This is a genomic window from Sphingobium yanoikuyae (assembly GCF_013001025.1).
GTDB classification, from domain to species: Bacteria; Pseudomonadota; Alphaproteobacteria; order Sphingomonadales; family Sphingomonadaceae; genus Sphingobium; species Sphingobium yanoikuyae_A.
This window is the reverse complement of record NZ_CP053021.1, coordinates 4049185-4104555: the sequence shown is the minus strand read 5'-3', so window position 1 is coordinate 4104555 and position 55371 is coordinate 4049185. Positions and strand designations below refer to the sequence as shown.

The 55371-nt window shown below is 66.5% G+C and carries 57 protein-coding genes (1 of these 57 only partly in view); 21 read left to right on the top strand and 36 right to left on the bottom strand.

Features of this window, described 5'->3' with window-relative positions:
* The 3 genes in view from HH800_RS19810 to hemC are tightly spaced (at most 28 nt apart) and all read right to left on the bottom strand, a layout consistent with a single transcriptional unit that may run on beyond the window.
* On the bottom strand, nt 1-705 hold the 5' portion of the coding sequence (locus tag HH800_RS19810) for a hypothetical protein (RefSeq protein WP_037522086.1). It extends 168 nt beyond the left edge of the window; the window shows 705 of its 873 coding nt (coding positions 1-705); its start codon is at nt 703-705; its stop codon lies beyond the left edge, outside the window.
* Between the two features lie 28 nt (nt 706-733).
* Nucleotides 734-1393, bottom strand: a complete 660-nt coding sequence (locus HH800_RS19805) for a uroporphyrinogen-III synthase (RefSeq protein WP_169862058.1) — start codon at nt 1391-1393, stop codon at nt 734-736.
* The gene (hemC, locus tag HH800_RS19800) at nt 1390-2316 is read right to left on the bottom strand and encodes a hydroxymethylbilane synthase (protein ID WP_125988614.1); all 927 of its coding nucleotides are present in this window, start codon (nt 2314-2316) and stop codon (nt 1390-1392) included. The genes HH800_RS19805 and hemC overlap by 4 nt, the downstream gene beginning before the upstream one ends.
* A gap of 44 nt (nt 2317-2360) precedes the next feature.
* Here hemC and tsaD point away from each other — a divergent pair, with 44 nt between their 5' ends.
* The 3 genes from tsaD to HH800_RS19785 are packed head-to-tail and all read left to right on the top strand — an operon-like array spanning nt 2361 to nt 5929.
* Entirely contained in the window at nt 2361-3395 is a 1035-nt protein-coding gene (tsaD, locus tag HH800_RS19795; protein WP_169862057.1) for a tRNA (adenosine(37)-N6)-threonylcarbamoyltransferase complex transferase subunit TsaD, read from the top strand.
* Nucleotides 3392-4363 carry an NAD(P)H-dependent glycerol-3-phosphate dehydrogenase gene (locus HH800_RS19790; RefSeq protein ID WP_169862056.1) on the top strand — a complete coding sequence of 324 codons (972 nt, stop codon included), beginning with the start codon at nt 3392-3394 and terminating at the stop codon, nt 4361-4363. Before tsaD ends, HH800_RS19790 begins: the two co-directional genes overlap by 4 nt.
* A 33-nt stretch (nt 4364-4396) precedes the next feature.
* The gene (locus tag HH800_RS19785) at nt 4397-5929 is read left to right on the top strand and encodes a lipopolysaccharide biosynthesis protein (RefSeq protein WP_159367303.1); all 1533 of its coding nucleotides are present in this window, start codon (nt 4397-4399) and stop codon (nt 5927-5929) included.
* Nucleotides 5930-5995: 66 nt separating this feature from the next.
* On the opposite strand, the gene HH800_RS19780 is transcribed toward HH800_RS19785, so the two are convergent.
* A complete protein-coding gene (locus HH800_RS19780) occupies nt 5996-6994 on the bottom strand; it encodes an adenosine kinase (protein ID WP_037522092.1) in 999 nt (332 codons plus the stop codon).
* Nucleotides 6995-7113: 119 nt separating this feature from the next.
* Between HH800_RS19780 and HH800_RS19775 the strand changes: the two genes are divergently transcribed.
* Complete coding sequence (locus HH800_RS19775; RefSeq protein WP_169862055.1) at nt 7114-7788, top strand: EI24 domain-containing protein; 675 nt, start codon at nt 7114-7116, stop codon at nt 7786-7788.
* A complete protein-coding gene (locus HH800_RS19770) occupies nt 7788-8156 on the top strand; it encodes a hypothetical protein (RefSeq protein ID WP_004208885.1) in 369 nt (122 codons plus the stop codon). The genes HH800_RS19775 and HH800_RS19770 overlap by 1 nt, the downstream gene beginning before the upstream one ends.
* Here HH800_RS19770 and queG read toward each other — a convergent pair.
* Nucleotides 8137-9195 carry a tRNA epoxyqueuosine(34) reductase QueG gene (queG, locus tag HH800_RS19765; protein ID WP_169862054.1) on the bottom strand — a complete coding sequence of 353 codons (1059 nt, stop codon included), beginning with the start codon at nt 9193-9195 and terminating at the stop codon, nt 8137-8139. The two genes, HH800_RS19770 and queG, sit on opposite strands and share 20 nt — an antisense overlap.
* A gap of 22 nt (nt 9196-9217) precedes the next feature.
* On the opposite strand from queG, the gene HH800_RS19760 reads away from it, so the two are divergent.
* From HH800_RS19760 to msrB, 3 genes are read left to right on the top strand one after another with little or no spacing between them, the layout of a single operon-like run.
* Nucleotides 9218-10183 (top strand): ABC transporter ATP-binding protein, encoded by a 966-nt coding sequence (locus HH800_RS19760; protein ID WP_037510108.1) that lies wholly within the window; start codon nt 9218-9220, stop codon nt 10181-10183.
* Complete coding sequence (locus tag HH800_RS19755) at nt 10180-11370, top strand: ABC transporter permease (RefSeq protein ID WP_169862053.1); 1191 nt, start codon at nt 10180-10182, stop codon at nt 11368-11370. The genes HH800_RS19760 and HH800_RS19755 overlap by 4 nt, the downstream gene beginning before the upstream one ends.
* Nucleotides 11371-11388: 18 nt before the next feature.
* Nucleotides 11389-11865 carry a peptide-methionine (R)-S-oxide reductase MsrB gene (gene msrB / locus HH800_RS19750; RefSeq protein ID WP_037510022.1) on the top strand — a complete coding sequence of 159 codons (477 nt, stop codon included), beginning with the start codon at nt 11389-11391 and terminating at the stop codon, nt 11863-11865.
* On the opposite strand, the gene HH800_RS19745 is transcribed toward msrB, so the two are convergent.
* The 5 genes from HH800_RS19745 to purH all read right to left on the bottom strand — a co-directional run bounded on the left by HH800_RS19745 (nt 11852) and on the right by purH (nt 17883).
* Complete coding sequence (locus tag HH800_RS19745; RefSeq protein WP_169862052.1) at nt 11852-13621, bottom strand: hypothetical protein; 1770 nt, start codon at nt 13619-13621, stop codon at nt 11852-11854. The two genes, msrB and HH800_RS19745, sit on opposite strands and share 14 nt — an antisense overlap.
* Complete coding sequence (locus tag HH800_RS19740; RefSeq protein WP_169862051.1) at nt 13599-14018, bottom strand: GtrA family protein; 420 nt, start codon at nt 14016-14018, stop codon at nt 13599-13601. Before HH800_RS19740 ends, HH800_RS19745 begins: the two co-directional genes overlap by 23 nt.
* A 4-nt stretch (nt 14019-14022) precedes the next feature.
* Nucleotides 14023-15549 (bottom strand): NAD(P)/FAD-dependent oxidoreductase, encoded by a 1527-nt coding sequence (locus HH800_RS19735; protein WP_169862050.1) that lies wholly within the window; start codon nt 15547-15549, stop codon nt 14023-14025.
* A 180-nt stretch (nt 15550-15729) separates the two neighbouring features.
* The gene (locus HH800_RS19730; protein WP_004208877.1) at nt 15730-16062 is read right to left on the bottom strand and encodes a UrcA family protein; all 333 of its coding nucleotides are present in this window, start codon (nt 16060-16062) and stop codon (nt 15730-15732) included.
* Nucleotides 16063-16290: 228 nt separating this feature from the next.
* The gene (gene purH, locus HH800_RS19725; protein ID WP_169862049.1) at nt 16291-17883 is read right to left on the bottom strand and encodes a bifunctional phosphoribosylaminoimidazolecarboxamide formyltransferase/IMP cyclohydrolase; all 1593 of its coding nucleotides are present in this window, start codon (nt 17881-17883) and stop codon (nt 16291-16293) included.
* Between the two features lie 159 nt (nt 17884-18042).
* Here purH and HH800_RS19720 point away from each other — a divergent pair, with 159 nt between their 5' ends.
* Nucleotides 18043-19989: an alpha/beta hydrolase family protein gene (locus HH800_RS19720; RefSeq protein ID WP_169862048.1), complete on the top strand. Its 1947-nt coding sequence runs from the start codon at nt 18043-18045 to the stop codon at nt 19987-19989.
* Here the strand turns inward: HH800_RS19720 and HH800_RS19715 are convergent.
* The 7 genes from HH800_RS19715 to htpX form a co-directional block, all read right to left on the bottom strand.
* Complete coding sequence (locus tag HH800_RS19715) at nt 19962-21164, bottom strand: glycosyltransferase family 87 protein (RefSeq protein ID WP_169862047.1); 1203 nt, start codon at nt 21162-21164, stop codon at nt 19962-19964. The two genes, HH800_RS19720 and HH800_RS19715, sit on opposite strands and share 28 nt — an antisense overlap.
* A gap of 232 nt (nt 21165-21396) precedes the next feature.
* The gene (locus HH800_RS19710; RefSeq protein WP_161730717.1) at nt 21397-23163 is read right to left on the bottom strand and encodes a heparinase II/III family protein; all 1767 of its coding nucleotides are present in this window, start codon (nt 23161-23163) and stop codon (nt 21397-21399) included.
* A complete protein-coding gene (rpe, locus tag HH800_RS19705; RefSeq protein ID WP_004208872.1) occupies nt 23160-23822 on the bottom strand; it encodes a ribulose-phosphate 3-epimerase in 663 nt (220 codons plus the stop codon). Before rpe ends, HH800_RS19710 begins: the two co-directional genes overlap by 4 nt.
* A gap of 72 nt (nt 23823-23894) precedes the next feature.
* Entirely contained in the window at nt 23895-24380 is a 486-nt protein-coding gene (locus tag HH800_RS19700; protein ID WP_004208871.1) for a hypothetical protein, read from the bottom strand.
* Between the two features lie 51 nt (nt 24381-24431).
* Entirely contained in the window at nt 24432-25742 is a 1311-nt protein-coding gene (locus tag HH800_RS19695) for an RsmB/NOP family class I SAM-dependent RNA methyltransferase (RefSeq protein ID WP_169862046.1), read from the bottom strand.
* Nucleotides 25743-25779: 37 nt separating this feature from the next.
* Nucleotides 25780-26097, bottom strand: a complete 318-nt coding sequence (locus tag HH800_RS19690) for a hypothetical protein (protein WP_169862045.1) — start codon at nt 26095-26097, stop codon at nt 25780-25782.
* On the bottom strand, nt 26097-27041 hold the full coding sequence (gene htpX, locus HH800_RS19685) for a zinc metalloprotease HtpX (protein ID WP_419248231.1): 945 nt from the start codon (nt 27039-27041) through the stop codon (nt 26097-26099). The genes HH800_RS19690 and htpX overlap by 1 nt, the downstream gene beginning before the upstream one ends.
* 108 nt (nt 27042-27149) lie before the next feature.
* On the opposite strand from htpX, the gene HH800_RS19680 reads away from it, so the two are divergent.
* The 3 genes from HH800_RS19680 to HH800_RS19670 all read left to right on the top strand — a co-directional run bounded on the left by HH800_RS19680 (nt 27150) and on the right by HH800_RS19670 (nt 28930).
* Nucleotides 27150-27323, top strand: coding sequence for a DUF1674 domain-containing protein (locus HH800_RS19680; RefSeq protein ID WP_010338697.1), 174 nt, complete (start codon nt 27150-27152; stop codon nt 27321-27323).
* A 158-nt stretch (nt 27324-27481) separates the two neighbouring features.
* The gene (locus HH800_RS19675; protein ID WP_069336381.1) at nt 27482-27961 is read left to right on the top strand and encodes a hypothetical protein; all 480 of its coding nucleotides are present in this window, start codon (nt 27482-27484) and stop codon (nt 27959-27961) included.
* Nucleotides 27962-28051: 90 nt separating this feature from the next.
* Nucleotides 28052-28930 carry a UTP--glucose-1-phosphate uridylyltransferase gene (locus tag HH800_RS19670; RefSeq protein WP_004208866.1) on the top strand — a complete coding sequence of 293 codons (879 nt, stop codon included), beginning with the start codon at nt 28052-28054 and terminating at the stop codon, nt 28928-28930.
* Between the two features lie 43 nt (nt 28931-28973).
* Here the strand turns inward: HH800_RS19670 and HH800_RS29395 are convergent, their stop codons facing one another.
* The 7 genes from HH800_RS29395 to HH800_RS19640 form a co-directional block, all read right to left on the bottom strand.
* Complete coding sequence (locus HH800_RS29395) at nt 28974-29105, bottom strand: hypothetical protein (protein ID WP_268932893.1); 132 nt, start codon at nt 29103-29105, stop codon at nt 28974-28976.
* Between the two features lie 162 nt (nt 29106-29267).
* Nucleotides 29268-30221 carry an NAD-dependent epimerase/dehydratase family protein gene (locus HH800_RS19665; protein WP_169862043.1) on the bottom strand — a complete coding sequence of 318 codons (954 nt, stop codon included), beginning with the start codon at nt 30219-30221 and terminating at the stop codon, nt 29268-29270.
* A 29-nt stretch (nt 30222-30250) separates the two neighbouring features.
* Nucleotides 30251-30877 (bottom strand): single-stranded DNA-binding protein, encoded by a 627-nt coding sequence (ssb, locus tag HH800_RS19660; protein ID WP_048938122.1) that lies wholly within the window; start codon nt 30875-30877, stop codon nt 30251-30253.
* 75 nt (nt 30878-30952) lie between these two features.
* Nucleotides 30953-32809: a ferrous iron transporter B gene (feoB, locus tag HH800_RS19655; protein WP_169862042.1), complete on the bottom strand. Its 1857-nt coding sequence runs from the start codon at nt 32807-32809 to the stop codon at nt 30953-30955.
* Nucleotides 32806-33063, bottom strand: a complete 258-nt coding sequence (locus HH800_RS19650; protein WP_169862041.1) for a FeoA family protein — start codon at nt 33061-33063, stop codon at nt 32806-32808. Before HH800_RS19650 ends, feoB begins: the two co-directional genes overlap by 4 nt.
* Nucleotides 33064-33138: 75 nt before the next feature.
* Nucleotides 33139-33804, bottom strand: a complete 666-nt coding sequence (locus HH800_RS19645) for a COQ9 family protein (RefSeq protein WP_169862040.1) — start codon at nt 33802-33804, stop codon at nt 33139-33141.
* Between the two features lie 9 nt (nt 33805-33813).
* Nucleotides 33814-34695, bottom strand: a complete 882-nt coding sequence (locus tag HH800_RS19640; protein WP_169862039.1) for a DMT family transporter — start codon at nt 34693-34695, stop codon at nt 33814-33816.
* 68 nt (nt 34696-34763) lie between these two features.
* Between HH800_RS19640 and HH800_RS19635 the strand changes: the two genes are divergently transcribed.
* Nucleotides 34764-35855: an alkene reductase gene (locus HH800_RS19635; RefSeq protein ID WP_169862038.1), complete on the top strand. Its 1092-nt coding sequence runs from the start codon at nt 34764-34766 to the stop codon at nt 35853-35855.
* Nucleotides 35856-35930: 75 nt separating this feature from the next.
* Here HH800_RS19635 and ribH read toward each other — a convergent pair whose 3' ends face one another.
* The 6 genes from ribH to HH800_RS19605 all read right to left on the bottom strand — a co-directional run bounded on the left by ribH (nt 35931) and on the right by HH800_RS19605 (nt 40594).
* Complete coding sequence (ribH, locus tag HH800_RS19630) at nt 35931-36353, bottom strand: 6,7-dimethyl-8-ribityllumazine synthase (RefSeq protein WP_017501105.1); 423 nt, start codon at nt 36351-36353, stop codon at nt 35931-35933.
* An 11-nt stretch (nt 36354-36364) separates the two neighbouring features.
* The gene (ribB, locus tag HH800_RS19625) at nt 36365-37645 is read right to left on the bottom strand and encodes a 3,4-dihydroxy-2-butanone-4-phosphate synthase (RefSeq protein ID WP_169862037.1); all 1281 of its coding nucleotides are present in this window, start codon (nt 37643-37645) and stop codon (nt 36365-36367) included.
* 73 nt (nt 37646-37718) lie between these two features.
* Nucleotides 37719-38327, bottom strand: a complete 609-nt coding sequence (locus HH800_RS19620) for a riboflavin synthase (protein ID WP_017501107.1) — start codon at nt 38325-38327, stop codon at nt 37719-37721.
* 36 nt (nt 38328-38363) lie between these two features.
* On the bottom strand, nt 38364-39317 hold the full coding sequence (gene ribD / locus HH800_RS19615) for a bifunctional diaminohydroxyphosphoribosylaminopyrimidine deaminase/5-amino-6-(5-phosphoribosylamino)uracil reductase RibD (protein ID WP_169863379.1): 954 nt from the start codon (nt 39315-39317) through the stop codon (nt 38364-38366).
* A 35-nt stretch (nt 39318-39352) separates the two neighbouring features.
* Nucleotides 39353-39853, bottom strand: a complete 501-nt coding sequence (locus HH800_RS19610; protein WP_037510071.1) for a hypothetical protein — start codon at nt 39851-39853, stop codon at nt 39353-39355.
* Between the two features lie 51 nt (nt 39854-39904).
* Entirely contained in the window at nt 39905-40594 is a 690-nt protein-coding gene (locus tag HH800_RS19605; protein ID WP_169862036.1) for an energy transducer TonB, read from the bottom strand.
* A gap of 187 nt (nt 40595-40781) precedes the next feature.
* Between HH800_RS19605 and HH800_RS19600 the strand changes: the two genes are divergently transcribed.
* Nucleotides 40782-41375 carry a hypothetical protein gene (locus HH800_RS19600; RefSeq protein WP_169862035.1) on the top strand — a complete coding sequence of 198 codons (594 nt, stop codon included), beginning with the start codon at nt 40782-40784 and terminating at the stop codon, nt 41373-41375.
* Nucleotides 41376-41465: 90 nt separating this feature from the next.
* Here the strand turns inward: HH800_RS19600 and HH800_RS19595 are convergent, their stop codons facing one another.
* The 3 genes from HH800_RS19595 to HH800_RS19585 form a co-directional block, all read right to left on the bottom strand.
* On the bottom strand, nt 41466-42731 hold the full coding sequence (locus HH800_RS19595) for a DUF445 domain-containing protein (protein ID WP_169862034.1): 1266 nt from the start codon (nt 42729-42731) through the stop codon (nt 41466-41468).
* 81 nt (nt 42732-42812) lie between these two features.
* Nucleotides 42813-45977 (bottom strand): efflux RND transporter permease subunit, encoded by a 3165-nt coding sequence (locus HH800_RS19590; protein WP_169862033.1) that lies wholly within the window; start codon nt 45975-45977, stop codon nt 42813-42815.
* 92 nt (nt 45978-46069) lie between these two features.
* Nucleotides 46070-47242, bottom strand: coding sequence for an efflux RND transporter periplasmic adaptor subunit (locus tag HH800_RS19585; protein WP_169862032.1), 1173 nt, complete (start codon nt 47240-47242; stop codon nt 46070-46072).
* A gap of 233 nt (nt 47243-47475) precedes the next feature.
* Here HH800_RS19585 and HH800_RS19580 point away from each other — a divergent pair, with 233 nt between their 5' ends.
* The gene (locus tag HH800_RS19580; protein WP_097385754.1) at nt 47476-47724 is read left to right on the top strand and encodes a GlsB/YeaQ/YmgE family stress response membrane protein; all 249 of its coding nucleotides are present in this window, start codon (nt 47476-47478) and stop codon (nt 47722-47724) included.
* Between the two features lie 60 nt (nt 47725-47784).
* Here HH800_RS19580 and HH800_RS19575 read toward each other — a convergent pair whose 3' ends face one another.
* The 3 genes from HH800_RS19575 to HH800_RS29390 form a co-directional block, all read right to left on the bottom strand.
* Entirely contained in the window at nt 47785-48042 is a 258-nt protein-coding gene (locus HH800_RS19575) for a GlsB/YeaQ/YmgE family stress response membrane protein (RefSeq protein WP_004208845.1), read from the bottom strand.
* A 195-nt stretch (nt 48043-48237) separates the two neighbouring features.
* Nucleotides 48238-48537 (bottom strand): DUF1153 domain-containing protein, encoded by a 300-nt coding sequence (locus HH800_RS19570; RefSeq protein WP_004208844.1) that lies wholly within the window; start codon nt 48535-48537, stop codon nt 48238-48240.
* A gap of 107 nt (nt 48538-48644) precedes the next feature.
* Nucleotides 48645-48773, bottom strand: a complete 129-nt coding sequence (locus HH800_RS29390; RefSeq protein ID WP_268801522.1) for a hypothetical protein — start codon at nt 48771-48773, stop codon at nt 48645-48647.
* 294 nt (nt 48774-49067) lie between these two features.
* On the opposite strand from HH800_RS29390, the gene mnmA reads away from it, so the two are divergent.
* The 6 genes from mnmA to thiL all read left to right on the top strand — a co-directional run bounded on the left by mnmA (nt 49068) and on the right by thiL (nt 55347).
* Entirely contained in the window at nt 49068-50174 is a 1107-nt protein-coding gene (mnmA, locus tag HH800_RS19560) for a tRNA 2-thiouridine(34) synthase MnmA (RefSeq protein WP_169862031.1), read from the top strand.
* A gap of 101 nt (nt 50175-50275) precedes the next feature.
* Entirely contained in the window at nt 50276-51739 is a 1464-nt protein-coding gene (locus HH800_RS19555) for a CYTH and CHAD domain-containing protein (RefSeq protein WP_169862030.1), read from the top strand.
* Nucleotides 51740-51804: 65 nt separating this feature from the next.
* Nucleotides 51805-52467, top strand: coding sequence for an ATP phosphoribosyltransferase (hisG, locus tag HH800_RS19550; protein ID WP_169862029.1), 663 nt, complete (start codon nt 51805-51807; stop codon nt 52465-52467).
* Nucleotides 52457-53743, top strand: a complete 1287-nt coding sequence (hisD, locus tag HH800_RS19545; RefSeq protein ID WP_169862028.1) for a histidinol dehydrogenase — start codon at nt 52457-52459, stop codon at nt 53741-53743. The genes hisG and hisD overlap by 11 nt, the downstream gene beginning before the upstream one ends.
* Nucleotides 53744-53827: 84 nt before the next feature.
* The gene (gene nusB, locus HH800_RS19540) at nt 53828-54274 is read left to right on the top strand and encodes a transcription antitermination factor NusB (protein WP_169862027.1); all 447 of its coding nucleotides are present in this window, start codon (nt 53828-53830) and stop codon (nt 54272-54274) included.
* A 155-nt stretch (nt 54275-54429) separates the two neighbouring features.
* A complete protein-coding gene (thiL, locus tag HH800_RS19535; protein ID WP_169862026.1) occupies nt 54430-55347 on the top strand; it encodes a thiamine-phosphate kinase in 918 nt (305 codons plus the stop codon).
* Nucleotides 55348-55371 lie beyond the last annotated feature (24 nt).

The following is a 55371-nucleotide window of genomic DNA, read 5'->3' as shown; positions in this document are numbered from 1 at the left end:
CTCCACTTCGGCCAGTGCCGCGCCGACCCGGCTGGCGTCGATATAGCGCAGCGCCCGCTGCATCGCCATTTGCGGCCGCGGCGAGGGGGTGGAGGATTTGCGGATGATGATCAGCTCGCGGGCCTCATGCTCGAAGCTGTCCCACCAGCTGGCATCGGCCGGCGGGGACGTGACGCGATCGGCGACATCGACCAGGCCGGCGCGCAGGTCGGCGAGCGTCACCGGCTCGCGCGCGGCATTGATGATGGTGGCGACGGCGCGGGGCTGGGCCTGGCCGAAGCGCAGCCGCAACTGCCCCTCGACATAGCCGAGCGGGGCGCCGGTATCGAGCGCGCGGCGGGCGGCAAAGGCGACCAGCAGCCCTTCGGCGCGCGCGGCATTGCCCGACGCGGCCTGCGCCTCGACGGTGATGCGGTTGAGCCGCTCCTCCAGCTGGATCACGCGGGCGTCGAGCATCTGCGCGGCATCCGCCGTCAGCGGACGGCCCGACGGGATGGCGTTGCTGCCCAGCAGCGGCGCAGGCAGGGCGGGCGCCGCCGCCTCGTCCTGGCCCCAGCGCCGTTCGATCTGCGGCATCGCCCAGATGGTGACGCCGATGCCGATCAGAAACGCGAACAGCAGCAGCACGGGCGTCAGCCAGGATGTGCGTCGGCGCGCGGGCGGCGGCGTTTCCTGCTGAATTTCCACACTCTCCTGCTCGTTCATCAAGTCTCTCTCGTTTGCGACCGCGGTTTCATTCGCACAATCGACGGGCGAGGGCCAGTACCGCCGCATCATTGGGTGCGTCGGCGGCCTGCGCGCTGCCCCATCCGCTGCCGCAGGCGGCAAGCGCGGCCGGGCTTATCGCCACCACGTCGCTGGTTGCGCGCTGATTTTCGGCTAATATCTCCGCCAACCGGGCGCCGGCGGCCGCAGAATGGACCAGCAGCACGCCACCGCTCAGGTCCAGCGGATCGCAGGGCAGGGGCATCATCCGATAGACCGGCGCGCGCGTCACCCGCAGCGGCCCCGCGTCCATCGGCGCCACCGCCTCTCCCGACAGGTGCAGCAGTGTGCGGTGCCCGTCGGCCGCGATCCGCGCGGCGATCGCGCTGGCATCGCCATGCCCCGCGACCGGATCGGCAAATCCCGCTTCCCGCAGCGCCTCGGCCGTCGCCGCGCCCACGGCATAGGTCGGCAAGGCGCGATAGGCCTGCAGCGCAACCCCGCCGAATCGCACCGTCTGCGCGCTCGTCACCAGCAGCGCATCGAAATCCTCAGCGGGTGGCGGCGTCCAGGCCAGTGCCTCGGCCGCGAACAGCGGACACAGCCGCACCGCCAGCCCCATGGCCATCGCCTTGTCCGCCGTCCTGCCGGCGCCGGGCGCGGGCCGCAGGATGATGAGCGGTCTCACCCCTCGAACAGGCTGCGCAGCGCTGGGCTTGCCCGCTCCAGCAGGCCCCGGCCGATCGCCTCGGCCGCGTCGAAATCGCCGCGCGCCAGCCGTGCCTCGTCCCGCACCGTCTCGTCCCCTTCCGGGCTGATGATCTCGGCGCGCAGGTGAATCTGCCCGCCCTCCAGCAGCGCCAGCGCCGCGATCGGCGAATGGCAGGTGCCGCCCAGGCCCCGCAGCACCGCGCGTTCAGCCATCACGCAATCGAATGTGTCGCGATGGTTGATCGCCGCCAGCCAGCCCCGCATGGCGTCATTGTCGGCCAGCGTCTCGATGCCGACCGCCCCCTGCGACGGCGCCGGCAACATGGTGTCGACCTCGACCGTGGCGCCAATGTCCGCCTGGCCCAGCCGGTCGAGCCCGGCGGCGGCGAGCAAAGTCGCATGGGCCTCGCCGGCTTCCAGCTTGGCCAGCCGGGTGGCAACATTGCCGCGGAACAGGATGATCTGCGCATCGGGGCGCAGTCGCTTCACCTGCGCGGCGCGGCGCGGCGAACTGGTGCCGACGATCGGCTGCGGCGGCAGCGCGGCAAAATTTTCCGCGCCGACCAGCCGGTCGCGCACATCGGCGCGCGGCAGCATCGCGGCAATGCGGATCGCATCGGGTCGGATCGTCTCGACATCCTTCATGCTGTGGACGGCGCAGTCGATCTCGCCCTCTGCCAGCGCCCGGTCCAGCTCCTTGGTCCACAGCGCTTTTCCGCCGATTTCCGCCAGCGCCCGGTCTTGGATCCGGTCGCCGCTGGTCTGGACGATGACGGTGGTGATGGCGTCCTGATCCCAGCCATGGGCGTCGCGCAGCGCCTGCGCGGTCATATGGGCCTGAGCCAGCGCAAGCGGCGATCCCCTGGTGCCAAGGCGCAACGGTCGTTCGGGTCTTTTCATAAGCGGCTTGCTCTAATGGCCACGGGCACTAGATGGAAGCGGCAATGACCATCATCCTCGGCCTGGAATCAAGCTGCGACGAAACCGCGGCGGCGCTGGTGACGGCTGACGGGCAGATATTGGCCCATCGCCTCGCCACGCAGGAAGACGCGCACCGCCCCTATGGCGGCGTCGTGCCCGAAATCGCGGCCCGCGCCCATGTCGAGGCTTTGGCCCCGCTGGTCGAGGCGGCACTGGCCGACGCAAAGATGACGCTGGCCGATGTCGATGTCATCGCTGCCACCGCCGGCCCCGGCCTGATCGGCGGCGTGATGGTCGGCCTTGTCACCGGCAAGGCGCTCGCCCATGCCGCCGGCAAGCCGCTGGTCGCGGTCAATCATCTGGAGGGGCATGCGCTCTCGCCGCGCCTCGCCGACCAGAATCTGCAATTCCCCTATCTGCTGCTGCTGGTGTCGGGCGGCCATTGCCAACTGCTCAGGGTGGATGGCGTCGGCCAGTATCGCCGCCTCGCCACCACGATCGACGACGCTGCTGGTGAAGCCTTCGACAAGACCGCCAAGCTGCTCGGCCTCGGCTTCCCTGGCGGTCCGGCGGTGGAAAAGGCGGCGGCGCAGGGCAATCCGCGCGCCGTGCCGCTGCCGCGTCCGCTGGTCGGCACCGATGAACCCCATTTCTCCTTCGCCGGCCTCAAGAGCGCGGTGATGCGCGCCGCGCAGTCGGGCCAATATGCGGTGGAGGATATCGCCGCCAGCTTCCAGCAGGCGGTGATCGACTGCCTGCTCGATCGCACCCGCCGCGCGCTCGCCGCGAGCGAAGGCGTGACCGCGCTGGTCGTCGCTGGCGGCGTCGCCGCCAACCAGTCGGTGCGTGGAGCATTGACCACGCTGGCGCAGGATCATGGCCTGCCCTTCGTCGCGCCGCCCTTGTGGCTCTGCACCGATAATGCGGCGATGATCGCCTGGGCCGGCGCGGAGCGCTATGCGGCCGGCATGACCGACGATCTCACCATCCCCGCCCGGCCGCGCTGGCCGCTCGATCCGACGGCGGAAAAGGCGCGTGGAGCAGGAGTGAAGGCATGAAGGCGGGAGTCATCGGAGCAGGCGCCTGGGGCACCGCGCTGGCGCAGTTGCTGGCGGCCGACGGGCAGGATGTGCGCCTCTGGGCGCTGGAAGCCGATGTGGTCGACGCGATCAACGGCGCCCATGAAAATCCGCTCTATCTGCCCGGCCTGCCGCTTTCGCCCTCGATCCGGGCGACCGGTGTCCTGTCGGACCTGGCCGATCGCGACCTGATCCTGGTGGTCAGCCCGGCCCAGCATCTGCGCAGCGTCGTGGCGCAGGCGCCGGCCGGCGTGCCGTTGGTCCTCTGTTCCAAGGGGATAGAGGCGGGCACCGGCCTGTTGATGTCGGAAGTCGCGGCGCAGGCGCAGCCAAGCTCGCCGATCGCTGTCCTCTCCGGCCCGACCTTCGCCCATGAAGTGGCAAAGGGCCTGCCGACCGCCGTCACCTTCGCCTGCGCCGATCCGGCGCTGGTCGAAAAGCTGGCGGCGCGCATCGCCCGGCCGACCTTCCGCCCCTATCTGTCGGATGATGTCGTCGGCGCGGAAATCGGCGGCGCGGTCAAGAATGTGCTCGCCATCGCCTGCGGCGTGTCGGAAGGGGCCGGCCTCGGCCTCAATGCGCGCGCCTCGCTCATCAGCCGGGGCTTTGCCGAAATGACCCGCTTCGGTCTCGCCCGCGGCGCCCGCGCCGAAACGCTGGGCGGCCTGTCGGGCCTGGGCGATCTCGTCCTCACCTGTTCCTCCACCAATTCGCGCAACTTCTCGCTCGGCAAGGGGCTGGGCGAGGGGCAGGCCGCCGCCGACCTCCTCTCCAACCGTCGCACCGTGGCCGAAGGGGCGCACACCGCGCCGGTGCTGCGTGATGCGGCCCGCGCGGCCGGCGTCGAAATGCCGGTGGTGGAAGCCGTCTGTGCCCTGCTCGGCGACGCCGCACCATTGGCACAGGTCATCGACGCGCTGCTGGCGCGTCCGCTGCGGCCTGAATAAGCATCGCCGCGACACAATAGATCGCCTATAGACATGAGCATGACAATCGAGGGGGACCAGGGTCCTGTGACCGCGCAGGCGACCCCTGCCGAACAGAAGGATGACATCGCCGCCCTGGCCAAGGGCGGACGCACCAACGTCTTCGGCTTCCTGCTGCGCCTCGCCGCGCGCCTGCCTTTCCTGTTCATCGCCGGCCGCTGGTATGGCGCCGATGCGCTGGGGCGCTTCGCCTATGCCGTGCTGGTGGTGGAATTCGTCGCCCAGATCGCGACGCTGGGTCTCAAGCGCGGTCTTGCCGGCGCGCTCGCCCAGACCGAACGGCCGCACAGCCATGTCGTGACCGACGCGATGGTGGTGACGCTGATCGCGTCGCTGCTGGGTGCCGGCTTGTTGATCGCCTTCCCCCAGGCGATGTTCCCCAATAGCGGCATCAACGGGCTCGACCGCTTGCTGGCGCTGATCGTCATCGCCGTTGCGACCTCCGACGTGGCGCTTGCCGCCTGCGCCTATCGCTTCGACATCGGCGCCACGGTCCGCGCGCGCTCGATCATTGAACCCTGGGCGATCAGCATCGGGGCCTTCGGTTTCGCTTATTATTCGCTGCGCGACGGCCTGATCCTCTCCTATGTCGTATCGATGGTCGCGGCGATGATCGCCTCGATCATCCCGATGTGGCGTCATTATGGCCGGCCGCATGGCTGGCGTCCCGATGCCGGGCGGCTCTGGCGCCTCGCCCGCCGCAACCTGCCGCTCGCCGCGGCGGATGGCGTCGAATGGGGCTCGCGTCGGCTCGACATGGCGATCCTGGGCCTGTTCGTCAGCCCGGCGATCGTCGGCATCTATTATGTTGCGCAGCAGGTCGCCTCGCTGCCGCAGAAACTCAAGACCAGCTTCGATCCGATCCTTGGCCCGGTCATCACCCGCAACCTTGCCGAGGGCAATCTGGCGGCGATCGCGCGCCAGGTCAGCCAGGTCGGCTTCTGGATCATCGCGGCGCAGGCCGGCATCGCGCTGGCGCTCGGCATTCCGGGTGAGGCCGTCATGGGCCTGGTTGGTCCGCATTTCGTCGGCGGCACCGGCGCGCTCGCCTTCCTGCTGCTGGCCGAAGTGGTGGCCGCAACCGCCGTGGTCAGCGAATCCGCGCTGGTCTATATTGCCCGCCACCGCAATCTGATGATCTCGCTCAGCATGATCGCGTTGCAGGCCGCGCTCAGCTTCGGCCTGATCCTGCTCGGCAAGCGCTTCGGCCTCACGCCGCAGGAACTGGCCGCCGCGCCCGCTCTGGGCCTCTGCATCGCGCTCGGCGCTGGCGCCTTCGTCAAGGCGCGGCTGCTCTCCAGCCTGCTCCACGCCCGCGTCAATGCCTGGCGCTGGCCCCTGCTCAGCGCCTCGGGCGTCGCCTGCATCGTCGGTGCGGCCTTCGTCGCCCTGCCGGCGCGCTTCGAATGGGTCGAACTGGCGGTCGGTGTCTGGGCGATTCTGGGCGCCTATGGCTTCGTCATCTGGCGCTGGGGCTTCGGCCCGGACGACCGCGCCCTGTTCCGCAAGCAGAAGAACGCGGCCTGATCCGCCCCATAAAAAAGCCCGCCTCTCGACCGGAGAGGCGGGCTTTTTTGTCAGTGTCTGTCGCGATCAGGCGAACAGCTTGGCGCGGATCAGGTTCAGATCTTCCTCGGGACGCGCGCCCCAGTGCGAAATGACCTCGGCCGCCGCCGCCGCGCCCAGCGCCAGGCAATCCTCGACGCTGCGCTCTTCCAGATGCGCGGCCAGATAGCCGGCGGCGAACAGGTCGCCCGCGCCGGTGGTGTCGATGATCTGGCTGACGGGCGCAGCCGGCGCCTCGTGACGCACGCCATCGACGATGGCGACCGCGCCCTTTTCGCTGCGGGTCGACACCAGCACCGGCACCTTGTCGGCGAAGCGGGCCAGCGCTGCATCGAAATCATCGACCTGCGCCAGCGACTGGATTTCGCCCTCGTTCGAGAAGAGGATGTCGATCAGCCCCTGTTCGATCAGGTCGATGAAGTCGGCGCGATGGCGGTCGATCACGAAATTGTCGGACAGGGTGAAGGCGACCTTGCGGCCGGCATTGCGGGCGGCGTCGATCGCGGCGCGCATCGCGGCGCGCGGCTGCTCGGGATCCCACAGATAGCCTTCCAGATACAGGATGCGGGCCGACTGAATCAGCTCCAGGTCCAGCGCCGCTTCGGGCAGGAACTGCGAGGCACCCAGGAAGGTGTTCATGGTGCGCTGCGCGTCCGGCGTCACCAGGATCAGGCAGCGGGCGGTCGGGATGTCGCCCTGCATCACCGGCGTGTCGAACTTGATGCCCAGCGCGCGCACGTCATGGGCGAACACCGCACCCAGTTGGTCGTCATTGACCTGGCCGATGAAGCCGCACTTGGCGCCCAGCGCGGCGAGGCCGGCCAGCGTGTTGGCGGCCGAACCGCCGCTGATTTCCTTGGCCTGGGGCATGTCGGCATAAAGGGTTTCGGCCATTTCGGCGTCGATCAGCTGCATGCCGCCCTTGGTCAGCGCATGCTGCGCCAGGAAGGCGTCGTCGCTGCGGGCCAGAACGTCGACAATGGCATTGCCGATCGCGACAACGTCAAGCGTGGGGGAAGAAGTCACGCGAGCTCCTGTGAAAGATGATGGGAAAATAGCGGTAAATTGGGCCGTCTCTACCGGTCCGGGGCGCGGGGCGCAACGCTGCTGATTGACGGGCGCGTCGGGGCGCAGGATATCGGGCCATGATCATCACCGCGGCGCTGCGCGCCTTCCCCCTGATCTTCCACGCCGCGGCCCGCCGGCTGCTGGTCAAGACGCTGGCGCTGACCCTATTGCTTTTCGCCCTGCTGGGCGTCGGCCTATGGGCGGCCTTTCACGCCACGCGCCTGCATTTCGGCTGGGGCGAGGGCGACGGTTGGGGCGGCATGGCGGAGGCGGCTGCCACCGGCCTTGCCATGATCGCGGCCAGTTGGCTGCTGTTCCGCACCATCGCTATGCTGGTCATGGGCCTGTTCGCCGACGATGTGATCGAGGCGGTGGAGCGCGATACTTATCCACAGGCTCTGGGCAGGCCGGTGGGCTATGCGCGCAGCTTCCATTATGCGTTGCGGTCGGTTGGTCGCACCTTGGGCTGGAACCTGGTGGCGCTGCCGGGCTATGTGCTGCTACTGGTGACGGGGGTCGGCACGATCGGGCTGTTCCTGGCGGTGAACGCCTATCTGCTCGGCCGCGACCTTGCCGACATGGTCGAGCCGCGCCATCCCGCCCTGCCGCCGATCGGCCGTGGCAACCGGTGGCTCATGGGCCTCGTTTCGGCGCTTCTCTTCCTCATTCCCCTGGTCAACCTGCTTGCGCCGATCTGGAGCGCGGCTATGGCGGTCCACATGTTGCTAGGGTCCAAGAGGAAGCCGGTCTGATGTCGCCCCGTTTCGCGCTCGCCGCGCTCCTGTCGCTGCCGCTCGCGGCCTGTGGCGGCGTCGTCCCGCCCGCCACCAGTTACACCCCGCCGCCCGCCGGTCCGCCGGCCAGCGCCTTCACCAAGACCGGCCCGCTGATGGGCATGGATGCCAAGCGCCTGACCCAGATGTTCGGCACGCCGCGCCTCGACATTCGCGAAACGACCGTGCGCAAGCTGCAATTCGCCAATGGTCGCTGCGTGCTCGACGCCTATCTCTATTCGCCCGGCAAGGGGAAGGAGCCGGTGGTGACCCATGTCGATGCCCGCACGCCCGCCGGCACAGACGTCGACCACGCTTCCTGCGCGGCTACGCTCCAGCAGCGCTGAGCAATTGGCCTAGCGCCCATTCGGCCGCTTCCGCCACCACCGGATCGGGATCGGATGTCAGCGGCCGCAGCCGGTCGACCAGCCGCAGGTCGCCGCTATTGCCCGCCGCGATCGCCGCATTGCGCACCATCCGGTCGCGCCCGATCCGCTTGATCGGCGACCCGGAGAAAATCTCGCGAAAGCCCGCATCGTCCAGGTCGAGCAGGTCGCCCAGCGCCGGCGCCGCCAGCTCCGCCCGGCCGATGAAGGCGCGGTTGGCCGCTGCCCCCTGCGCAAACTTGTTCCACGGGCAGGCTGCCAGGCAATCGTCGCAGCCATAGATGCGATTGCCCATCCGTGCCCGGAACTCTTCCGGGATCGACCCCTTATGCTCGATCGTCAGGTACGAGATGCAGCGCCGCGCATCGACGATATAGGGCGCGGGAAAGGCGTCGGTCGGGCAGGATGACAGACAGGCAGTGCAGCTGCCGCAATGGTCCACCTCCGGTGGATCGGGCTCCAGCGCGATCTCGGTGTAGATGGCGCCCAGGAACAGCCAGCTGCCATGCTGGCGGCTCACCAGATTGCTGTGCTTGCCCTGCCAGCCCAGCCCCGCGCCCTGCGCCAGCGGCTTCTCCATCACGGGTGCGGTATCGACGAACACCTTGAGCGCGGTCGGCTGCTGATCGACCAGCCAGCGGGCCAGCGCCTTCAGTGCCTTCTTGACCACATCATGATAGTCGCGACCCTGCGCATAGACGGAAATGCGGCCCCGATCGCCGACCTCGGCCAACGCCAGCGGATCACGGCCGGGGGCATAGCTCATGCCCAGCATGATAACGCTCCGCGCCTCGGGCCACAAACCGGTGGGCGATCCGCGCTGCTCGGCCCGCTCCTCCATCCACAACATGTCGCCATGATGGCCGGCCTCCAGCCATTGGCGCAGCCGCTCGGCCGTGCGCGGCGCGGCATCGGCGCGCGCGATCGCGCAGGCGGCAAAGCCCAACTGCGCGGCCTGCGCTTTCAGGCGCTGCTCCAATGTTTCGTTTTGCACTGGCATGGTCCGGGATTATCAGGGGCGGATGATCGGTGACACTCCGGCTCCTGCCGCCCCCTATGCCGTCGAAGGCCATGCCCTTGTCAAGGCGTTCGGCGATTTTCGCGCGGTGGATGGCGTCGATATCGCCGTGCCCGCCGGCACCATCTACGGCATTTTGGGGCCGAATGGCGCGGGCAAGACGACCTTGCTGCGCACCCTGCTCGGCATCATCGACCCTGACGAGGGCCATCGCACCCTGCTGGGGGATGGCGCGCCGCTGCGCATGGCCAAGCAGGTCGGCTATCTGCCCGAGGAGCGCGGCCTCTACCCGTCGATGAAGGCCTATGAGGCGATCGCCTTCATGGGCGCATTACGCGGCCTCCCGCTCCATGTCGGGCGCGAACGGGCGCGCGCCATGCTCCAGGACTATGGCATGGGCGCCTCGGTCGAAAAGCCGATCCGCCAGCTCTCCAAGGGCATGGCCCAGACCGTGCAATTGTTCGGCACGATCGTCCATGAACCGCGCCTCATCGTCCTCGACGAGCCCTTCTCCGGCCTCGACGCAATGAATCAGGAAAAGCTGGAGGCGCTGATCCGCGATCAGGCGCGCAAGGGGGTCACCATCCTCTTTTCCACCCATGTCATCGCCCATGCCGAACGATTGTGTGAACGCATCGCCATCGTCGCGGGCGGCCGCATCCGGTTCGAAGGATCGGTCAGCGACGCGCGCGATCGTCTGCCGCCCCAGGTGACATTGCGCACACGGCTGAGCGACGGTGCCTGGCGCCGCGCCTTGCCGACCGACACGCTGGCACAGGATGGCGCCTGGCATTTCGCGCTGCCCGATGATGGCATCGAACCGCTACTGCGCGCCCTGCTTGACGGTCAGGCGGGCATCGAAAGCCTGTCGATCGAACGGCCGGGCCTGCATGACGCCTTCGTCGCGATCGCGGGGGAGGCTGCTGCGCGCCAGATGCGCGATGACGCCACGCAGGAGGCCGGGGCATGAAGGAATTGCTGCGCGCCGCCAGCGTCATCGCCCGGCGGGACTTCACCGCCGTCGTACTGTCGCGCACCTTCATCCTGTTCCTGATCGGGCCGCTGGTGCCGATCGTCATCGGCATGGTCTTTGCCGGTTTCACCCAGAAGATTTCCAGCACCGACCTGCGGCCGGTCGTCGGCATCGCCATGACGCCGGCCGATGTCGGCGCGCTCGAACGGGCGCACAAGCGCCTGACCGAACGCATGGGGCCACAGGCGCTGCCGCGGCTTCACGCCGTTTCTCCTGATATCCCGCCGCGCATCTTGCTGGCACGACCGGAATCGGACGTCGTCGCCATTCTCTCGGGCACGGTCTCCCGCCCGGTCCTGACCGGCAAGCCAGAGGATCTGGACCGGCTACAGGGCGATCTCAGCCTGATCGCCAGCGCGGCGCAGGCCGAAAAGGTGCTGCACATGGTCAAGGTCGAGCGACAGGAAGTGGCGACCAGTCTCGGCGCCCAGTCGCAGGCCCGTTTGCTGATCGGCCGCACCGGCCAGATCGTCATCTTCTTCCTTACCATCTTGCTGGCGGGCATGATCCTGTCCAATCTGGTCGAGGAAAAGACGAACAAGATCATCGAGATATTGGCCGCCGCCGTGCCGGTGGACGCGATCTTCCTCGGCAAGCTGATCGCCATGCTGGGGATGAGCTTCGTCGGCATCGCCTTCTGGGGCGCGACCGCCTTCACCATCTTCATGGCGTTGAAGGCGCCCGGCACGGTCCTGCTCGATCCGGCGGTGGGCTGGCCCGCCTTCATCGCGCTCGGCATCATCTATTTCGCCATGGCCTATACGCTCCTCGGCTCGCTGTTCCTGGGCATCGGCGCGCAGGCGGCGACCGTGCGCGAGGTGCAGACGCTCAACATGCCGATCACCATGGGGCAGATGATGATCTTCTTCTTCGTCTCCTACACGGTCGACCATATGGGATCGCCGCTGGAAGTGGCGTCGGTGGTCTTTCCCTTCTCCTCGCCCTTCGCGATGATCGCGCGGGCGGCGCAGGATGCGGCGCTCTGGCCGCATCTGGTGGCGATCCTGTGGCAGGGCGTCTGGGTCGCCCTCATCATCCGCATCGGCGTGCTGCTGTTCCGCCGCCATGTGCTCAAATCGGGCGGCCGCTGGTGGAAGCAGTTGTTCAGGAGCTCGACAGGCTGAACAGGCTAGGGAGGGATAATGAACCGGCGGCATTTTCTCTATGGCGTCGCGACCGGCGCCTCTGCACTGGCCCTGTGGCAATTCCGCCCCGACGCGGCGGAAGCCGCCTATCCCTATCGCCTGACCGACGCGCAATGGCGCAACAAGCTCAGCCCCTGGGCCTATAAGGTGCTGCGCCAGGGCGCGACCGAATTTCCCGACAGCAGCCCGCTCAACCGCGAACATCGCGCCGGCACCTTCACCTGCGCCGGCTGCGCCCAGAATCTGTTCAGTTCCAAGACCAAGTTCGACAGCGGCACCGGCTGGCCCAGCTTCTATGCGCCCTTGCCCCGCGCCATCGGCACCTCGCGCGACTTCAGCCTGGGCGTGCCCCGGACCGAAGTCCATTGCGCCCGTTGTGGCGGCCATCTCGGCCATGTGTTCGACGACGGGCCCAAGCCCACGGGCCTGCGCTACTGCATGAACGGCGTCGCGCTGGCCTTCAGTCCCGCCTGACCTTGTAGATGCGCAGCGGCCCCTTGGTGGGCAGCGGCTGCAACCAGTCGGGTACATTGCCACGCGACAATTGCGCCGACAGGCTCTGGGGATGCTCCTTGGCATAGAGCGCATATTCGGTCAGGCCCGCGCAGGTCACGACATAGTCGGCGCCACGCCCGCCATTGACCGACCGGATCACCGCGCGCGCCGTGTCGGGTGTCGCCATGAACCCTTCGATCACGGCGGTGATGCCGGCGGCATTGCGATGATGGGCAGTGCCGATCACGCGGTGCGGCGTCTGCACCAATATGTCGGGGCCAAGGTCCAGCGGCGCGAACAGGGTGGACGGGGGCAGGGTGTGCAGCGGCGCAAGCGTGGCTGCGGCTCGGCAATTGACGGCGCTGGTCTTGGCCGACGGAGCTTCGGGGATCAGGGCAATCCACAATGCGCTGATCCCGGCGGGAGTCAGCAGGATCTGCGCCACCGATCCCAGGACGCGCACCAGCGCCTGCGACGACGCCTGTACCTTGCGGAACAGGGCGATCAGCAACCAGGCGACACCGGGCAGAGCATAGACATGGGCGACCGACACGGCGCGCATCACCAGCAGCGACACCGCCATCGCCCCCAGCAGCAACAGGCCCAGCGCCAACCAGCGCTTGCGTACATCCCTGTTGGCGGCCAGGCGGGCGGCGGACAGGGCCCCTGCCAGCCCAACCAGCGCGGGCAACAGGATGACGCCGCGCAATGACAGGCTCTGGTCCCAGATCGGCCGGCCCTCCATCACCTGCAAATACCAATATTTATAGGCCAGCGGCCCGAGCGCCTGGAACGGATCGCCCGACAGGCAGGGGCCGCCGATCGCCAGCAGGATCGCGATGGCCGCCCCGCCGCCGATCGCCGCGATCAGGAAGCGCCGGGTCATGCTGGCCGTGCCGATCAGCTTGCCGGCCAGCGGCACCAGCACCGCCATTGCCACCAGCGGCCAGACATAGGCGGCCGACAGTGCGTCGCACTGGTCATGCAGCAAGGCCGCCTTTCCGCGCAGCAAAGCCAGCAGCGCAACCGCCGCCCCGCCCAGCGTCGCCGCAAAGGCTATGAAGCGCGATGCTTCCCGGCCGTCGAGCCATTGGCGCAACGCGAACAGCCCGGCGAACAGCGCGACATAAGGCAGGGCTTCACTCGAAATCTGCAACCAGACCGCCAGCGCCAGCGCGCTCGTCACGCCGCCACGCACCCGGCCGCTATCCAGTGCGCCGGCCAGCGCGATCGTCGCCATCCAGATCTGCCAGCCATGATGGTCGATCCGCAGCGGCGTGAACTGCACCAGGATCGACGGTGTCGTCAGCAGCAAGGCCATGGTCACCAGAGCCAGAACAGGATCGCCCAGTCGCCGGGCAGCCAGATGCATGGCAGCGGTCAACCCGCCCAGCAACAGCAGCGGCACGGTGATGCAGGCGGCCAGCTCTGCCGCCACAGGCCCCAGCAGCGGTCGCGCCAGCAGGATCAGCCCTGCCACCGGCATGTCGACGATGCGCGACCAGTGCATCGGTCCGCCCAGTGGCGGGTTTACCCGATGCTGGCTGACGTCCCAGAAGCCCTGTCCGCCGATCCAGTCACGCACCTGCACCAGCCGCATGGCATCATCGGGATCGCGAAAGCCCAGCGCGGCGAAATCGCCATGGAACAGCCACAGCATGACCGCGCTGCACGCCAGCCAGGCGAGCAGGATCAGCCAGCGGCCATGACGCTCAGCTGCGCGCGAAAATGCCATATTTGCGGATCGCATAGACGCTCAGGAAACTGGCGGGCACCGATATCAGCTTGGCGATCGCCGGGGCAATGCCGACCGCGCTCAGCCCGCCAACCAGGACCATGGTGATCCCCATGCCAACCAGCGCACTGGCCACGAAGCCGAACCGCTGGGCATGACTGGGGCCGGTGCCCGTATCGAACACGAAGCGGATGCTGATCACCCAATGCACGATCAGGCCGATCGCATAGCCCCCGAACGCGGCCAGAGTCGGCGTTGTACCGGCCCGGCTCAGCATCAGGAAGGCAGCCATGTCGCTCGACAGCGCGCAGATGCTGGCCAGCAGATAGCGAGCGAACATGAAGCGCGCGGCGATGGCGCCCAGCCGGACCGTCAGGGCGCGTACCAGCTCGCCCATCGGATCATGCAGCCTTCAGGCGAGAGGGCACCAGCCGTTCGCTGGCGAGGGCGGCGCGCTGTCCTTCGACATCCTGCCCTTCCTCGCCCGATTCATGATATTCGGCGTCCTCGTTGACGCCCCAGACGTCATAGACGCGGGTGCCGGCCTCGATGTTGCGCACTGTCAACATCGCCGTCATCATCGCATGATCCTGGTTGTTATAGCGGTGCATGCCGTTGCGGCCGACCAGATGGAGCGTCGGGGCGACGGCTTCCAGCTCGGTGCGCATCGCCAGCACATGGTCGGCATAGGCATCGTCATAGACCGGATAGGCCTTTTCCTGCCGCACCACCGCGCCGCCAACGACATCGTCGGGATTGCACAGGCCCAATATGGCCATTTCCTTCTTGGCCAGGTCGATCAGATCGGCGTCAGCCGACGCCCACAGCCCGTCGCCCTCGAAGCAGAAATATTCGAGGCCCACGCAAGCGACCGATTCATCGGGCACCATTTCGGGCGACCAGCTGCGGAAATTCTGGATACGGCCGACCTGCACCTTGCTGTCGTGGATATAGATCCAGTTGTCGGGGAACAGGTCCTCCGACTTGATCATCAGCGCCACGGTCAGGAAGTCGCGATATTTGAGTTCCATCGCCTCGGGCAGGGTTTCGGGCAGCGGATGGATGCGCGCGGCCAGTTCGCGCATCGGCGCGGACGAAATCACATGGGCGGCGTTGATGATGACATCGCCATCCGGGCCGTCCGCCACCACGCGCCAGCGCTCGGTGCCCTGGTCCTGCGCCAGCTGCTTCAGGCTGTGCGCCATCAAGATCTGGTTCCCGCCCTCGATCACCCGGTCGCGCGCGGCTTCCCACATCATGCCGGGGCCAAGACGCGGATAGCGGAAGGTTTCCAGCAGAGTCTTGGTCGCCATACCGTCATTGGGCTTCTTGTTGAGGCCCAGCGAGCGCTTCAGCCCATCGACCACCGCACCCCACAGCGACAGGCCCTTGATCCGCTGCGCCGCCCAGTCGGCCGACATTTCGTCGCACGGCATGCCCCAGACCTTCTCGGTATAGGTCTTGAAGAAGATCGAGAAGAGCTTGTGGCCGAACGCGTTGACGGTCCAGTCCTGGAAGGAGCGGACATTGCGGTTGGGGAACAGCTTGGCCTTGGCGAAGCTCGCCATGCACAGGGTCGAGCGCCACACACCCAGATTCCACAGCGCCTCGAACGCGCGCAGGGGATAGGAGTAGAATTTTCCTTCATAATAGATGCGGCTCATGCGCGGGCGCTGGATGAAATCGTCCGGCAGGATCTCGTTCCACAGGTCCACCACTTCCTTCGACTTGGAAAAGAAGCGGTGGCCGCCAATATCGAATCGATAGCCATCCAGCTCGACCGTGCGGCTGATGCCGCCGACATAGACCGGGTCTTTCTCGATGACGGTGACGGAAAAGCCTTTTTTCGTCAGCAGATAGGCGGCGGTCAGGCCGGCCGGGCCTGCCCCGATGATGGCGACGTCCACACTCTGGTCGACACGCGACATGCTCTATATCCCCTGGATGGTCCTTCGTGTCTCGCTGAGTGAAGGAAATCCTCTAAGGAGTGGTTAATCGCCGGTAAGCATGAGTGGTCGCGGACGTGACAAAGGGCCGCCCCGCATGTGCGGAACGGCCCCCTGCAGTCCCCGTGACGGGGAAGGCTTCCCTTGCGGGATGGGTGAAGATCAGCCCTGGCGCTGCGCCAGCGCGTTGAGGTCGCTGCGTGCGCCGTCCAGCGCGCTGCCGACACAGTCGCGATAGTCGGGCGTCGCCGGCAGGATCGACCCGTTGACCCAGCCGCACACCTGCTTGGCGGCGCGGCTGATGCGATAATCGGCGCGGCGCAGGCCATTGTTGCTGGCCAGGTTCAGGTCAGCGACCGATACGGCGATGGTGCGGGTGGTGAGGCCGGTGGTGCCGTCGACGACGACTTCGTTGCTGCTGTTGCCGGCGATAGCCATGCCAGGCAGCGCAAGGGCCAGGGTGGCGGCCATCGCCACCAGCGTCTTCTTGGTCATCCTATTCTCCTGTCGAACATGCTTTTTCTTATGTCGTGCCCAACGCCTGACGTGGGTGCAGGGTCGTCATCCTAAATAGGATTGCCCGGTGACATTGAAAAGAGGCCAATTGCCAAAAAATGGCAGTTTTCTGCGATTTTGCGGGTGCGAACAGGATCGTTTCGCACCCGCATAAACCTGATCGAGATATTGTCCCGACGCGCCATCTAGCGCGTTGGGAAACAAGCCTTAATGACGGAAGTGGCGCATGCCGGTGAAGACCATCGCCAGGCCCGCTTCGTCTGCTGCGGCAATGACTTCCTCGTCACGGATCGAGCCGCCCGGCTGGATCACCGCCGTCGCGCCGGCTTCCACTGCCGCCAGCAGGCCGTCGGCGAAGGGGAAGAAGGCGTCGGAAGCGACCGCCGAACCGATCGTGCGCGGTTCGCTCCAGCCGGCCTTCTCGGCGGCGTCCTTGGCCTTCCAGGCGGCGATGCGGGCGGATTCCAGGCGGTTCATCTGGCCCGCGCCGACGCCGGCGGTGCTGCCGCCCTGGGCATAGACGATCGCGTTCGACTTCACATGCTTGGCGACGGTCCAGGCGAACAGGCAGTCCTTCAGTTCCTGCTCGGTCGGCGCGCGCTTGGTCACGACCTTCAGCGCGTCCAGGTCGACCTTGCCATTGTCGCGGCTCTGGACCAGCAGGCCACCGGCGATGCTCTTGACCATCAGGCCGGGGCGGGCCGGATCGGGCAGTTCGCCGGTCAGCAGCAGGCGCAGATTTTTCTTCTTGGCGAAGATCGCCTTGGCTTCGTCATCGGCGTCGGGCGCGGCGACGACTTCGGTGAAGATGCCGCTGATCGCCTCGGCGGTCGGGCCGTCGAGCGGACGGTTGACGGCGATGATGCCGCCGAATGCCGATACGCTGTCGCAGGCGAGCGCGGCTTCATAGGCTTCGATCAGCGTATCGCCGGTGGCGACGCCGCACGGATTGGCGTGCTTGACGATGACGACGGTCGGCGGGCCGTCGCGGAATTCGCTGACCAGCTCCAGCGCCGCATCGGCGTCGTTATAATTATTGTAGCTCAGTTCCTTGCCCTGGATCTGCTTGGCCTGGGCGATGCCGTTCGCGGTCGGGCCGTTAGGCAAGTAGAGCGCGGCCGACTGGTGCGGATTCTCGCCATAGCGCAGCGTGGTGCTGAGCTTGCTCGACAGCGACAGGCTCTCGGGGAAGGCGACGCCCTGGTCGGCGAAGGCGAACCAGCTGGCGATCATCGAATCATAGGCGGCAGTGGCGGCATAGGCCTTGGCCGCCAGCATCCGGCGGAAATCATAGCTGGTGGCGCCGCCCTTCTCCGCCATTTCGGCGATCAGGCGGGCATAGTCGGCCGGATCGGTGACGATCGCGACACTCTCATGATTCTTCGCGGCCGAACGGACCATCGACGGGCCACCAATGTCGATATTCTCGATGATCTCGTCGCGATCGGCGCCCTTGGCCACGGTCGCGGCAAAGGGATAGAGGTTGACGATCACCAGGTCGATCGCGCCGATTTCATGCTCGTCCATCGACGCGACATGCTCGGCATTGTTGCGCACGGCCAGCAGGCCGCCATGGACCTTGGGGTGCAGCGTCTTGACGCGGCCGTCCATCATTTCGGGGAAGCCGGTCAGCTCGGAAATATCCTTCACGTCCAGGCCCGCCTCGCGCAGCGCCTTGGCAGTGCCGCCGGTCGACACCAGTTCGACGCCATGCTGGCCCAGTGCCTGGCCCAGTTCGATGAGGCCGGTCTTGTCCGATACGGAAAGGAGGGCGCGCTTGATGGTGACGTCGGTGGTCATGGGGATGCTTCCTGCTGTTCGGGATGCCGCTTCAGGCTTGCCGCAGCCCTCTAGTCGCGCGCGGCGCAAAAATACAGTCCTCACGCGCAGGGAATTTCCCGATCTTGCGGGCTTTTGCCGCTGCTGTATTGTGATTGCATAACAGTTGGGGGATCTGACATGCGCTATCTGCTCGCCGCCACAGCCTTGCCCTTGCTCGTCGCCTTCCCGGTGCTGGCGCAAATTCCCACGCCGGAACGGGCAGTTACCGATCCCAAGAGCCTGACCTCGCCGGTCAATCCCGATGCCCGCGCCGTGCCACTCGCCGACATCGGCGCCTCGCGCAGCCTGTCGAGCGCGGCGTGGAGCGCCGACGGCAAACAGATTTTCGTCGCCACCAACCTCACCGGCCGCACCAATATCTGGCGCACCGACACCGCCGGCAGCTGGCCGGTGCAGCTGACCCAGTCGGACGATGCCCAGACCGGCCTCGCCGCCTCCGCCGACGGCCGCTACCTGCTGTTCCAGCAGGATGTCGGCGGCAACGAATATAGCGACATCTACCGCGTGCCGGTGAGCGGCGGCGCGGTCGAGAATCTCACCAACACGCCCGACCGGCGCGAAAGTGACCTGCTGGTGGGACCCAGCGGCGGCCTGGTCGCACTCGTCACCAAGCTCAAGACCCAGGGCCAGTCCAATGTCGCGGTGATGGACGGGGCGGGCAGGGTGCGTGACCTCACGCAGGAGGCCGACCCGCAGTTCAGCTGGTCACCGGTCGCCTGGATCGCGGATGGCAAGGCGCTGATCGCCAACCGCATGCGGATCGATTCCAAGGTCAGCGAAATCTGGCGCATCGACGTCGCCAGCGGCAAGGCGGCGAAATTGCTCGGCAAGGCCGACACCGTCTATGCCGCGACCGATGCGAGTGCGGACGGCAAATGGATCGCCGTCTCCACCGATGAAGGCAGCGGCCAGATTCATGGCGGCCTGCTCGAAGCCGCCACCGGCAAATGGCGCTGGCTCAAATCCACGCCCTGGGAACAGGTGCCGGCCAGCTTCACCCGTGACGGCCGGGCGCTCATCTTCCGCATCAACGCCGACGCGCCCAGCACCCTCTATCGCTTCGATCTGGCGAGCGGCGCGGAAACCCCACTCGCCATCCCGCCGGGCGTCAATTATCTGGTCGGCAGCGAGCCGCGCTCGCCCGACGGCGCCATGCTGATGCTCAACCATTCGGGCGCCGACTCGCCGGCCAATCTCTATCTCTATGATCTTGCGGCTGGCACTGCGCGCCCGGCGACACAGCTTGCCATCGCCAGCCTCCAGCCCGCCGCGCTGCCCAAGTCGGATGTCGTCACCTACAAGAGCTTCGACGGTACGCTGATCAGCGCGATCGTGACCATGCCCGCCAATCTCAAGCGCAACGGCAGCAACCCCGCCATCGTCCTACCCCATGGCGGCCCCACCGGTCAGGCGCAGGATGGTTACAGCCGCTACGCCACCGCCTTTGCCAGCCGCGGCTATGTCGTGATCCAGCCCAATTTCCGCGGCTCGACCGGCTATGGCAAGGCGTTCCAGGACGGCAATGTCAAGGATCTGGGCGGCGCCGACCTCAAGGACACGGTCGCGGCCAAGCATTTCCTGGTCGATAGCGGCTATGTCGATGTCAAGCGGGTCGGCATCTTCGGCGGCAGCTATGGCGGCTTCATGACCCTGATGGCGATCGGCCGGGCGCCCGACGAGTTCGCCGCCGCCGTCCAGTGGTTCGGCATCATCAACTGGCGCACCATGTATCGCGACCAGGATGAGGAGTTGAAAGCCTATCAGCGCAGCCTGCTCGGCACGCCGGAGAGCGATCCGCAGGTCTATGATGCCGCCTCGCCGCTCACCTATATCCGCGCGGCGAAGGCGCCCCTGCTCACCATCCAGGGCGAAAACGACATCCGCGTGCCGCGCGGCCAGGCGCAGGAGGTGCATGACATCCTCAAGGCGAAGGGCAATGTGGTGGAGACGATCTTCTACCCGGCCGAGGGCCATGGCTTCCAGAAGAAGGAGAATCAGCTCGATTCGCTGACCCGCACCGTCGCCTGGTTCGACACCTATCTCAAGCCGTCGTCCGCCAAATAGGATGTGCGGCGCAGGCTGGCGCCCAGCAGCGCCGGCCACAAGGCCAAAGCGCCCAGCGCGACTCCGCTCATCAGCGCCAGCGGCGCGGCGAACAAGGGCATCGCCAGCAGCAACACCATCCGCCCACGCAGCCCTGCCGTTGCCTGTGGCCCCAGCCATAGCGCAGCGAGCAGCGCCATCACGCAATCATAGTCGCTGACATAGAGCGACCCTGCCAGCACACCCAGTACCAGCAGGGCCTTGGCCCGCGCCGTCGGTCCCTCCCGGTGCCAGACCCGCAGCACCAGCAGGGCGACGGTCAGGCTGGCGATCGCCTGCGCGGCATAGGCCAGCGGGATCGGTGCGCCGCCATGCCGGACCAGCACGAAGATGGACAGCATCCGATGCCAGGTGCCATCGCCATGTTCCAGGATCACGCTCTTGAGCAGGCTGCCCTGTTGCACATAGGCGATCCAGGCATCGATCCCGAACAGCGGCAGGGTGGTGAGGGTCAGCGCCAGCGCCGTCCCGATGAACGCGCCCAGCGCCCGATATTGTCGCCCGGCCAGCAGGGCGAGCGGGATCAGCCAGCCCAGTTGCGGCTTCACCACGAACAGCGCCAGGATCATGCCCGCCACCGCCGGCCGCTCGCGCAGCAGGATCAGGCCCCAGCCGATTATGGCCGCCGTCCAGCAGCCATTCTGGCCGCCCATCGCATTGATGAACACCGCCGGCACCGCCAGCGCGACCAGCAGCCACTGCGCCGGCGCCAGTTGCCAAACCGCCAGTCGCCGCACCGCCAGCGCGAAGGCGCCCCATCCCAGCAATTGCCAGGCGGCCCAGGCCAGCGGATAGGACATCAGGCCGAACGGGGCGGAGATCAGCCACATCACCGGCGGATAGCTGTAATGATAAAGGTCGATTGGCGCGCCGGCGATCCCGGTCTCGAACGCATGGAAAGCGGCCAGATCATAGATGATGCCGGCCTGTCCCGTCACCGCCAGATGCGCGCCGGACCAGAAATTCAGGAAATCCTCGCCAAAAGGATGGCCGGCGCCATCGGTCATGCCCTGGCGCAGCTGCCGCGCCAGATAGGCCAGGAACAGCATGCCCGCGACCACGCACCATATATACGCAATCCGTCGCAACTGCGCGGTCGGGATCGATCCCATCCGGTCGTAAAGCCCCGCCATCATGCGGACTGCCTAGGATGAAAGAATGAAGATCGGATTAGGCGCGACTAGGTGAGGCGCTAACGGCCCGGCCGCTGAAAGTGGCCGGGCCTGAGAGCGAGGTCGTTGATTGGTAGCAAACGGGCCTCGGGTCGCCTCTCTTGCATGCGCCCTTGTCCGGGCCGTTCATAGGAAAAAACGGACATCGACGGCCGGCCGAACAATAGCGCCCGCGTGATGGCCAATGCGATGCGGGTCAGCCGACCCGCTTGAACAGCCAGCCGATGCTGGAGCCGCCCGGCAGCGCCTCGCTCGTCACCACCAGCTGCCTTGTGGGGTGGGGGCGGCCGTCGCCATCGACCCACAGGCTATCCTCGACGCTCAGCACGCCGGCCCCGGTCCGGAACTGCCATAGCGCGCCCAGTTCGATCCGCAGCAGCGCGCCCTGGCTGTCCGCGGTCAGGGTCGGTTCCACGCCGGGCGCCAGATGGAAGCGCAGCTGCACCGGCCGCTTGACCGGCTTCTTGCCGCGCGTCGCCGGGGTCAGCATATCCTCGCCGCGAACTTCCTTGCCGTCGCCGCTCATCATCAGCAGGCGGCGGTGGACATAGCCCATGCGGCGGACATAGCCGTCATGGCTCAGCTCCACCCGGCTGCCATTGTCCAGCTCCTGCCGGTTCAGCTCGACCTCGGTCACGCCCTTGCCCAGCGTGCCGTCGGGCATCAGCGCGGTCGAATTGCTGTCGTCCAGCACCAATGTGCTGTGCGCCGCGGTGGAACGCAGCGCCTGGGCCAGATCGCGCGGGATATAGGCGCCTTCCAGCGCTGCGCCGCCGCAATTGATGACCAGCCGCAGCCGTCCGTCGCTGATCTCGATCGCGCCGGTGGAGGCGCAGCCGGCGGCGGCCAGGCGCGCGACCGGCGGCGGCGCCGCATCGATCTGCACCACCGTATTGCCCGCGCTGATCCGCTGATAGCCCCAGTCGCGCGCCTGGCGCAGCGGCCGGGTCCGCACCCGGCTGGCCTGCACCAGCGCCTCGACCATGTCGGGGTCGACCGCACCCGCGCCCTGCCAGTTGCCCAGCCCCCCATCGCCATGGGTCAGGCCCAGCAAGGCCGGCACCGCGCGGCTCAGCCCGTCGATCAGGAAGCCGGGCACCTGTTCGCGCCGCACCTCATAGACCGCGACCACCATCGCCAGCAGCATCACGCCTTCCAGCTGCGCCAGCGGCGACCGGGAAATGATGCCGCCATCGGCATGGAAGGCGCTGTCGATCGCGCGCTTCAGGCCCGCTTCGCCGAACAGCTTGCGCGGATTGCCGCCGGGCATCAGCATCGACGCCGCGACGATCCCGCCCCAGGCGACCAGGCGCGGCAGGCCCGGCGCGGCTTTGTCCGCGCTCTGATCCAGATGGCGCGCGGTGCGGGCGATGCAGTTGAGCACCAGCGACCGATAGACAAGGTCGCTCGACGACAGGATCAGCGGCGCATGGGCGGTCCAGAACAGCAAGCGCCAGGCCGCATTGTCGGCGCGCCAGGCCGGGTCGCTCGGCGTTTCGGCATGGGCCGCCAGCCATTTGCGCATCAGCGCCTCGGCCACCGGCGCGCCCTGCTCGCGCGTCGCGGCGGTCGACAGGTCGCGCAGCCAGCGGAAACTGTGCAGATAGTCGGTGAAGGCCGGGCCGACCGCCAATTTGCCGAAATCGATCGTGTCGATCGCCAGCTTCTGGCCCCGGAACAGGAAATAGCCGGCACGGATCGCCTGGCCGGCGCGCGGGTCGCCGGGCACAACATCGTCCGGCACTGCCAGCAGCTTGAGCGGATATTTGCCCTTCAGCCGCCGGCTGTGCAGCGGCGTCTTCCAGCTCAGCCGATAGAAATGATTGGCGATCCGCTCGGCCAGCGACAGGCCCTTGTCATCCGCGACGCGGATGAGCCGCTTGCCCTGTTCGATGCCGTCGTCGGCCGGTTCATGACCGGCCTCGACCGCGACAGGGGAGGACTGGCGCCGCTGGTTCGTCACCCGCCCCGCAGCGTCCTGATATTGTCGGCATAGGCGGCCGGGCCGCCACGGAAGGTCGCGGTGCCGGCGACCAGCACGTCGGCGCCCGCCGCGATCGCCTTGGGCGCGGTGTTGATGTCGATGCCGCCATCGACCTGCAGGCGGATGTCACGGCCGCTCTTCTCGATCATCTTGCGGCACGCCTCGATCTTGCGCAGCTGATTTTCGATGAAGCTCTGGCCGCCGAAACCGGGATTGACGCTCATCACCAGAATCAGGTCGATATCGTCGATCAGATAGTCCAGCATCTTGGCCGGGGTGCCGGGGTTCAGCACCACGCCGGCCTGCACGCCCAGCGACTTGATATGCTGCACGGTGCGGTGGATGTGCGGGCCGGCCTCGGGATGGACGGTGATGATGTCGGCGCCGGCCTGGGCGAAGGCGTCGAGATACTGGTCCACCGGCGAGATCATCAGATGCACGTCGAACGGCTTTTTCGTGTGCGGGCGCAGCGCCTTCACCACGGCCGGACCGATGGTGATGTTGGGCACGAAATGGCCGTCCATCACGTCGATATGGATCCAGTCGCAACCGGCTTCGTCGATGGCGCGGACTTCCTCGCCCAGCCGTGCGAAATCGGCGGACAGGATGGACGGAGAGATGAGAATGGGATGGGTCATTTGACCGCCCGCATTAGCCCTCCCTTGGGGCGAGGGCAACGCATGATTTGCGCGGTGCGGCGATGAGTCGCGTCAGGGGATGAAGAAGGTCGTGGGTTCCAGTCGGACCGGCGCACCGACATCCTTCGGCAGCCATTGCTTGACCCCGTGCAGCGCGACCGTCTCGCCGTCCAGCAGCACCGGCGCGGCGATCAGCCGCATCGCGCAATCGCTGCCGTCCGGGCGGCGAATGTCGACGTCCAGGGTGAAGCCGCGCTGGTGGCGGATGGCATAGGCGCGCAGCCGCTCCATCGCCTCGCGGCTGTCATGGGCATAGAGCGACACCGACAATGGCCGGGGCACGATGCTGCCCGGCTCCAGCCCGAAAATGTCATAGACGCCCTGGGTCCAACTGATGCTGTTGTCGGCCAGATTGCAATGCCACAGGCCCAGCCCCCGGTCGGCCAGCGCCGCCTCATTCCCCGCAATATCCTGGTCCAGCACCACCGGTGCGAGATGCTCGCGCAGGTCGTAGAGCGGCCAGCTATGATGCAGGGGCAGGGGTTCGGTCGGACGCAAGACGGGCCTTTCCAGCGAAGGGCCTCACCTTAAGCCCCTCATGGTTAAGCCTTAGTTCCCGATGCGCACGATCCTTGCAACGAAAAAGCCGTCGGTGCCGCCCTGCTCCGCCAGCGTGTCGGGCAGGGTGCGCAGCCAGCCGTCGGCGCTGGGCGCCATGCCGTCGGGCAGTTCGCTTGCCGTCACCGGCTGGGCCGCAAAATCGGGACGCGCCGCCAGGAAGCGCGCCAGCTGCGCCTCGCCCTCGGCCTGTTCCAGCGAGCAGGTGGCGTAGATCAGCGTCCCGCCCGGCTTCACCCAGTCGGCGACGCGGGCCAGCAGTTCGCCCTGCAGGTCGGCCAGTTCCGCGATCTGGCGCGGGCCGATGCGGTGCAAAACGTCGGGATGACGGCGATAGATGCCGGTGGCGGTGCAGGGCGCGTCGAGCAGCAGCGCATCGACCGGCGCCTCGGGCGCCCATTGGCGCAGATCCGCCTGCACGACATCGGCCGACAGGCCGGTGCGCGCCAGATTTTCGCTCAGCCGCTCCAGTCGCTTTTTCGACTGGTCGACCGCGGTCACGGTCCAGCCGGCGGCCGCCAACTGCATCGTCTTGCCGCCCGGCGCGGCGCATAGGTCCAGCACGGTCCGGCCTTCGCCCGCACCGAGCAGTCGGGCCGGGCAGGAGGCAGCGATATCCTGCACCCACCAGGCGCCCTCGGCAAAGCCGGGCAGCTCGGGCACGACCGCCCCCTCGGGCAAGCGGACATGGCCGGGCGCAAAGCTGCTGCCGCCCAGCGCCTCGACCCATTTGCCGGTCTCGGCCGGATCGCGCAGGCTGACATCGACCGGCGGGCGCACGGCATAGGCATGGGCGGCGGCCAGCGGCATCGCCTCGCCCCATTGTCCGGCCCAGCGTTCGGCGACCTCGGCGGGCAGGGTGGGCGGCACGGGCAGGCTCGGCTCGGCGCGGGTCACGGTGCCGAACACGCCATGGACCAGCTTGCGCGGCCCGCCGTCGACCAGCGGCAGCGCAGTGGCGATCGCCGCATGGGGCGCAGTGCCCAGCGCCAGCACTTGGATGAGCGCGATGCGCAGCACCATGCGCGCCTTGGCATCGGCGGGCAGGGGCTGCTTGGTCGCGCCGTCGATCAGCGCGTCGAGATCGGGCAAATGGCGCAACGTCTCGGCGACGATGGCATGGACCAGCGCGCGGTCGGCTCGGTCGGCCAGCCCCTGGGTCGCGCCATGCAGCGCGATTTCCAGCGGGTCGCCCCGACGCAAGACGGCGTCCAGCAGCTTCAGGGCCGCGCGGCGCGCGGGCAGGCCGGGGACATCATCGGCGCGCGGGGCACCGGAACGGGCGTTGGGACGACGGGACATCAGCGGCCCCTACGCGCTTTTGCCCTTGGGGTCATCTTCAAACGAAGCAGATGACCGTGTAGATGGCCGCCGCAACCAGGCCGATGCTGGTGGCAACGCCGACCCACAGCGCCAACCAGTCCGACCGGCGCGGGCGCGGCACCATCCCCTTTGGCACCACCCGCAAGGAAGAGGGGATGCGTTTGCGGCCCAGCGTGGCGATCGCGATCGTCCGCCGGCCGATGGCGTGAAACAGGCGCGGCGTGTGGCGGGAGAAGATATAGTCGACGGCAATATCGACAACCAGGCCGGCCGCTTCGCGCGCCACGAACCCGGCGGCGCGGAAGGCGATCTCGCCAATCTCGTCGACCGGCATCAGCGCCCGTGCGGATCGAGGGCGCTGCGGCGCGGCTTGGGTGCTGCCACCGGCGGCACCACTGGAGACAGCGCCGATGCGCGCATCGAAGTCTGCGCCGGCATAGTCATGGGCGGCGGGCCGTCCATCTGGCCCATATCCTGCGCGATTTCCTCAAGCGCGGCGATGCGCTTCTCGGTTGCCGGGTGGGTCGAGAACAACTCGCTCACATGCACCGGCACGATATAGAGCTGCGCAGCGGCGGGATTGCGCTCGGCCACCGGGTTGGGGATCAGCTCGGCCCGGCCGGAAATCTTGGCCAGGGCGGAGGCAAGTGCGCGCGGATTGCCGCTGATCTCCGCCCCCGCCTGGTCGGCGCCATATTCGCGGGTGCGGCTGATCGCCATCTGCACGATCATCGCGGCAAAGGGGGCGACGATCACCGCCAGCAAGGTCGCGATCATGTTGCTATGGCCATTCTCCTCATTGCCGCCGCGGAAGAAGAGGCCGAAATTGGCCAGCATCGAAATGGCGCCGGCAATGGTTGCCACCATCGTCATGATCAGGGTGTCGCGATTCTTCACATGGCCCAGTTCATGCGCCATCACGCCCGCCACCTCGTCGCGGGTCAGCATGTTGAGCAAGCCGGTGGTCGCCGCCACGGCGGCGTTTTCGGGGTTGCGGCCGGTGGCAAAGGCGTTGGGCGCATCCTGGTCGATCACATAGACGCGCGGCATCGGCAGGCCGGCGCGCTGGCTCAGCGCCTGGACCAGGCCGTGAAATTCGGGCGCGCTCTGCGCATCCACCTCGCGCGCATTGTGCATGGAGAGCACGATCTTGTCGGCATTCCAGAAGGTGAACAGGTTCATCCCCGCCGCCACCAGCAGGGCGATCACCGCGCCGCCGCTGCCACCCAGCGTATAGCCCAGTGCCATGAACAGCGCCGTCAGCGCCGACAACAGCATCACCGTGCGAAAACCACTCACTTGCACATCGCTCCTTTGCGGCCCAGATAGCGGGCCTTCTACTGAATATGGGGTTGCCGCGCGCGCTCCGCAATCGAAAGGCCCGACATGGGACATTTCAACGGCAAGCGCCCGGCGCATGTGAAGGCGCCCGAGCATCTCTCCAAGAGCCCGCCCGTGCCCCAGCCCGATCCGGTCGACCAGCAGCCGGTGCTGGACGAGGAACTGAGCCCGGTCCGCTATGGCGACTGGGAACGCAAGGGCATCGCCATCGACTTCTGATCTGGCGCCGTCCGATCGGCCATCGCTGAACGCAACTTGTTCGGCTTGCCGACGTTTCAGCACATATTCCGCTGGCCCGTGCCCGGCTAGCGGGCGAGCGCGACCCGTTGCTCTGGCCTTTCCGGCCGGGTCTGCGCAGATTCAGGGGCATGAGGAGTATGCGGGGCGTGAGCGCGGAATTGGCGCAGGACGACAAGGTGACGAAGCCGGTTGCGGCCTATGCGCCGGAAGATGCGGCATTATTGTGCGGTATCGGTCGGCTGGTCTGCGCCTGGACGATGCTGGAACAGAGTCTGGAGGCGCGGCTGGCCGAACTGCGGGAAACCATGGGCGACGTCCGCACCGTGGGCGCGCGCACGCGGCCGACCATGACCAAGCTGATGACCGAATTGCGCACGACCGTCGCCATGCGCGATCGGCGCAACGCGGCCGGGCTGACCGAAATTGCGGAGGTCGAGCGCGATCTCCAGCGGATCGACCGTTTCCGTACCCTCATCATCGGCGGCTTTCAGCAGCCGTCACCTGAAGGCTTTCTGTGCCGCGACTTACGTAACAATGCTCAATATGTAAGCCTGGAGCATTTGGATAATGAAATTGCGGCGCTGGAACAGGTTGCACAGCGTCTTCTGACGATCTGACCCATAAAGACAAGTTGCCGTAGCGCTTGACCTTTTTCTCCCGGTTCGCGATCCCCCAAGCGAGCCGGCACTCATCGAGAACGGAGTCCCATGTCGAACAAACCGATTCGCAAAGCCGTCTTTCCTGTCGCCGGCCTTGGCACGCGTTTCCTGCCCGCCACCAAGTCGGTGCCCAAGGAATTGCTGCCCGTGGTCGACCGTCCGCTGATCCAATATGCCGTGGATGAAGCGCGCGAGGCCGGGATCGAGCAGATGATCTTCGTCACCGGACGCGGCAAGGGCGCGATCGAGGATTATTTCGACATCGCCTTCGAATGCGAGATCACCCAGCGCGAGCGCGGCAAGGATCTTTCGGCGCTCGAAGGGACGCGCCTGGCGCCCGGCGATGCGGTGTTCCTGCGTCAGCAGGAGCCGCTGGGCCTGGGCCACGCGATCTGGTGTGCCCGTGACATCGTCGGCGACGAGCCGTTCGCCATCATCCTGCCCGACGAGTTCATGAAGGGCGCGCCCGGCAATGGCTGCATGAAGCAGATGGTCGAGGCCTATGAAAAGGTCGGTGGCAATCTGGTCTGCGCGCTCGAAATCCCGATGGACCAGACGCCCAGCTATGGCGTGATCGATCCGGGCGCGCGCGACGGTGCCCTGACCGAAGTGAAGGGCCTGGTGGAAAAGCCCAAGCTCGGCACCGCCCCCTCCAACCTCATCCTGCCCGGTCGCTATATCCTGCAGCCCGACGTCATGACGATCCTGGAAACCCAGGAAAAGGGCGCGGGCGGCGAGATCCAACTGACCGATGCCATGGCCTCGCTGATCGGCAAGCAGCCCTTCCACGGTGTCACCTTCGACGGTCGCCGTTTCGACTGCGGCTCCAAGGCCGGCTATATCGAGGCGAACCTCGCCCTGGCGCTGGAGCGCGAGGATATCGGCGCCCATATCCGCGACTTCGCGAAGGCCGAACTGGCCAACTAAGCTTCGATCCGCAGGGGTGGCCGCTGGTCACCCCTGCTGCCCGTCAGAACAGGCGGACGGCCTGTGCCAGCAGAATTCCCATGCCCGACAGGGTGATGGTGCCCCCGATGGCCAGCTGCCGCGGGCGGACTATCTGCCGGATTGGCACACCGATCGCAGCTTCAATCTTGCTCATGCAAATCATTATCGCATAAAGCGAACGGAGAGTCACACCCATCTCTCCACTCACACTGATGCAGCGGATCGATCATCATTCGTGATTAAAAGTAACGAATGATCGGAATGGCCGCTTTCAAATCAGTAACGCAACAATGGGCTCAAACTGTCAGCTTCGCTGTCAACTTTGCACCGCCGGTGACACATAATCGGCGTCGTGGATGAACGACATCGCCGCATCGTTCGCCAGCGCCGTCAGGATCGCGGCAAAGTCTGTTTCGCAGCGAAAACCCATCTGGCGCTGCGCCAACCCCGCGTCATAGACCCGGCCGATCGAAGCCGGCAGTTGCCAGCCGCGCCGGGCATATAGCTCTGCGGCTTCGGGAAAATGGCGCGCGATCACCGCCGCCGCATCGCGTTTCAGATCCACCGTTTCCTCGCGGACGAACGGCGTTGGCGCGGAAACCAGATAGGTTTCGCAGCGCGCCGGTGGCGTCCGTTCCAGCGCGACCAGATGCGCCCGCGCCGCATCCTCGACCGTCAGCCGGCGATGGAGAAATTCATTGGCCTTCAGATTTTGTCCCGTCAGGCTGGCGTCCGTGTCGTCATCCTCCGGGAAGAAGCGGGCGGTGCGCAGGATGGTACAGCCGATGCCGCACTCCAGTTGCTGCACCCGGCACAGCCCCTCGGCCGCCAGCTTGGTCACGCCATAGATGTTGCGCGGCTCCAGCGGGCCGCTCTGCTCGTCCAGCCACACCGCCGCGTCGCCGGCCTCGTCGCGCACCGCCTGGCTGATCATCAGCGATGTGGTGGATGTCATGACGAAGCGGTCATGCCCCGCCGCGACCGCAGCCTCCAGCAGGTTGCGCGTGCCGGTGACATTGACGTCGATGAAGGAGTGGGCGGGGTAGCGGACGATGTCCGGCTTGTGCAGCGCGCCGCCATGGATCACCGCCTCGATCCCGCGTTCGGCAAAGGTCCGGTCGACCAGCGCCCGGTCGGCGACCGATCCGATGATGTCGGTGTCCCGGCCTGGCGCGACGTCCAGGCCGGTCACTGCATGTCCCGCCGCGCGCAGCATCGGCGCCAGGAAACGGCCCAGCCAGCCCGACGATCCGGTCAGCAGGACATGCATGTCAGGTCAATCCCTGTGGAAAGGACCGATCAGAACGGCACTTCGTCGTCCAGGTCGTTGTCGAAGTTCGGGCCGCCCTGACCGCCGCCCGAGGCGCGTCCGCCGCCAAAGCCGCCACCCTGGTTGCCGCCGCCCGAGGAGCGTCCGCCACCAAAGCCGCCGCCGCTGTTGCCGCCGCCGAAATCGTCATAATCGCCGCCGCCAAAGCCGCCGCTGCTCGCGCCCCAGTCGCTGACGCCCTGGTTGCCGCCGCCCGACGAGCGACCACCGCCATAGCCGCCACCCTGGCCGCCACCGCCACCCGGTGCACCGTCCAGCATGGTCAGCACCGCGCCGGGGCCCGACAGGGCGACCTCGGTGGTGTAACGGTCATTGCCATTATTGTCCTGCCACTTGCGGGTGCGCAGCTGGCCTTCGATGTAGATCTTCGATCCCTTGCGCAGGAAGCGCTCGGCGACGCCGACCAGGCCTTCGGAATTGATGACGACGCTATGCCATTCGGTGCGCTCCTTGCGCTCCCCCGACATGCGATCCTTCCAGCTTTCCGAGGTCGCGATCCGCAGGTTGCAGATCTTGCCGCCATTCTGGAAGCTCTTCACTTCCGGGTCGGCCCCCAGATTCCCGATGAGAATGACCTTGTTGACCGAGCCTGCCATGATTCCTCCGAAAGCACTAAAGGCGCCGTTATAGAAGCCTCGAAGAACAAAGCTAGGCCAAAGGCCAGCTTGGGATCAGCCGAGTCCCATCGCGACCGCCGCCCAATATGTCACGCCCGCCGCGGCATAAGCCAGCACGAACAGGTAACCGATCATGAACAATGGCCATTTCCAGCCATTGGTCTCGCGCCGGGTAACGGCAATGGTCGAAATGCACTGCGGCGCGAACACGAACCAGGCCAGGAAGGCGAGGGCGGTGGCCAGGCTCCAGCGGCCCGCCAGCCGGTCGCCCAACCCTTGTTCCAGCGCCTCTGCATCATCCTCGGCATCGATCGCATAGACGGTCGCGATGGCGGACACGGCGACTTCGCGCGCCGCCATGCTGGGCAGCAGGGCGAGCGAAATGTCGCGGTTGAAGCCGATCGGCTCGACCAGCACGTTGATGCCGCCCGCGATCCGCCCGGCGATCGAATATTCGCTCTGCTTCACGCCCTCGGGCGCATGAGGGAAGCTGGCCAGCACCCACAGCACGATATTGGTGGCCAGGATGATGGTGCCGGCGCGCTTCAGGAAGATGACGCCGCGCTGCCACAGGCCGATCAGGATATCCTGCGGCCGGGGCCACTGATATTTCGGCATTTCCATCAGGAAACCACCGCTGCGGCCCTTGGCGACGGTCAGGCGCAGCGCCCAGGCGGCCAGCATGGCGCCGACGATGCCGGCGACATAGAGCAGGAACAGCACCAGCCCCTGCAGGCCGATGCCCGGTCCCACGCTGCGCGCCGGGATGAAGGCGGCGATGATCAGGCCATAGACCGGCAGTCGCGCCGAACAGGTCATCAGCGGCGCGATCAGGATCGTGGTCAGCCGGTCCTTGGGATCGCTGATCGTGCGCGTCGCCATGATCCCCGGCACCGCGCAGGCGAAGGAGGAGAGCAGCGGGATGAAGGCCCGGCCCGACAGGCCGACCTTGGCCATGATGCCATCCATCAGGAAGGCGGCACGGGCCATATAGCCGGTCGCCTCCAGCATCAGGATGAAGAAGAAGAGGATCAGGATCTGCGGCAGGAACACGATCACCGCGCCGACGCCGCCGACTACGCCCTGCAGCAGGAAGTCGTGGATGATGCCAGGCGGCAAAGTGTTGGTCACCGCCTCGCCCAGCGCCGTGACCCAACCTTCCAGCATGTCGGCGGGCACTGATGCCCAGGAGAAGACCGCCTGGAACATCACGAACAACAGGCTGAGCAACAGGGCGAGGCCCAACACCGGGTGCAGCGCGACCCGGTCGACCGCCGCCGTCAGCCGGCGCGATGGCGTCTCGCGCACGATCGCCGCGCGGGCGATGCGCCGCGCCTCGCGGCGCACGGCGTCGAAATCCGGTTCACCGGCGGAGGCGCGCAGCATGCCCGTCTGCGCGCCGAGCAGCGTTTCCAGCTCGGTCTTGAGATGATCCAGGCCGCGCTTGCGCACCGCCACGGTGGACACCACCGGCACGCCCAGTTCCTGCGCCAGCACATTGGCGTCGAGTTCCAGCCCGTCGCGGGTAGCCAGATCGACCATGTTGAGCGCGACCACGGTGGGCAGACCCAGCGCGATCAACTCCAGCGCGAAGCGCAGATGATTGTCGAGGTTCGACGCGTCGATCACGATCACCAGCGCGTCGGGCAGCTTCTCGCCGGCCTGCTTGCCCAGCACGAAGTCGCGCGTCACCTGCTCGTCGGGGCTGGCCGGCGACAGGCTGTAGGTGCCGGGCAGGTCCACCAGTTCGACCGGCCGGCCGTCAGCCAGCGACAGGCGCCCCGCCTTGCGCTCCACCGTGACGCCCGGATAATTGCCCAGCTTCTGCCGCGCACCGGTCAGCGCGTTGAACAGGGCGGACTTGCCCGCATTGGGATTGCCGACCAGCGCGACGAGGGGAAGACCGCTCATGCCTGCGCCTCCTGCGGGCCGGTGCTGACCTCCACGGCGGCGGCATGACTGCGGCGCATGGCGATGGTCATGCGCCCGATCTTCACCGCCAGCGGCCCGCGACCCAGCAATCCGCCATGATGCAGCGCCTCGACGCTGGCGCCTTCGCACAGGCCGAACTCGCGCAGGCGCTGTCCTTCCACGGACGACAGCGATTCCCAGTCGATGGTTTCAACAAAAGCGGGTTGGCGCAGGGGCAGATCGGTCAGGCGCAAGGAGGATGGACTCTTAACCAGAAATCAGATTTGCGACTGACTATCAATTACGTCTGGTGAAGGCCAGCCCGAACTTCACACCGCCGGGTAGCGCAGCCGGCCGATGAAGCGCGACAGGCTGAGATGCTCGCCATCGCCCACGCCCTTGAACCGGGCCTTCATCTTCTCGAAGCGCATGATCCCCTCGATCCGCCGGGCCAGGAAGGCGCGGCTGTCGGCATGATCCTCGCTCTCGTCATTGACGAAGGTCAGCAGCGTCGCGGCATAGATGCTGCCGAGCGTCGCGCGCTTGCTATAATGGTTGAGGTCGGTGGCGGTGTCGCCCGCTGCCCGCCACATGATATCGGCGGCGTGCCAGCCCAGCTTGGCGGCGCGCACGGCATTGGTCGGCATCGCCAGAATCGCCTGCGCCCGGCGCAGCGCTTCGCGGTCGGGCGCCAACAGGGACAGGCGGGCCTCGATCAGCGCGCTGATCTTCTTGCGGATCGACATGGCGGCCAGCTTTTCGGGCGGAAACGCCTCCAGCATCCGTGCGTCGATGCTGGCGAACCATGCCTCGATCATGCCCATGGCGCCGCCGTCGAAGGCCAGCGCGGCGACATCGGCATCGATGCCCTTTTCCGCCGCCGCCATCGCCACCGCTTCGGGTCGCCAGCCATCAAAGGCGGCGTGGCGCGGCAGTACCGGCGCCAGCAGCGCGCGGATTTCGTCCAGGGTCAGGTCTTGGGTCTGGTCGCTCATGGTCGTAACCTAGGCCCGTCGGGGCAGGCGCACAAGCACCAGTGCGACCGCCACGGCCACGCCGCCGACAATGTCGGTCGCGCTCAATGTTTCGCCGAACAGCAGCCACCCGGCCAGCGCGGCAACTGCGGGTTGCAGCAACAGGCTGAGCCCCAGCACCAGTGGCGAAAAACAGCCGAGCGCATAGGTGAGCAGTCCCTGGCCGACGATCTGGCTGGACAGGGCGAGGATGATGAGCGGGGTCCAGTCCTGCGGCATCACCGTTTCGCCCATCGCATTGGCGGCGAGCAGCAGCGGCAAGGCCCCGGCCGCGCTGACGACCGCCAGCACCGACCAGCTGTCCAGCCGCTTGCGCGCGCCCTGGATCAGCAGCAGATAGGTAGTGTAGAGCAGCCCGGCGAGCAGGCAGAACAGGTCGCCCTTCAGGTTGACAGGCGACAGTTCATAGCTGCTGCCCATCAATATGGCCGCGCCGATCGCGGCCAGGATCAGCGCGCCGATCTGCAGCTTCGATACATGCTCCCGCAGTACGACGAGGCCCCAGAGCGGCAGCATCAGCGCGCTCATATTGCCGAACAGCGTTGCGTTGGCGACCTTGGTATGGCCGATGCCCAGATGCCAGGCGGCCAGATCGGCGGCAAAGCAGACGCCGGCCAGAATCACGATCGTCCACTGGCCGCGCGACAAGCGGCTCTTGCGCAGCTTCGGCAATGCCAGGATGAACAGGAAGGGCATGGCGATCGCCAGTCGCCAGAAGGCGGCAGCCACCGGCCCGACATCGGCCAGCCGCACCAGCACCGGTCCCAGCGCCAGAATGATATTGGCCAGGATCAGCGCCGGAAAAGCGAGTCTGGGCGTCGCGATATGCGCCATGGGGGTTGAAGCGGCCATGGCGGCTCCCTAGCTGGCTTTCTGCATCAAGTCCCGTTGCAAATTGCAACGTTCATGAGGGAGGTTTCATGACCACTATTTTCGATCCGATAAAGCTCGGCGCCGACACTGCCGCCAACCGCGCCATCATGGCGCCGCTCACCCGTGGCCGCGCAACCCGCGACCATGTCCCGACCCCGATCATGGTCGATTATTACGCGCAGCGCGCCTCGGCCGGCCTCATCATCAGCGAGGCGACCGGCATTTCGCACCAGGGCCTGGGCTGGCCCTATGCGCCGGGCCTCTGGTCCGACGATCAGGTCGAGGCCTGGAAGCCGGTCACCCAGGCCGTGCATGACAAGGGTGGGCTGATCGTCGCCCAGCTCTGGCATATGGGCCGCGCCGTCCATTCGGCCGTCACCGGCGAGCAGCCGGTTTCGTCCAGTGCCACCGCGACGCCGGGTGACGCCCATACCTATGAGGGCAAGAAGCCCTATGAGGTCGCCCGTCCGCTCGCCATCGACGAAATTCCCGGCATCATCGCCGACTATGTGAAGGCGGCCAACAATGCGATCGCCGCCGGCTTCGACGGGGTGCAGATCCACGCCGCGAACGGCTATCTGATCGACCAGTTCCTGCGCGACAACAGCAATTTCCGCGACGACATCTATGGCGGCAGCATCGAAAATCGCGTCCGCCTGCTGCGTGAAGTGACGCAGGCGGTGGTCGATGCGATCGGCGCCGATCGCGTGTCCGTACGCCTGTCGCCCAATGGCGATACCCAGGGCGTCAATGACAGCAATCCCGAGCCGCTGTTTGCCGCCGCCGCCGATGTGCTGAACCAGATCGGCATCGCCTTCCTCGAACTGCGCGAGCCCGGCCCGGACGGCACCTTCGGCGCCACCGACGTGCCGCGCCTGTCGCCGCTGATCCGCCAGCATTTCAAGGGGCCGCTGGTTCTCAACAGCGATTATGGGCTGGGTCGCGCCCAGGCCGATCTCGCCTCTGGTCTGGCCGACGCGATCAGCTTCGGTCGTCCCTTCCTCGCCAATCCCGATTTGGTCGATCGCCTGCGCGAAGGCGCGCCGCTGACCCAGGCGCAGATGGCGACCTTCTACAGCCAGGGTGCGGAAGGCTATACCGACTATCCGACCTTGGCCGAGGAAAAGGCGGCCGCCTGATCCCTCGTCACCCATGAAGAAGGGCGCGTTCCTCGCGGAGCGCGCCCTTCCTTGTGTCTGCCAAAAGGCCGGGGATCAGATCGCGAAACGCTCGCGCAGGCCCAACATGGCGATCGCGGCCTTGGCCGCTTCGCCGCCCTTGTCCTTCTGGTCGGGGCGGGCCCGGACCAGGGCCTGCTCCTCATTCTCGACAGTCAGGATGCCGTTGCCGATGGCGATGGCGTCCATGCTCAGCGCCATCAGGCCGCGCGCGCTTTCGTTCGACACCACTTCGAAATGATAGGTTTCGCCGCGGATCACCACGCCGATCGCGACGAAGCCGTCATAGCGGCCGGTTTCGGCTGCCAGTGCGATCGCGCCGGGGATTTCCAGCGCGCCCGGAACGGTCACCACCTCATATTTGTGGCCGGCTTCGTCCAGCGCGGCCTTCGCGCCTTCGATCAGCAGGTCGTTGAGATGGTCGTAGAAGCGGGCTTCGACGATGAGAAACTTGGCCATGCGAATATCCTTCAGAGCTCGATCGGACGCTGCCCAACCACGGCCAGGTCATAGCCGTCAAGGGCGATCAGGCTGTGCTGGGTGTTGCTGAGCAGGATCATGTCATGCACGCCCAGCTCCGCCAGGATCTGCGCGCCTACGCCATAGTCGCGCAGTTCGTCCATGCCACCGGGCTGCTTGCCGGCATGGGCCTGGATCATCCGGGTCAGCATGTCGGGTTCGCCGTCACGCAGCAGCACGACCACGCCAGCGCCTTCCTTGGCGATGATGTCCATCGACCGGGCCAGCACGTCACCGCGCGGCCCTTCGCCGCCGAAAATGTCGCTCAGCGGGGCGAGTTGATGCATGCGCACCAGGGTCGGCTGGTCGGGGTCGACCTTGCCCTTCTGCAGCACCAGCTGTTCCGACTTGGTCGCCTTGTTGAAGAAGGTGATCGCCTTCCATTCGCCGCCCCACTTGCTTTCAAACACGGTTTCGGCGCGTCGCTCGACGACATGGTCGTGGCGGCGACGATAGGCGATCAGGTCGCGGATCGTGCCGATCTTCATCTTGTGCTTGGCGGCGAAGGGGATGAGGTCGTCGAGGCGCGCCATCGTGCCGTCATCCTTCATCACCTCGCAGATGACGCCGGACGGGTTCAGGCCAGCCAGGCGGGCGACATCGACGGCGGCCTCGGTATGGCCGGTGCGCACCAGCACGCCGCCGTCCTTGGCGATCAGCGGGAAGATATGGCCCGGCGTGACGATGTCCCGCTTGCTCTTGCCGGAATCGATCGCGACCGAGACGGTACGGGCGCGGTCTGCGGCGCTGATGCCAGTGGTGACGCCTTCGCGCGCCTCGATCGATACGGTGAAGGCGGTTTCATGGCGGGTGCCGTTGTTGCGGCTCATCAGGTCCAGGCCCAGTTCCTCGACCCGGCCCTTGGTCAGCGCCAGGCAGATGAGGCCGCGGCCATGGGTAGCCATGAAATTGATCGCGTCGGGGGTCGCCATCTGGGCGGGGATGACCAGATCGCCTTCATTTTCGCGATCCTCGTCATCGACCAGGATGAACATGCGGCCGTTGCGGGCCTCGTTGATGATTTCCTCGGGGCTGGCAAGTGCGGTGCCGCCCTCGCGCTTGAGCAGATAGGCTTCCAGCTTGCCCAGCGTCTCGGCCGTCGGGTTCCAGTCGCCTTCGCCCAGCTTGCGCAGACTGTTGGCGTGCAGGCCGGCGGCGCGCGCCAGGCCCGATCGGGACATGCCGCCATCGGTGACGAGGGCGCGGACGGAATCGATAAGCGAGGACGACATAAACACTCCTTCCCGGATCGGGTATGAGGATTATATCACACTGCAATGTGATTTCTTCAAGGGTGAAATCACATCATTTGCTGCGAAGGCTCTGCATCCGGTCGAGATAACGGGCCAGCACATCGATCTCCAGATTGAACGCCCGGCCGTCGGGCAGGCTGTCCAGCGTGGTGGCGATCGCGGTGTGCGGGATGATGTTGAGGCCGAAATGCACGCTCCCGTCGGGCTGGTCCTCGACGCTGTTCACGGTCAGCGAAATGCCGTCCAATGTGATCGATCCCTTGGCGGCCAGTGCGGCGGCCAGTTCGGCTGGTGCGCTGATGACCAGGCGGATCGAATCGCCCTCGCGGCTGGCCGACACCAGATGGCCGATGCCGTCGACATGGCCGGTGACGATATGGCCGCCCAGTTCGTCGCCGACCTTCAGCGCGCGTTCCAGGTTGAGCTTGCCGCCCTGTGCCCACAGGCCCGGCGCGGTGCGGGCGACGGTCTCGGCCGACAGGTCGACCGCGAACCAGCCTGGCCCCTTTTCCACCACCGTCAGGCAGGCGCCCGAACAGGCGATCGATGCGCCGATCGCGACCGTCTCCATGTCATAGCCGCTTTCGATGACCAGGCGCAGGTCGCCGCGCTGCTCATGGGTGCGGATGGTGCCGATGTCGGTGATGATGCCGGTGAACATGGTGCCCAGATCCTTGGGAAAGAAATTTGCGCTGATCTAGGCGCTGCGCGTGCGCGCGTAAACCTCCAGCCGGTCCGGGCCGAACTGACGCTCCTCGGTCTGCCGCCAACGCCCATGGGCATCGGCCAGGTCGGTCAGGCCGATATCGCCGATCCCGGCCAGGCCCGATCCGATCAGGATCGGCGCGCGATAGAGCAGCAGCCGGTCGACCAGATCGGCACGCAGGAAGGCGGTGGCGGTCTCGGCCCCGCCCTCGATCATCAGATGGTCGACCCGGTCGAGCGTTGCGATATCCGCCGGATCGGCAATGGTGCTCCAGCCTTCGGGCGCCGGGCCACGGCTCAGCAGCAGCCGGCGGGGCGATCGCTCCTCCAGCCCTGGCAGGCGCACGTCCAGGCTCGGCGCATCGGCCCGCAACGTACCACCGCCGACCAGGATGGCGTCATGTCGCGCCCGCTCCAGATGAGCATGGGCACGGGCATCCGGCCCGGTGATCCAGCGACTCGACCCGTCAGCCAGCGCGATCCGTCCGTCGAGCGAGAGTCCCAGCTTCAGTGTCACTGCCGGGCGCCCGAGCGTCTGGCGCAGCACGAAACCGCGCATCGCCTCGGCGGCCTCGGCCGCCATCAGCCCCATCTCGACCGTCACGCCGCGTTCGCGCAGCCAGGCGGCACCCTGGCCATCGGTGCGCGGATCGGGATCGCGCAGGGCAATCACGACTCGGGCAATACCCGCCCGCGCCATCAGGTCGGCGCAGCGCGGTCCGCGCGGGCTCAGGTGAAAACAGGGTTCCAGCGTCACATAGGCAGTGGCCCCCTCGGCCCGGTCCATCGCCTCGTCCAGAGCCTGCGCCTCGGCATGGGGGCGGCCGCCCTTCTGGGTCCAGCCGCGGCCGACGACATGGCCGTCGCGAACGATCAGGCAGCCGACATTGGGGTTCGGGGTCGACAGGCCCCGGCCACGTTCCGACAGGGCAATCGCCGCCGCCATGTAGCGACGGTCAGCGGCGACGTCTGTGGTCATGGTCAGGGCTTGGCGGTTGCCGCGTCGACCTTCTGATCGGCCTCCGCCTTGGCCAGCCGCTGGTCCAGCAAGCCATTGATCTGGCGGACGGCCTCCTTGCGCCGTGCGGTGTTGCGAGCCTCTTCGTCGCGCCATTCGATGCCGAAGGCGTCGGCAAAGCCCTGCATCTTCTTCTGCTGCTTGACGAGGGCCGCCTCGCGCTTGGCGAAGTCGATCTTCTGCTGCAGGATCACCGCCGCGTCGGACCGGTTCGCGTCCCAGCTCTGGACATAGATGATCTTGTTGCGGGTCGGCATCGTGTTGGTGTTGGCGTCGACGATGAAGGCCCAGACGATCACATAGGTGAAGGCCGCAGACACGCCGAGCAGCGGCCATTTATGCTGGCGCTGCTGCCGGAAATAGCTCCAGAAATCGCCAAAGGCGCTTTTGGGAGAAACGGGACGGGGAAATATCGCCATGCCGCGCTTATAGGGCAGGGCGGGCGCGGATGCAAAATGATCCATCGAACATCCCTTCATGAAGGAACGGGCGGGCTATGCCCGCCCATCCTCTGCTCAGCGATCGGTCAGGGTGAAGCGCACCGTCAGCGTCTTGACGCTGCTCACCGCGACGCCGTCGCGCGTCGCCGGGCGGAAGCGCCATTTGCGCAGCGCATGCTTCTGCGTGGCGAGCCAGAAGCTCTCGTCGGTCGCCGAAATCTTGACGATGTCGCTGACGCGCCCTTCCGGGCTGATGGTGACGCGCACGGTGACGTTGCCTTCCAGCCCCTGGCGGATCATCGCGCCGGGATAATCGGGCTGAAAAGACCCGAGCGCATTGGGCGCTATGCTGGCTTCGACAAGCACCGGAATATGTGGCGGGGGCAGGGGGGGATCAATGACCGTCCCGGTTCCGGAGCCGTCAAAGGGCGAGGATGGGCCGGTTTCGATCGTCGGGCCGGCCGGAACGGGCATCGGCACGATCGGATCGGTGGTGGTCGGCTTTTGCGGCAGCGGGTTGGTCTGGACCGTCTGGGTGGTCGGTTCCGGTGGTGCCGGTTCGGGTGGCGGGGGCAGCGGCACCGGATAGCCGGTAATCGGCGGTGTCGGGCGGACCCAGTCGATGACCTCCTTGGGCATCAGCAGGAAGGCGCCGACCACCACGGCATGGACCGCAATTGCCCCGCCGATCCCGATCGGTGATTTGCGCCGCGCGGCATAGCCCGACCGGGTCGCATCCTGTGTCGGTTGCATCGTCATATACATGGACTGCACCCTCCTCTCGTGGCGCCAGCTCTCTGGCGCCCATGGAATGATACAACATCAAAATATGATATGTTGCAACATCAATTTTCAAAGGGGCGGTGCGCCTGAAATATTCGCGCTGCTTCGGGACATATCGGGGCAATGCGGCGATGCGAGACACTGCGGCAACGCAAATCCAGGAACCCCGATGCGCCTTCCCACGATGCTGCTATTGTCGACCCTGTTGCTGCCGGTGCCACTGTTCGCCCAGCAGCCGGCCGACCTGTCCGCGCGGACGGAAGGTCCGCATGACGGCGGGGCACGGCCCGAGGGCCCCTGGGCTGCCGATGCCGACGGTGATGGCCGGATCACGCGGGACGAGATGCAGGCCTGGCTCGACCGCCGCTTTTCGGCGATTGATTCAGATGGCGATGGAGCGATCTCGGCCGAAGCCATGCAGCAGATGCTGGGCCATCAGCGCACCCCGCGCCAGGAAGGGCAGGGTGAACGCCGGCATGGCCGTGGTGGTCCTGGTGGCGGCCCCGGTGGCGCCGGCGGCCCCCCGCCGGGAGGACCACCGCCCGGCGGCCAGCGTGGCGACGCCGCTCCACCCCCACCTCCGGGCCGCGCCATGCCCTATCCCGAGGATGGCAATGAGGATGGCGTGATCGACCGCGCCGAATTTTCCGCCCCGTCGCTCGCCATGTTCCATGATCTCGACCGCAATGACGATGGCGTGTTGAGCGCCGACGAACTGCCGCCATCGCCGCCGCCCGGCAGAGAGGGCGGTCCCGAAGACTGATGTTCAGCTAGGAACCGGGGGCCTTCTCCTCTGTGCGACCGGTTCCGGTCGGGGCGCGTCGTTTTTGGCCCGATGCGCCCCGACCATTTCTCAGAAGAATGTGTCGATCGCGTGGATCGCCAGGCCAACCAGCCCGCCGACCAGCGTGCCGTTGATGCGGATATATTGCAGGTCGCGGCCGACCGCATTTTCCAGCCGGCTGGTGACCGTGCCGGCATCCCATCCGCGCACCGTCTCGCTCACCAGCTTGACGATCGAATCGCCATAGGTCGCCGTGGCCCCGACCGCGCCGCGCCGCACGAAGCGATTGATCACCAGTTTCAGCCGCGCATCCTCCTGCAGGGTGCCGCCCAGTTGCTGCAGCGCCTCGCCCAGTCGCCCGGCCATCGCCTTGCCGGGATCGCGCACCGCACGCAGCAGGCCGGTGCGGGCCTGTTCCCACATCCCCTCGATCCAGCGCTGCATCGCCGGATTGTCGAGTATCTCGTCGCGGATCTTGGCCGCCTTCGCCTGCATCTCGATGTCGAACTGCAGGTCGAAGGCAAGCTTGGCCATGCCTTCCTCGGCCTTGAGGCGCAGGCTGTGGCCAGGATCGGCGGCCATGTCCGCCAACAACTTGCGCAGGCCGCCGAGAATCGCATTGGCCAGATTTTCGTCCAGCCCGGTCCAGCGCAGCACCGTGCCCGCGCGCTCATGCACCATCTGGCGGATCAGATGGTCATTCGCCTCCAGCGCCCTGTCTGCCCACTGGATGATGCCATCCATCACCGGCGCATGGCGGCCGTCGCGCATCGCCGCCTCAATTGCTTGCCCCACCAGCGGGCCGACATTGATCGCGCGCAGCCGCTGGCCGATCGCACCCTTCACCATGCCGCCCAACCGTTCCTGGTCCAGCGCCTCCAGCATGTCGGCCAGCAGCCGGGATGCGCCCATGCGCAGTCGGCCGTCGCCGGCGGACGGGCTGGCGAGGAAACGGCCGGCCGCACCGGCCACGTCCATGCCGCGCATCCGCCGCGCGACGACGGCCGGGGTCAGGAAATTGTCGCGCAGGAAAATCGCCAGCGTGTCGCCGATCCGGTCCTTGTTGCGCGGAATGATCGCCGTATGCGGGATCGGCAGGCCGAGCGGATGGCGGAACAGGGCGGTGACCGCGAACCAGTCGGCCAGGCCGCCGACCATCGCCGCTTCGGCAAAGGCCTGGACGAAGCCGATCGCGGGGTGGAGATGGACGGTGGCGCGCGCCGCGATGAAGATCGCCGCCATCGCCAGCAACATCCCCGTCGCCACCAGCCGCATGCGCCGCGCGGGATGGGCGGCAGCGTCGAGGGGCGAACGGGGCATGCGCAGCAGCTTCATGGCGGTGAAACGGTTACGCGCCCGTTTCGTTCAGGCAAGCTCCATATTTTGCCATGGGGCTGCCCGCGCGAACCCGATTCTTTATTCCGCCGGCTGGGCATGGCTGCCCGCATGACCATCATGCGACTTGTGGGTCAGGAAGCGGCGGCTCAGCCGCGGCCCGGCCCATTGCTCGACGCCCAGCGCCAGGCTGAACACGGCCGGCACGATCACCAGCGTCAGCACCGTCGACAGCAGCAAGCCGCCGATCACCGTGATGCCCATCGGCGCGCGCCAGGCGGCGTCACCCGACAGCGAAAGGGCGGTCGGCACCATGCCCGCGACCATGGCGACCGTGGTCATCACGATCGGCTGCGCACGCTTGTGACCGGCGTCGAGAATCGCCTCCTGCTTGGGCACGCCCTTCTCCATCTCCTCCAGCGCGAAGTCGATCACCAGGATCGAGTTCTTGGCGACGATGCCCAGCAGCATCAGCAGGCCGATGAACACCGGCAGCGACATGGGCTGGCCGGCAATGTGCAGCGCGATCGCCCCGCCCAGCGGCGCGAGCAGCAGCGACCCCAGATTCACGAAGGGCGGCATGATCCGCTTGTAGAGCAGCACCAGCACCGCCAGCACCAGCATGATGCCGGAGAAGACGGCGATCACGAAGTTGGTCAGCATTTCCGCCTGGAACTTGCTGTCGCCTGCCTCGATCTTCTGCACGCCCTGGATGCGGCCTTCCTTGATGGCCTTCATCGTCGGCAGTTCGTTGATCTTCTGATTGGCCTGGCTGGTGACGATGCCGGGCGCCAGATCCGCGCCGACGACGACGCGGCGGATCTGGTTATAGCGGCGAATCTGCGTCGGTCCGGCGCCAAAGCTGATGTCGGCGACCACCTTGAGCGGCACGGAACCACCCGACACGGTCGGCACCGGCATATTCTCGATCGTGGCGATATCCTTGCGGCTATCCTCGGCCAGGGCGACGCGGATCGGGATCTGGCGATCGGACAGCGAGAATTTGGCGACATTCTGGTCGATGTCGCCGATCGTCGCGATGCGGATCGACTGGCTGAGCGCAGCGGTCGTCACGCCCAGGCTGGCGGCCAGGTCGAGGCGCGGCTTGATGATGATCTCGGGCCGCTGCATGTCGCCCTGCACGCGCGGCGCGCGCAGTTCGCGGATGCCGGCCATTTCATGCACCAGCTGATTGGCGGTCTTTTCCAGCAGCTCCGGATCGTCCGAACCATACATCATGATGATGTCGCGGCCGAAGCCACCACCCGACTGGGACTGGAAATTGACCCGTGCGTCGGCGATCGTCTGGAACTTGGGCGCGATCTTGCGTTCCCAATCCACCGACGACATCGGCCGGGTCTTCTTGAGCGTCAGGAAGATGTCGGCGCTGGTCGGCTCGATATCGGCGAAGGCGGCCTCGACCACATCCGTGTCGGCGGCCAGCATGTCGGCGACCTTGCGGGTGATGGCGGTGGTCTGCTCCAGCGTGCTGCCCGGCACGGTCTCGATCTTCACCTGGCTGAAATCGGTGTTGATCGTCGGCTGGAAGGTCATGGGCAAAGTGCCGAAGGCGAACAGGGTCGCCACGAAGGCGAGCATGCCGATGCCCAGAGTCCACACGCGATGGTCGACGAAGAAGGCGACGAAGCGATTGCGGAACCCGCCGCGCGCGCGCCGCGCCTTTGCCTTGCGCTGGTCCAGCGACCAGTGGAGCACGCCCATATAGCGGTCCATCAGCCAGCCTTCGCCATGGCTCGCCTCGCCATGGGCCTTCAGGAAATAGGCTGCGATCATCGGCGTGATGAGGCGCGCCACGGCCAGGCTCATCAGCACCGACACGACCACGGTCATGCCGAACTGGATGAAGAACTGGCCCGAAATACCCGGCATCAGCGCGACCGGCAGGAACACCGCGACGATCGCCATGGTTGTCGCCAGCACGGCTAGGCCGATTTCGTCGGCCGCGTCGATCGATGCCTGATAGGCCGATTTGCCCATGCGCATGTGGCGCACGATATTCTCGATCTCCACGATCGCGTCATCGACCAGCACGCCCGCCACCAAGCTCAATGCCAGCAGCGAAATGCCGTTCAGCGTGAAGCCCAGCATGTCCATGAACCAGAAGGACGGGATCGCCGACAGCGGAATGGCGAGGGCAGAGATCATCGTCGCGCGCCAGTCGCGCAGGAACAGGAAGACGATGACGACCGCCAGCACTGCGCCCTCGATCATCGCCGACATGGCGCTGTGATATTGGCCGCGTGTATATTCGACGCTTGAATAGAGCTGCTTGAACTGGACCTTGGGATTTTCCTTCTTCAGCTTGTCCAGCACCTTCATGGCATCGTCATAGACGGTGACGTCGGACGATCCCTTGGCCTTTTCCAGGCTGAAACTGGTCACCTGCCGGCCGTTCATCAGCGCCAGGCTACGCTGTTCGGCATACATGTCGCGAACATCGGCAATATCGGCCAGCTTGACCGTGCGACCGCCGGAAATGGCGATCTGGGTCTGGCCCAGGTCATGGGCGTTGCGCGCATTGCCCAGCACGCGGATCGACTGTTCGGCACCGGCAATTTCGGTGCGACCGCCGGCCGCGTTGATATTGACCTGGCTCAACTGCGCATTCACCTGCGCGGCGGTGACGCCATAGGCCTGTAGGCGGGCAGGATCCAGGATGACGCGGATTTCGCGGCTGACGCCGCCACCGCGCCGCACCGCCGCCATGCCGCTGACCGACAGCAATCGCTTGGCGACCGTATTGTCGACATACCAGGACAGTTCCTCCAGCGTCATGTCGGTCGCTTCTGCGCTGAAATAGGCGATCGGTCCGCCATCCACGTCGATGCGCTGGACCTGCGGTTCCAGGATGCCGTCGGGCAAATCGCTGCGAATCTGGTCAACGGCATTCTTGACGTCATTGACCGCACGATCGACCGGCGTGCCGATCTTGAACTGGACATTGGTCAGCGACTGGCCTTCGGATGCGAAGGAGGTGATGTCCTCGACCCCGCTGATACCGCGCACGGCCGCCTCGACCCGCTGGGTCACCTGGGTTTCCAGTTCGGTCGGTGCGGCGCCCGGCTGGGACACGGTGACACTAACCATGGGGAAGCTGATGTCGGGATTCTGGTTGATGTCCATCCGCAGGAAGCTGACGACACCGGCCAGCATCAGCGCGGCGAACAGGACCAGCGGCGGCACCGGATTGCGGATCGCCCATGCGGAGATATTGCGAAAACTCATGACGGGCTTCCCTCACCGGACGCCACCGCGCCCGCTTCCAATATTGTCAGTCCTGCCGGTCCGGGCACGATGACCCGGCCGGGACCATTGCGTCAGCGCGCCTTGAGCGCTTCCGGCTTCACCTTCTGCCCGACGGTCAGGAAGGCGCCGGCCGACGTCACGATGCGCTCGGCGCCGGTGATGCCGCTGGTGATGGCGACGCCCGTGTCGGACACCTGGCCCACCTTCACGTCACGCCGTTCGACCTGATTCTTGCTGTTGACGATATAGACATAGCTGCCCTTGGCGTCGCTCTGCACCGCAGATTCCGGCAACAGCGGGGCATTGCCCGAACCGCTGGTGATCGTCGCCGACGCGAAACCGCCGGGGCGGATCGCGTCATTATAGGCGACTGCGATGCGGGCGATGCCCTGGCGGGTCTGCGGGTCGACGACCGGCGATACTTGCCAGACGCGGCCGCTGAAATGCTGGTTGCTGCCGACCGGGGTCACGGTCGCGCTGTTGCCGGCGCGCAGCGTTGCCAGATCGGCTTCGGCCACCTGTGCCTGCATTTCCATCTCGCCATCCTTGGCCATGCGGAACAATGTGCCGCCGCCGGCCTGGACGATCTGGCCGGGTTCGACCGTGCGGGTCAGCACCAGGCCCGATGCTGGGGCGCGGATGTCCAGCCGGCCAGTACGGGCGCGCTGCTCGGCCAGTTGCGCTTCGGCCACACGGACCTGGGCGACGGCCTGATCGCGGGTGGCGGTGCGCTGGTCGATGTCGGCGGCGCTGATGAAGCCGCGGCCGACCAGCGCCTTGGCGCGTTCCAGCTGGGCCTGGGCCAGCTTGGCATTGGCACGCTGCACCTCGACCTGTGCGGCCAGCGAATTGACCTGCTCGCTCTGGACGGATCGTTCGACCGTGGCCAGCACCTGCCCGGCGCGGACCCAGTCGCCCGGCTGCACCAGCACGCGCGTCACCATGCCGCCTTCGCCGACCACGCCGACCGGCATGTCGACACGGGCGGCCAGCGATCCGGTGCTGCTCACGGTGCGGGCGACCATCGTCTGGCCGGGGGTCAGCACGGTCACGACCGGCGCCTGCGGTGCAGCGTCGGGGGCGGCGGCATCCTTGCCACGCATCGACAGCGCGGCAGCCGCCGCCACCAGCACAACGGCAACAACGCCACCGATGATCAGCAGACGCCGGCGACGGCGAATCCGGTCTTCGTCATCGATCAGGATCGCGGACGATTCGCCCGTCAGCGTAGTTTCGTAATTCATGCCGTTTCCATCTCTCCGGCGGGTTCCGCCCAAACTCGGAACTGTGTTATATGAATATATCACCGCCCTCAAGCCCCAATATCACGCTTGGACGGGCCTTCGCAAAGCCAATTGTGCCCTTGCGAAGGGGCTGGCGGGCTCTTGCATCTTGTCCGTCTCTTGCCAAAGAAGTCGGACTATGTCGCTATGCCGCGCCTTGGGGCGGGCTGGACAGTACAAGAAGGATGCGCGCCATGGAATTGCTGGGATGGATCATGACGGGCCTGCTCGCTGGAGCATTGGCGCGGCTGGTCATGCCGGGCCGCGATCCGGGGGGCTGCGTCGTCACGATATTATTGGGCATGGCCGGTGCCCTGCTGGCGGCCTTTGTCGGCCAGATCATGGGCTTTTATGCACCGGGTCAGCATGCCAGTTTCATCGCCGCCGTGCTGGGCGCGATCGCGGTGCTGGCGCTCTATCGCTGGTTCAGCGTCCGGCGCTGACGCAAAAAGGCCGCGTCCTTCCTGGGAAGGACACGGCCTTTGATATGGAATTCCGGGTCGTTAGCGGACCGATCCGCGCCGTACCAGGTTGACGATTGCCAGCAGGATAACCGCGCCCAGCAGCGAAACGAGGAAGCTGTAGAGCGTCAGTCCGGCATTGTTGATCGAGCCGCCGCTGAAGATCAGGCCGCCGATGAAGGCGCCTACAATGCCGACGACGATGTTCAGCAAGATGCCCTGCTGCGCGTCCGTGCGCATGATCATGCTGGCGAGCCAGCCAATGATGCCGCCGACGATAAGCCACAAGATGATGCCCATGTTACTCTCCTTGACCACACCCCCAACGGGTTTGCTGGCTATTCAACCCGGAACATGGCTTCGCGTTCCCGCACAAAATGATTCCGCCTTGGAAACCATCCCCAAGGCGCAATGCGAAAGGGGCCACCGGACGGTCTGTCCGGCGGCCCCTGCATCATCCTCTCCGGCGCGCGCCTGTCGGCGGCACCCGATCTCTCAATATTTCTGCTGCCGCTCGTAGAGCGACTTATAATATTGGATGCGCGTCACGCGCAGGCCATGCATGCCCGAACGGTCCACCGCCCGTTGCCAGCTGGCAAATTCTTCCAGCGTCAGGCTGTAGCGGGCGCATGCCTCGTCCACGGTCAGCAGACCTCCATTGACGGCAGCGACGACCTCTGCCTTGCGACGCACGACCCAGCGGGTGGTGTTCACGGGAGGCAGATTTTCCAGCGTCAGGGGTTCGCCGAGCGGTCCTACGACCTGTGCAGGCCTGATTTTCTGGTTCTCTATCATCTTTACCCTCAATTAGCGGCATTGGCGTTGCCGAATTCAGCAGCGAAACCTCGTTGTCACATCAGCCCTGAAGATCGGCTAAAGCCCCAAGGTAAACACAGGCTTCATCATCCTTGCCCCACCCCTAAATGGCTCGCGATCAGCGGGTTAAAGCTTCCTGCGAGACGAACGGCTTCGATCTTGCCGTCGGAACGTGGCGCGAAAATCTCGGCCAGTTCCTGAATCCAGTCCTCCATCCCGTCCTGCCCCCGCAGGACGCCCGCGACCGCCAAGGCCGTGGGACTGGCCGCCTGCGCCGCAGCCGAAGCCGCCCGCAGGAAAGGCCAGGCCGGGACGCGTGCCCGGCCTGTCGGCCTTGTCAGGGCGGGTTTCAGCCCGCCTGTCCGGAGAAAACTCAGATCCATGACCAGGCTTCTACCGGGCTAATCGATAAGGTCCGGTAAATGCCGGACACATTTTCGTCATCGAAACGATACGCTTGTGGGGGAAGATGCTGGAACGCAGCGCCGCCTGCGACTATATGACCGGCCATGCAGCCCGAATTTCAGCTCCCAGAGCCGCTCTCGCAGCGGCGCATTGTCGTTGCCATGTCCGGTGGCGTGGACAGCAGCGTCGTCGCCGCGCTCGCCGCGAAGACCGGCGCGGAAGTGATCGGCGTGACGCTCCAGCTTTACGATCATGGCGCCGCCGTTGGCCGTACGGGCAGCTGTTGCGCGGGCCAGGATATCCGCGATGCGCGCGCCGTCGCTGATCGCATCGGTATTGCGCATTATGTCTTTGATTATGAAAGCCAGTTTCGCGATTCGGTGATCGCCGACTTTGCCGATGAATATATGGCCGGGCGCACCCCCATCCCGTGCGTCAAATGCAATATGGGGGTGAAGTTCACCGACCTGTTCCAGATCGCGCGCGACCTGGGTGCCGACTGTCTGGCGACCGGCCATTATGTCCACCGGGTCGAAGGGCCGCAGGGCGCCGAACTGCACCGCGCTGCCGATCCGGCCCGCGACCAGAGCTATTTCCTGTTCGCCACGACTCAGGCCCAGCTCGACTATCTGCGTTTCCCGCTGGGCGGTCTGCCCAAGCCGCAGGTGCGCGAAATTGCCGCTGAACTCGGCCTGTCGGTGGCACTGAAGCCGGACAGCCAGGATATCTGCTTCGTGCCCGATGGCGATTATGCCAAGATCGTGCGCAAGCTGCGCCCCGATGCGGACGAGGGCGGCGACATCGTCCATGTCGATGGCCGGGTGCTGGGCCGGCACAAGGGGCTGATCCATTACACGGTCGGCCAGCGCAAGGGGCTGGAAATTGGTGGCCAGGCAGAACCGCTCTATGTCGTGCGGCTCGATGCCGAAGGACGGCGGGTGATTGTCGGGCCAAAGGTTGCGCTGGCCGTGTCGGGCGCGCGCCTCAGCGACATCAACTGGCTTGGTCGCGATTTTACCGGGCCGCTGACCGCCAAGGTCCGCTCCATGGCCAAGCCGGTTCCGGCGCGCCTCGAAGGCGATCGGCTGATCTTCGACGCGCCCGAATATGGTGTCGCACCAGGGCAGGCCGCAGTCCTCTATGCCGGCGATCAGGTACTGGGCGGCGGCTGGATCGCCGCGACCGAGGCTGCGCTGGCCGAGGCCGCCTGAGCCGGCGGCACGGCCAATTGTGACATTTATATTTCCTTTCGTGCCCGATTCGATCTAGCGTCCCCGCCCTGACGGCACCGCTCGCAACAAGGGGCGCACGGATGGACAACCGCGAAGTCGAGCTGAAGCTGGAATTTGACCCGGCCGATCGCGCCCTGCTGGCCGATGCACCTTTGTTCGCAGGGCAGAAGGGGCAGGCGGCCCATCTGGTTGCGACCTATTTCGATACGCCCGCGCTCGATCTGCACCGTGCCGGCTTTTCCCTGCGCGTCCGGCGCAAGGGGCGTGCCCATGTCCAGACGATCAAGGCCGATGGCGGCAGGGCGGCTGGCCTGTTCGCCCGTTCCGAATGGGAAAAGCCGGTCGACGGCAATGTCCCGCTGCTCGATTCGATTCCTGGTCCGCTCGATCAGGCTGTCGGCGCCGCCACCGTCGCGACCGCCGACAAGATTTTCGTCACCGATATCGAACGCACCGTGCATCGGCTCGATCGGGACGGGCAGGGGGTCGAATGCGCGATCGACATCGGCCGGGTTCGGGTCGGCCGTCGTGCCACTCCGCTGGCAGAGGTCGAGCTGGAATTATTGTCGGGTGAACCGGCCCTGCTTTTTTCGATGGCCCGTCAGCTCAACGAACTGGTGCCGCTGCGTCTGGGCATGCGCTCCAAGTCGGATCGCGGCTATGCCCTGCTCGCGAAGGAACGGCGCAAGCCTGCAAAGGCCGAACCCATTGCGATCGCACCCGAAGCGACCGTCGAGCAGGCCTTTCGTGCCATCGCCCAGGGCTGCATCCGCCAATTTCGCCTGAATGAGGATCTGCTGTTCACCACCGGTGCGCCGGGTGCGCTGCATCAGGCGCGGGTAGGGCTGCGTCGGCTGCGCTCGGCGCTGTCGATCTTTGCGCCGGTGCTCGCAGGCGATCCCGCGCTCGCGCCGCTCAAGGATGGTCTGCGCGCACTCGCTGCCACGCTTGGCCGGGTCCGCAATATCGACGTGCTGCTACCCAGCCTGCCTGACGATGCCGCCGCGCGCCTTGCGCTTGTCCGGGCGGAAGCGCTGGCCGGCGCCGAGCTTCGCCTGCAGGCGCGCGAGACCCGCATCCTGATGCTGGATCTCGCCGAATGGCTGGCGCTGGGCGACTGGTGTAGCCGACCGGCCGATGCCGTGTTGCTGCATGCGCCTGTCACGTCGTTTGCTGCCGAAATCCTGTCGGATCGACGCAAGCGGCTGAAGCGCAAGGGGAAGAATCTTGCCAGGCGCAGCGACGAGCGGCGCCACCAGGCTCGCATCGCCGCCAAGAAACTCCGCTACGCCAGCGAATTTTTCGCGCCGCTTTTCTCGAAGAACAAGCAGCAGCGGCGCCATGCTGCCTTCTCCGCCATGCTGGAAAAGCTGCAGGATGATCTGGGCGCGCTCAACGATCTGGCGACTGCGCCCGCCACCCTCGCGGCGGCCGGTATCGGCTTCGATTTGCCCGCGCCGGATGACAAGGCGCAGCGCCGCCTGCTGCGCCGCGCCGAAAAGGCCTATGCCGCTCTGCTCGACACCAGGCGCTTCTGGGGCTGAGCTTCCGTCCTTCCTGCCCCGAAAATCTTGTGCTTTGGCGCGTCGATGGCTAAGGCCCGCCGGTCATGACTCGCCCGATCACCTTCGCCATCCCCAAGGGCCGCATCCTCGAAGAGGCGCTGCCCCTGCTCGCCAAAGCCGGTATCGAACCGGAGGCGGAATTCCATGACAAGAAGAGCCGGGCGCTGCGCTTCGCCACCAACCGGCCCGATGTGTCGATCATTCGCGTGCGCGCCTTCGACGTGGCGACCTTCGTCGCCCATGGCGCAGCCCAGATCGGCATTGTCGGTTCCGACGTGGTCGATGAGTTCGATTATTCCGAACTTTACGCCCCGGTGGACCTCAATATCGGCCATTGCCGCCTGTCGGTCGCCGAACCGGCGGATGCCGGGGACGAGGATCAGGCGGCGATGAGCCATGTCCGTGTCGCCACCAAATATCCGCATCTCACGCGCAAATATTATGAGGCGCGCGGGCTTCAGGCCGAATGCGTGAAATTGAATGGCGCGATGGAACTGGCGCCTTCGCTCGGCCTGTCGCGTCGCATCGTCGACCTTGTGTCCTCGGGCGCCACGCTCAAGGCCAATGGCCTGGCCGAGACCGCGATCATCATGCCCGTCTCAGCGCGGCTGATCGTCAATCGCGCCGCCTACAAGATGCGCTCGGCCGATCTCACCACGCTGGTGGAGGCGTTCCGCAAGGCCGTGGAGGTGCGCGATGCCGCTTAGGCTCGACAGCAAGGCCGCCGGTTTCGCGGCCGATTTCACCGCTCTGGTCGATGCCCGACGCGAGGCGGACGAGGATGTGTCGCGCGACGTCGGCTCCATCCTGAAGGCTGTGCGTGCCCATGGCGACACCGCGCTCGCCGATTATACCAGCCGCTTCGACCATCATGATCTGGACGTCAGCGGGTGGGCGGTCGACCCGGCGGATTGCCGCGCCGCGCTCGATGGCCTGTCGACGCCTCTGCGCGACGCGCTCGAACTCGCGGCCGCGCGCATCACCGCCTATCATGAAAAGCAAAGGCCGGTGGACAGCGACGGTATCGACGCCGCCGGTGTGCGCCTCGGCGCGCGCTGGACCGCGGTGGATGCTGCCGGCCTCTATGTGCCGGGTGGCCGCGCCGCCTATCCCAGCTCGCTGCTGATGAACGTCATCCCGGCCAAGGTCGCGGGCGTGCAGCGCATCGCCATGGTGACACCGACGCCGAAAGGCGAGATCAACCCGCTGGTGCTGGCCGCTGCCCGGATTGCGGGGATCGAGGAGATCTGGCGCGTCGGTGGCGCGCAGGCCGTCGCCGCGCTGGCCTATGGCACCGAACGGATCAAGCCGGTCGACGTCATCACCGGCCCCGGCAATGCCTGGGTCGCCGAAGCCAAGCGCCAGCTTTATGGCGTGGTCGGCATCGACATGGTTGCCGGCCCGTCCGAAATCGTCGTCGTCGCCGATGGCCAGAACGACGCCGACTGGATCGCCGCCGATCTCCTGAGCCAGTCGGAACATGACCCGACCAGCCAGTCGATCCTGTTCACCGACGATGCCGCCTTTGCCGACGCCGTCGAACAGGCCGTCATGCGCCGCTTGCCGCTGCTCGCGACGCAGGCCGTCGCCACCACCAGTTGGGCCGCCAATGGCGCGATCATCCTGGTGCGCGACCTCGATGAGGCGATGCCGCTGGTCGATCGACTCGCGCCCGAGCATCTCGAACTCGCTGTCGACGATCCCGACCGCTATTTCGCGCAGGTCCGCCATGCCGGTTCGGTCTTCCTTGGCCGTATGACGCCCGAGGCGGTGGGCGATTATGTCGCTGGTCCCAACCATGTGCTGCCGACCGGTCGCCGGGCGCGCTTTTCCTCGGGCCTTTCGGTGCTCGATTTCATGAAGCGCACCAGTTTTCTTGGCCTTACCCCCGACGCGATCCAGGCGATCGGCCCCGCGGCCGTCGCTCTTGCGGAGGCGGAAGGGTTGCCCGCTCACGCCGCATCGGTCGCGCTGCGGCTTTGATTTCTTCCCGTTCGGTTCGAGCCTGTCGAGAACCGGTTATGCGGGCTTCTCGACAGGCATGATATTCACGGATTAGAAAGCCGCATGAACGACCGCTCCCAATCCCGCTCCGCCGCGCGCCTCGCCGCGGTCCAGGCGCTCTACCAGCTCGAAATGGAGGGCACGCCGCTCCATCTGCTGCTGCACGAATTCCACGAACATCGCCTGGGCGCGACGATCGAGGACGTGACCTATGCCGAGGCCGAACAGAATTTCTTCGATGATGTCGTGTCGGGCGTCGATCGCCGCCGCGCCGAGATTGACGGGCTGATCAGCGCGCGCCTGTCGAGCGGCTGGACCCTCGACCGCCTCGACAAGCCGATGCGCCAGATCCTGCGCGCGGGCACCTATGAACTGCTCGCCCGTCAGGACGTCGCGACCGGCACCGTCATCAGCGAATATGTCGACGTCGCCCACGCCTTCTATGACAAGCGGGAAGCCGGCTTCGTCAACGGCCTGCTCGACGGCGTGTCGAAGGACGTGCGGAAATAGGGTTGCACGGACGCGTTCTGTAATGGACGTCATCCCGAACTTGATCCGGGATCCATTCAGCGCTTCCTCTCCAACATAGCGCGCAATGGATCCCCGCGTCCGCGGGGATGACGGATGATTTCGGTAGAAGCGGGTGCTGGGATAGAGATTATATCATGTCCGCCGAATCCCGCTTCCTCACCCTGCTGCGCCTGCTCGCCCATGATCCTGCCGCGCAGGGTTTGCAGGACGATGTCGCGGTGCTGCCGGTCGGCGCCACGCGCCTCATCCTCACCAGCGACACGATGGTGGAGGGCGTCCATTATCTCCCCACCGATCCGCCGGCCGACATTGGCTGGAAACTGGCGGCGGTGAATCTGTCGGACCTCGCCGCCAAGGGGGCGAAGCCGGTGGGCTGCCTGCTCAACTACAGCCTGTCGGGCGATGACGACTGGGACGCGGCTTTCCTCGAAGGTCTGGGCGAGGCGCTGGAGCGCTACGCTATGCCGCTGCTCGGCGGTGACACGGTCAGCATGCCTGCCGGCGCGCCGCGCAGCTACAGTCTGACCGCGATCGGTGAGGCGACCAGCACGCCGGTCCCCAGCCGCATCGGCGGGCGGGCGGGCGATCGCCTCTATGTCACCGGGCCGGTCGGCGATGCCGGCATCGGTCTCGACCTTGCCCGCGCCGATCCTGCCGCGTCCGGCCCGCTGGTCGCCGCCTATCGCCGACCGCGCCCGCGTCTGGCAGAGGGGGCCTTGCTCGCGCGCGTCGCGACCGCGATGATGGACCTGTCCGACGGCCTGCTGATCGATGCCGCGCGCATGGGCGCGGCCAGCAACCTCGCCGTCACCATCGACCATATCCCGCTCTCCCCGGCGCTCGAAAGCGTGCGCGGCGCCAGCACCGCGATCCAGCTCGCCGCGGCGCGCGCCGGCGACGATTATGAACTGCTTTTCGCGCTGTCGCCCGGCGTGTCGCCGCCGGTGCGCGCGATCCCGATCGGCCGTTTCGCAGAAGGGGCGGGCCTGACCCTGCTGATCGACGGCGCGGTCATGCCGCTGCCCGACCGGCTTGGCTGGGAACATGGCTGATCTGGATCATTGCGCTACCGGCTT

Bases quoted from the DNA above. Each gene is read 5' to 3' on its own strand.
- HH800_RS19580 (WP_097385754.1), top strand. From the start codon at position 47,476: ATGGAATTGCTGGGATGGATCATGACGGGCCTGCTCGCTGGAGCATTG.
- HH800_RS19735 (WP_169862050.1), bottom strand. From the start codon at position 15,549: ATGTCGCGTGTCGACCAGAGTGTGGACGTCGCCATCATCGGGGCAGGC.
- HH800_RS19755 (WP_169862053.1), top strand. From the start codon at position 10,180: ATGAAGGAATTGCTGCGCGCCGCCAGCGTCATCGCCCGGCGGGACTTC.
- HH800_RS19590 (WP_169862033.1), bottom strand. From the start codon at position 45,977: ATGAGTTTTCGCAATATCTCCGCATGGGCGATCCGCAATCCGGTGCCG.
- HH800_RS19585 (WP_169862032.1), bottom strand. From the start codon at position 47,242: ATGAATTACGAAACTACGCTGACGGGCGAATCGTCCGCGATCCTGATC.
- HH800_RS29390 (WP_268801522.1), bottom strand. From the start codon at position 48,773: ATGGAGGACTGGATTCAGGAACTGGCCGAGATTTTCGCGCCACGTTCC.
- HH800_RS19695 (WP_169862046.1), bottom strand. From the start codon at position 25,742: ATGTCCCGTCGTCCCAACGCCCGTTCCGGTGCCCCGCGCGCCGATGAT.
- hisG (WP_169862029.1), top strand. From the start codon at position 51,805: ATGACTCGCCCGATCACCTTCGCCATCCCCAAGGGCCGCATCCTCGAA.
- HH800_RS19720 (WP_169862048.1), top strand. From the start codon at position 18,043: ATGCGCTATCTGCTCGCCGCCACAGCCTTGCCCTTGCTCGTCGCCTTC.
- HH800_RS19775 (WP_169862055.1), top strand. From the start codon at position 7,114: ATGATCATCACCGCGGCGCTGCGCGCCTTCCCCCTGATCTTCCACGCC.
- nusB (WP_169862027.1), top strand. From the start codon at position 53,828: ATGAACGACCGCTCCCAATCCCGCTCCGCCGCGCGCCTCGCCGCGGTC.
- HH800_RS19665 (WP_169862043.1), bottom strand. From the start codon at position 30,221: ATGCATGTCCTGCTGACCGGATCGTCGGGCTGGCTGGGCCGTTTCCTG.
- queG (WP_169862054.1), bottom strand. From the start codon at position 9,195: ATGCCAGTGCAAAACGAAACATTGGAGCAGCGCCTGAAAGCGCAGGCC.
- HH800_RS19620 (WP_017501107.1), bottom strand. From the start codon at position 38,327: ATGTTCACCGGCATCATCACCGACATCGGCACCATCCGCACCCATGAG.
- HH800_RS19600 (WP_169862035.1), top strand. From the start codon at position 40,782: ATGCGCCTTCCCACGATGCTGCTATTGTCGACCCTGTTGCTGCCGGTG.
- hemC (WP_125988614.1), bottom strand. From the start codon at position 2,316: ATGAAAAGACCCGAACGACCGTTGCGCCTTGGCACCAGGGGATCGCCG.
- HH800_RS19675 (WP_069336381.1), top strand. From the start codon at position 27,482: ATGCGGGGCGTGAGCGCGGAATTGGCGCAGGACGACAAGGTGACGAAG.
- mnmA (WP_169862031.1), top strand. From the start codon at position 49,068: ATGCAGCCCGAATTTCAGCTCCCAGAGCCGCTCTCGCAGCGGCGCATT.
- HH800_RS19555 (WP_169862030.1), top strand. From the start codon at position 50,276: ATGGACAACCGCGAAGTCGAGCTGAAGCTGGAATTTGACCCGGCCGAT.
- HH800_RS19670 (WP_004208866.1), top strand. From the start codon at position 28,052: ATGTCGAACAAACCGATTCGCAAAGCCGTCTTTCCTGTCGCCGGCCTT.
- HH800_RS19730 (WP_004208877.1), bottom strand. From the start codon at position 16,062: ATGACCAAGAAGACGCTGGTGGCGATGGCCGCCACCCTGGCCCTTGCG.
- HH800_RS19715 (WP_169862047.1), bottom strand. From the start codon at position 21,164: ATGATGGCGGGGCTTTACGACCGGATGGGATCGATCCCGACCGCGCAG.
- HH800_RS19645 (WP_169862040.1), bottom strand. From the start codon at position 33,804: ATGAGCGACCAGACCCAAGACCTGACCCTGGACGAAATCCGCGCGCTG.
- purH (WP_169862049.1), bottom strand. From the start codon at position 17,883: ATGACCACCGACGTCACCATCAAGCGCGCCCTCCTTTCCGTATCGGAC.
- tsaD (WP_169862057.1), top strand. From the start codon at position 2,361: ATGACCATCATCCTCGGCCTGGAATCAAGCTGCGACGAAACCGCGGCG.
- HH800_RS29395 (WP_268932893.1), bottom strand. From the start codon at position 29,105: ATGAGCAAGATTGAAGCTGCGATCGGTGTGCCAATCCGGCAGATAGTC.
- rpe (WP_004208872.1), bottom strand. From the start codon at position 23,822: ATGACCCATCCCATTCTCATCTCTCCGTCCATCCTGTCCGCCGATTTC.
- HH800_RS19640 (WP_169862039.1), bottom strand. From the start codon at position 34,695: ATGGCCGCTTCAACCCCCATGGCGCATATCGCGACGCCCAGACTCGCT.
- HH800_RS19760 (WP_037510108.1), top strand. From the start codon at position 9,218: ATGATCGGTGACACTCCGGCTCCTGCCGCCCCCTATGCCGTCGAAGGC.
- msrB (WP_037510022.1), top strand. From the start codon at position 11,389: ATGAACCGGCGGCATTTTCTCTATGGCGTCGCGACCGGCGCCTCTGCA.
- HH800_RS19790 (WP_169862056.1), top strand. From the start codon at position 3,392: ATGAAGGCGGGAGTCATCGGAGCAGGCGCCTGGGGCACCGCGCTGGCG.
- ssb (WP_048938122.1), bottom strand. From the start codon at position 30,877: ATGGCAGGCTCGGTCAACAAGGTCATTCTCATCGGGAATCTGGGGGCC.
- HH800_RS19680 (WP_010338697.1), top strand. From the start codon at position 27,150: ATGGGACATTTCAACGGCAAGCGCCCGGCGCATGTGAAGGCGCCCGAG.
- feoB (WP_169862042.1), bottom strand. From the start codon at position 32,809: ATGAGCGGTCTTCCCCTCGTCGCGCTGGTCGGCAATCCCAATGCGGGC.
- thiL (WP_169862026.1), top strand. From the start codon at position 54,430: ATGTCCGCCGAATCCCGCTTCCTCACCCTGCTGCGCCTGCTCGCCCAT.
- HH800_RS19690 (WP_169862045.1), bottom strand. From the start codon at position 26,097: ATGCCGGTCGACGAGATTGGCGAGATCGCCTTCCGCGCCGCCGGGTTC.
- HH800_RS19745 (WP_169862052.1), bottom strand. From the start codon at position 13,621: ATGGCATTTTCGCGCGCAGCTGAGCGTCATGGCCGCTGGCTGATCCTG.
- HH800_RS19740 (WP_169862051.1), bottom strand. From the start codon at position 14,018: ATGGGCGAGCTGGTACGCGCCCTGACGGTCCGGCTGGGCGCCATCGCC.
- ribH (WP_017501105.1), bottom strand. From the start codon at position 36,353: ATGGCCAAGTTTCTCATCGTCGAAGCCCGCTTCTACGACCATCTCAAC.
- HH800_RS19785 (WP_159367303.1), top strand. From the start codon at position 4,397: ATGAGCATGACAATCGAGGGGGACCAGGGTCCTGTGACCGCGCAGGCG.
- hisD (WP_169862028.1), top strand. From the start codon at position 52,457: ATGCCGCTTAGGCTCGACAGCAAGGCCGCCGGTTTCGCGGCCGATTTC.
- ribB (WP_169862037.1), bottom strand. From the start codon at position 37,645: ATGTCGTCCTCGCTTATCGATTCCGTCCGCGCCCTCGTCACCGATGGC.
- HH800_RS19770 (WP_004208885.1), top strand. From the start codon at position 7,788: ATGTCGCCCCGTTTCGCGCTCGCCGCGCTCCTGTCGCTGCCGCTCGCG.
- ribD (WP_169863379.1), bottom strand. From the start codon at position 39,317: ATGGCGGCGGCGATTGCCCTGTCGGAACGTGGCCGGGGCCTGTCGACC.
- HH800_RS19575 (WP_004208845.1), bottom strand. From the start codon at position 48,042: ATGGGCATCATCTTGTGGCTTATCGTCGGCGGCATCATTGGCTGGCTC.
- htpX (WP_419248231.1), bottom strand. From the start codon at position 27,041: ATGCTGTTGTCGGCGCTGACGGCGCTGTTCATGGCACTGGGCTATACG.
- HH800_RS19635 (WP_169862038.1), top strand. From the start codon at position 34,764: ATGACCACTATTTTCGATCCGATAAAGCTCGGCGCCGACACTGCCGCC.
- HH800_RS19605 (WP_169862036.1), bottom strand. From the start codon at position 40,594: ATGTATATGACGATGCAACCGACACAGGATGCGACCCGGTCGGGCTAT.
- HH800_RS19610 (WP_037510071.1), bottom strand. From the start codon at position 39,853: ATGGATCATTTTGCATCCGCGCCCGCCCTGCCCTATAAGCGCGGCATG.
- HH800_RS19570 (WP_004208844.1), bottom strand. From the start codon at position 48,537: ATGATAGAGAACCAGAAAATCAGGCCTGCACAGGTCGTAGGACCGCTC.
- HH800_RS19595 (WP_169862034.1), bottom strand. From the start codon at position 42,731: ATGAAGCTGCTGCGCATGCCCCGTTCGCCCCTCGACGCTGCCGCCCAT.